The sequence below is a fragment of the uncultured Campylobacter sp. genome (assembly GCF_938002845.1).
Classification (GTDB): Bacteria; Campylobacterota; Campylobacteria; order Campylobacterales; family Campylobacteraceae; genus Campylobacter_B.
Map to the genome: position 1 here is coordinate 1 of NZ_CALKZP010000039.1, position 57671 is coordinate 57671.

Sequence of the window (57671 nt, forward strand, 5' to 3'; positions counted from 1 at the left end):
TACCAGGGTATCTAATCCTGTTTGCTCCCCACGCTTTCACGCATTAGCGTCAGTTAAGTTCCAGCAGATCGCTTTCGCAATGGGTATTCTTCTTGATCTCTACGGATTTTACCCCTACACCAAGAATTCCATCTGCCTCTCCCTTACTCTAGATTATCAGTTTCCCAAGCAGTTTAACGGTTAAGCCGTTAGATTTCACAAGAGACTTGATAATCCGCCTACGCGTCCTTTACGCCCAGTGATTCCGAGTAACGCTTGCACCCTCCGTATTACCGCGGCTGCTGGCACGGAGTTAGCCGGTGCTTATTCGTTAGGTACCGTCATTATTCTTCCCTAACAAAAGGAGTTTACGCTCCGAAAAGTGTCATCCTCCACGCGGCGTTGCTGCGTCAGGGTTTCCCCCATTGCGCAATATTCCCTACTGCTGCCTCCCGTAGGAGTTTGGACCGTGTCTCAGTTCCAATGTGACTGATCATCCTCTCAGACCAGTTACGCGTCATAGCCTCGGTAGGCCGTTACCCCACCGACTAGCTGATACGATATAGTCTCATCCCTTGCCGAAATTCTTTCCCGATTTATCTTATGGTAAAAAGGAGTATGGAGTATTAGCAGTCATTTCTAACTGTTGTCCTCCAGCAAGGGGCAGATTAGCTATATATTACTCACCCGTGCGCCACTAAATTTAAAAGAGCAAGCCCTTTTAAATTCCGTTCGACTTGCATGTATTAGGCACGCCGCCAGCGTTCACTCTGAGCCAGGATCAAACTCTCCATATTTATACTTCTCGCAACGGCAAAGCCGTTACTGCGAGCGGGAGCTTTCGCTCCCTGCACCCACCTAAAGTTACAAAGATTTATTCGAAACTTCGTTTCTCATAAATCATAAATCTCTAAGGATAGCATTAATAAGACCAAAGCTAAGCTTCGGTCTTATTCTGCGTCTTAATTTAATCTATGATTTAAACTCTTTATACTTAAACAGGTAGATACGATTATGAAGTTTTTAATCTAAAAACTTTATGTTTTTGTAACATTGTTTTTATGAACTTAAATCCTTTAACGGATCTAAATCCATAGGCTCAATCGATCACTTGTTTAGATTTCAAAGATTGACTAAAGATATTTGTTTTTAACAGTTAAAATTTTAAAAAACGCGTTCGCTAAAAGGCTAAAACTACTAGGACTTAAGAGTTAAGAAAGCAGGTTCGGCTCGGTGCGAAACAGAATTGTGATTATACAAGAGCGATGCTTAAAGGGGGCTGAATAATCAAGAGAAATTTTAAAAAACGGTTTTGGAAAATTTCAAATTTTATAATGAAATTTTATGCTTAGCATGCCTGAGACAAATTTCATCTCCAGCCTCCGTAAAAATTTTATAAATTTCGCAAACGACCGCATCCAAACTAAAATTTCATTATACCGCGATATGCCGCAATTCGCGACTGCCGACCGCATCCATTCGCGCATAAAACCCGCTTGCAAAAAACTTAAGCGCACGATTATAAGATTTCGCTATAATCACGTCCGATTTAAAATTTATCAAAATTTAAAAGGACCTTTATGCGCGCAATTTTTTCTATCTATATCTTCATCATCGCAGCCCTTATCGGCATCGAGTTCTCGCTCGGCGCACTCGTAGCGCCGGTGGTATTTTTCCCGCAGCAGATTATCGGAGAGGGCGTGCTATCGCACTTTCAAAGCGGCAAGCTAATGAGCGAGATCTTCGTAAAATACGGCGGCATCCTCATCGCAGTCTCGGTCATCTGCCTAGTTTTTGAGATGATAAATTTCAACAACAACAAATCCCAATCCTTTCGCTTGCGCCTTTCGACCTTGATGCTGACGCTCGTAAATATCATACTTGCCCTACTTTTCGTGCTTTACTTTACCGACTACGTCATAAATGCCCAGAAGATCGGTGCAGAAGCAACGATGACGCCGGAATTTGCCCAAATCCACGCGGCTAGCGAATGGTGCATGAAACTCATCATCGTGTTTCAAACGGTGCTGTTTTTCGCAAAAATCCTCCCCGCCCTCGCCACAAAAAAGGCAGCACCGGAGCAAAGCACAGCCGATGCAGATTAAAATTTACTACGAAGATACCGACGCGCAGGGCATCGTGTATCACGCCAACTATATAAAATTTTGCGAGCGGGCGCGCAGCGAGGCGCTTATGCAAGCAGGGGTGGACTTCGCACACGCGGACGCACACTTCGTAGTTAGCGAGCTTTGCGCTAAATTTCTCCGCCCCGCACGCCTCGGCGATACGCTTGAAATTCGCACGAGCCTAGCCGCGCTCAAAAACGCCAGCGCCCTTTTGCGACAAGAAATTTACAAGATCAAAGATATTAAAAACGTCGATTTTAGCGAGCTTTTATACGTGCAGGACGTAAAAATCGCCTTCGTAAAAGACGGCAGGCCGATCAAATTTAGCGTTGAAATTTTAGAATTTTTCAAATCTTTGAGATAAATTTATTTCACGGGTTAAAATTTACCTAGTCGTGCGGTGCAAACATAGCGCAGATCGGCTTTTCGGCGTAAAATCAAAAAATACGCAGAGCTCTTGGACGGTAATAAAATTTGCGAGCTTAGTAAAATTTTACGACATAGAATTTCACTCGGCGTTAAGATTTAAATTTAACGCTACGTCGCGACGCAAATCCCTCACGCACCCCGAAATAGAAAGCAAAATTTAAAAATATCGGAATTTTGCAATGGCGTTAAATTTTGCCCTACTCCGCCGCTTTATGAAATTTCTCGTCTTCAAATTTAAACCCGCGCAGATCGAGTCTGTGTTTTACTCCGCTAAAATCCCGCTCGCCCGTAAAATTTAAGCAGATCAAATTCGCCCCGTCCGCGCTCGCCCACCGTAACAAAAATCACAATGCGTGTGCAAAAAGCTGCGCACAAAATCAAAATAGCACGCAAAGAAAGCGCCAAATGTGCCTCACAGCAGCTCTTTTATCTTTTGCAGATCCTCTTTGAAAAGCTCCGCTTTGCTCGGATTTTGCGCGATGAATGCGGGATCGAAACTCGGCACGAAGCTAATGCCGCCCTCGTTAAAAACCGAGCCGTGCAGCACGTCCATGCCCGCTAGATCGCCGTTTCGCAGCACGATTTTACAGCAGAGCTCCCCTAGGCAGAGCACGACTTTGGGTTTTAAAATTTTGATCTCGTCGGTCAGATAGGGCGCGCATTTTAAGATCATTTCCGAGTTTATGCGCCTATTTTGCGGCACTGTGCACCTTATCAGAAAGCTAAAATAGATCTGCTCGGGCGCACAAATTTGATCTAGCGCCGCTGCTACTTCAGCCTCCAAACCGCCGCCAAAACCCTCGTTAGCGCCCGGCGCAAGAGCTACGATCATAAGTTTTACGTTCGCGGGAGTTTTAGAATTTTTAAAATTTTTGATAGTTTTGAAATTTTTAAAATTTTGCTCGCCGCTTCCAGTGCGCGTTTTGGCGAGTTCGCAGAGATTGCACTCGGCGGTAGCGGATTTCAGCGCGTCCAGCGCCTTAAAAAATCGCTCGCTGCCGCTTAAAATTTCGGCGCCTACGTAGCGGTAGCCGAACGCTTTGTAATAAAGCAGTCTGCGTAGTTGCGAGCTTTGCACGGCGCGCCTACGATCTGTTTAAATTTCGCGCGACGAATCCGCGATCAAACTGCGCCAAATCCTCGTAAAATTCCGCGCTAAAGCCCTGCTCGCGCAAAAACGCCGATAGGCTCTGCTTTTGATCGTAGCCCATCTCGCAGATTAGAAATTTTGCGCGCCGTGCGGCGATCAACACGATGCGTTTTAAAATTTCATCCCCCCTCTCGCCGCCAAACAGCGCCTGTTTCGGCTCTTGCAGCACGCGCGCGTCCAATGCGTAGGAGTTTGCGATATAGGGCGGATTTGAGACGATGAGATCAAACTCGCCCGCGATCTCATCCGCGTAGGCGCAGTGTACGAACTCGACGTCTGCGCCCAAATTTGCGGCGTTTGCGCGCGCCACCTCAAGCGCATCCGCGCTGATGTCGCTGGCCGCGATGCGGCAAGAAGGAAGGAGTTTTTTTAAACAGATAGCGATTATGCCGCTGCCCGTGCCGATCTCGCAAATGCGCGGCTCGCCCAAGCTCTGCGCCAAAGTAAGCGCTTTTTTTACCAAAATTTCGGTCTCGCAGCGCGGTATCAGCACTCGCTCGTCGACGTAAAATTTAAAGCCCATAAACTCGCAGCTTTGCGTGATGTATTCAAGCGGGCGGCCGTCTTTGAACTCGGCTATCTTGGCGCGAAACTCCGCTTCATGCGCGAACTCTTCAGAGCATCTTAGCACGAGTTCTTCGCTGCTAAGTCGCTCACAAAGCTTTAAAATTTCGCGCGCGACGTATTTTGAGCCGCACTGCCCCAAGCCCCATCTTAGCGCCTCAGCGATCCTCATCAAGCTCTCTTATGCGCTCATACAGGCTCGGGTGCGAATGATACACCGCAGCGTAAATTTTATGAGCGAGCGGAAACGCCTTGTTTTCGCTGCCCAGCTTCTTTAGCGCGCCGATCATACTCTTTTTATCCTGCACGCTAGCGCCATGCCGGTCCGCGCTAAATTCGTGCATGCGGCTAAGCTTGGAGATCACCGGCTCAAAAAACGCATGCAAAATCGGCGCAAACAAAATCATAAAAACTAGCGTCGCGCCGCCGTCCGCGTTAAGTCCTAGCGCGCCGAACACGCCTGCGGGGAGGTTTCCGAATACCGCGAATGTCGCGCCCAAAAGCACGAAGCTAAGCGCTAAGCCTTTCAAAATGTCGCCGTGTTTGAAATGCCCGAGCTCGTGCCCTAAAACGGCTAAAATTTCATCCTCGCTAAGCTTCTCTATGAGCGTGTCGAAAAGCACGACCTTTTTCGTCGCGCCGAAGCCGCCGAAATAGGCGTTTAGGCGCTTGTCGCGCTTGCTTGCGTCAATCGTAAAAACGCCGCTACTTTTAAAGCCGCAGCGCTGCAAAAGTTCCTCTATGCGCTCTTTTAGCTCACCTTGCTCTAGCGGCTGCATCTTATTAAACAGCGGCGCGATAACGGTCGGATAGATTAAATTTATCAGTAAAACTATGCCGAAGCTTAGCAAAAAGCCCCAGACCCACCAGTGCGCGCCTAGGCTATTTACGCAAAAAACGAGCGCAGAGGCTACCGCAAAGCCGAAAACCAGCGTGAGCATGAGCGATTTTAGCGTGTCTTTTACGAAAACGGCGGGCGTTATCGTGGAAAAGCCTAGGCGCTTGTCTTTGACGAAGGTTTTGTAAATTTCAAGCGGAAGCGCCGCCGCGCCGCCGATGATTAAAAACGCCGTTACAAAGCAGCTCCCCGCCAAAATCCCATCACCCGCTAGATCATATATCGCGCGCTGCAACGCGCCCGCGCCCGCAAGTATCCAAACAAGCGCTACCGCAAACGAAAAGCAGTGCGAAAATATATTAAATTTTAAATTTACCGCACCAACCTCGCCCGCCTTGCGATAATCCTCCTCGCTAAGCACCACCGCAGGCTCCTTTAGCTTGGCGCGGATGAAGCTTAGCTCGAGCAGATCGAGCGAAATTTTATAAATCGTGTAAAGCGCGTATAAAAAGATCAAAAACCAAACCATCGCGCCTACTTTAGGCTCTCGGCGAGCGAAAGCACTTCGTAGTATTCATTTTCCATACTGTTTAACGTTCCTCTTTTTTCTTCAAGCTCTTCAAAAAGCCCCTGCATACCGAGCTTTTGATAAATTTCAGGGGTCGAAAGCGCGTGATTTAGCTCCTTTATACGCGCCTCGATAGCCTCGATTTTAGCGGGATACTCCTCTAAAATTTTATTCTGTTTGTAGCTAAGCTTCGCGGCGCTCGTTTTTTCCTTTTTATTTTCGCGGCCGCCTTCGTCTGCGCTCGCGCCCGCGCCCGCGTCGGCCTCGATCTGATCAATCTCCGCCATCTCGTCTTCAAACTCCAGATACTGCGAATAGGGCATTTGAATTTGATCGATAACGCCGTTTTTTTCAAAAACCCAAAGCTTATTCGTGATCTTGTCGATGAAATAGCGATCGTGGCTTACGATGATTACCGCGCCTTCGAAGCTTAACAGGTAGTCCTCCAAAATATTGATCGTCGCGATATCAAGATCGTTCGTCGGCTCGTCCAAGATCAGGCAATCGTACTGCTCGGTAAAGAGCTTGGCAAGCGCCAAGCGGTTCTTTTCGCCGCCGCTAAGCACGCCCACGGGCTTATCTAAAAATTCCTTCGGAAACAAGAAATTTTTCAAATATCCGTATACATGCATGTAGCTGCCGCGAACGCTTATATGATCGCCGCCGTTGGGGCAGAAAATTTCGATTATACTTTTATCGTCCGTGATGCCGCTGCGGGTCTGATCGAAGTAGCCGATCCTGATCTCGCCGCGTTTGATCTCGCCCGCATCGATCTTGCTGCGGCCGAGTAGAATTTTAAGCAGAGTGCTTTTGCCCGCGCCGTTAGCGCCTACGATACCGATGCGCTCGCCCTGCAAGACCCGCGCTGAAAAGCCCTTGAAAAGCACCTTGCCATTTAAAATTTTACCGATATTCGTGCATTCAAAGAGCATTTTTTTGCGATTGTCGCCGCCCATGCCGTTAAAGCTCCTGCTCGCACGCTCCAGCTCGAGCCGCACGCGACGGATCGCGCCCGGGTTTTTCTTCGCATCCTGCCTCATCTGCATGATACGTGCCTTGCGCCCTTCGTTACGCTTTAGGCGCGCCTTTACGCCGCGGTGCAGCCACTCCTCCTCGGCGCGCAGTTGTTTAAGCAGCGTCTCGTGGGACTTTTCGAGCGAAGCAAGCATCTCCTGCTTGCGCCTCAGATAGTTCTCGTATCCGCCGTCGAAATTTGAAATTTTACCCTCTTCGATCTCGATACTGCGCGTCGCCAAGCGGTCGATGAAGTAGCGATCGTGGCTGATAAAAACGATCGTCTGCTTCGAGCTAAGCAGCATCTCCTCTAGAAATTTCACCATATAGACGTCGAGGTGGTTCGTGGGCTCGTCCAGCAGCAGCACGTCGGGCTTTTTAAGCACCAGCGCGCCCAGCGCCACGCGACGAATTTCGCCGCCGCTAAGCGTGCAGACGGAGCGGTTTTCGTAAATTTTAAGCCCGAAATTTTGCAGCACCTGCTCGATCTTATTGTCGATCTGCCAGCCGTCCTTGGCTTCGATAAATTTAATCAGCTCGTCTTGGCGCGCTAAAAGTTCCTTGTTTTCGGGCTGTGCAGCGATTTTACTCGAGATCGCGTCGTATTCGCTAAGGGCGGCGTAAATTTCAGCTAGCTCCCGCCTCAGTGCGTCTTTGACTGAGAGATTTTCGTCAAATTTAGGCGTTTGAGCGAGCATCTGGATGTTTAGCCCGTTTTGAGTGATCACGCGTCCCTCGTCGATCTCGCACAGACCCGCGACGATCTTCATCAGCGTGGACTTGCCGCCGCCGTTTTTGCCGATCACGGCGACGCGCTCGTTAGCGTCCAGTGCGAAATTTACGCCGTCTAAAACGACGTGAGAGCCGAATTTTTTCGTAACATCGATAAGCTCGATCAAAGCCAATTTTAAGTTCCTCTAGTGTTAAATTTGATGATTTTACACAAAATTCTATTAAATTTTAATAACTTTTAAAGGTTTAGCGATGCAAAGTTTGGAATTTGACGGCCTGCGCGTAGAAATTTTCACCCCGCACGCGCCGTCTTTCGCGCCTGCGCCCTCCTTTACAAAAGAAGCCGCGTCCGCACCTATCATCTACCTGCACGCCTTGGAGTTTAGCGCGGCCAGTGTGGGCGAAATTTACGAACTCGTCTCGCGACGAAGCGGCGCGGATTTCATGCTTGCGGCGATCTATCTAAGCGAGGCGCAGTGGGGCGATAAGCTCAGCCCGTGGGCGGCAAAATCGCCGTTTAAGGGGGTGCGCGATTTCGCAGGTGGCGGCGCGGCGCACTTGGAAAAATTTACGAACGAGCTGATCCCGCGTATCGAGCGACACGTATTCGGCGCGGGCAAACCTGCGTGGCGAGCGTGCGCGGGATACTCGCTGGCAGGGCTTTTTAGCGCGTATGCGGCGTTTGCGAGCGATAAATTTCAAAAGATCGCCTGCGTCTCAGCGTCGTTTTGGTTCGGCGGATTTGACGCCTTCGTCGCCGCACACTCGCCGCAAAGGGGGCTGGCGCACGTCTACGCGTCCTTGGGCGAGGCCGAGATGAACCCGAAAAATCCGCGCGGAGCACTCTGCGGCGAGACGGCGCGAAATTTCATCGCAAAATGCCGCGGCGCGGGCGCAAAAGCGGAGTTTGAGCAAAATCCGGGCGGGCACATGCAAGATGAGATCGCAAGAATTTCAAAGGCGCTTTTGAAGCTGGTAAACTCCTAAAATTAGAGCAAATTTTAAAATTTAGCGGGACGGGCGATTAAACGGCAGGCGTGACAAAACAGGTGCTGCGAGAGATTGAAAGAAACGAGCCAAGAAGCGACACGAAGCGCAAATTTAAAGCGAGCCGCCGTTATAATTTCTCGCGAACGGTCTTTTTGTGCGATGCAATGAAATTTAAAACAAACCCGCGTTAAATTTTATAGCATGAGCAATGTCGCAAAAATGGCGTTACGCAATTCGGCACGAATTATACAGCGCATCGTTGATATTTCAGCGGCTTTGGTAAGTGCGAATCGGTTTTGAGCGTAAATATACGGCAGCTCGTCGCTGCGATACGACGGCGCGATGCGGTGCGGATTTCAGGCGGGCTGCCGCTAAATTTTGCAGATTGCGCTAGCGGTTTAAAATTTAAAGCCAGCCGTCATTGTAAAATTTAAAGCAAATCATGTCGCGGCCAGGATTTAGCATGCCTGCAAGCTAAATTTAAACAGCAGCGCGGCGCCGTGTATGATCTCGCCGTTTCATTTAGTGCACCTACGAGCCAAATTTACCGCTGAAATTTCAAAATTTACACTGCACCAAAGAGCGCTTTGGCGCTACGATACGCGCCACTCGGTTTAAATTTTAAAATTTAGCAGTTAGTGGGCACTAAGCCGATATTTGCCGAATTTACGGCGGCAGAATTTGCAGAATTTTGCGAATTGCCGTTTACAGAATTTTGCCCTGTGAAATTTCGCGGCGCATGCTTCATTATCGGCTCTCTACTGAGCGCTTTGCCCGACGCACGTTCGCCTTTTCTCTCGCTATACAGACAGCGCCGACCGCTCCATTACTCGCGCTCACTATGTCATTTGCTCGAAACCAACTGCGAAAAGCTGCAAATGTACCGAATTCTAACCGCACGCCCGAATTTCGCCGTCTACGCAAAGGGCAGAATTTTTTTGTAATTGCTCCACAGCTCGCTATCCTCGCCGAAATACGCGAGCAGCCCGCGCGCGTTGCGATCGAAAGGGTTGGGCTCTTTATGCAGCGCGATACGCTGCGACAGGCGCAGATCGTAGGTGTTATATATCGCAGAATACGGCACCGGAAAGTCCGAAGCGTAAAGCAGGCGCGAGTGCACGTCCGTTTGGCTTGCTAGATGCGGCAGGGCTTTCGCGCGCACCGGCGTCATCAGCGCCGAAACATCGGCGTAGAGGTTCTTGTGCGTGCGCAGAAGCGCCAGAAGCGCGAAATAATCGTGTCCGAAATTTCGCGGGCGGCGCGAGAGCGCACGAAAGATATGCGAATACTCGTAGTTAATCGCCATGTGCGCGCACACCGTCGTAACGCCCAGCTCAAGCGGCGCGTAGATCATCTCCAGCGCTTCGCAGCGGCGAGTGCTGGGCACCGAGCTTTCGTTGCCGACGTGGATCACCAGCGGCAAGCCGAGCTTGGCGAGCTTTTCAAAATACGGCACGTAGCGGGGCAGCCTCGTATCCAGATCCCAATAATTTTGTAAAAATTTCGCTCCCTTAAATCCGAGCTCGAAGCAGCGATCGATCTCATCTAGCGCATCCGCTCGCTTCGGATTGATGCTAAAAAACGGTACGATGAGATCCGGGTTTTTTTGATAAATTTCAAACACGCTGTCGTTGTCCGCACAGACGGTCTTATCGCGATGGATTAGCTCGCCCGCGTCGCTAAATTTAGCATCCACGCCGAAAAGCACCGCCTTTTTAACGTATTTTGAAGCTCTAAGCCCGCCGAGCAGAGCGTCCACATAGGCCTCGTATGGCTCTTTGATCGCGCGCGATACGTCTATGCCGAAGCGCCTGCCGAAAAGGCGCAGCGCGAGCCTGTCGTAAGGGCGATCGAAGCGCACCTCCTTGCTTAGCAGATGGACGTGAAAATCAAGCGTTTGCATCGGGGATCCTTGGAAAAATTTTGCCGAGTTTATATCAAATTGCGGTAAATAGTTAGAATTTTAAATTTGGGTCTAAATTCACGTACCGCGCCCTGCCGCGCCTTTAAATTTTAAAATTTAAACCTCGCCGCAAAAGCCGCTAATTGATATTTAATGCCGTTTTAAAGCTACGACGATATACTTGCGATTTGAAAAGCTATTTCAATTAAGGAGCGAAGATGGAGTTTGAAATTTTAGAAAATTCCGCCGATTTTAAGCCTAGCGATCTGGATGAGATAATGATCGGGGTCGCTGGGATACGGAACAAAACGCAGCTTCCGTGCCGCCGCACGAGACATACAGGGTGTGGCGCACCTATGATTACGTGGCGATCGCCAAAACGCAGGGCAAGACCGTAGGGGTGCTGGAGGCGTTTTGCGACCGCGACAACTTCGCTACAAGCTATCTTTACTGCGTGATAGTTCATAAGGATTATCAAAGGCGCGGTATCGGCACGGCGCTCGTGAATGCCTTTAATAAACGCTTTGCGCACACCACCACCTTTGTCGTGACCCCTCTGCATAAGGCTGAGGGTGCCGGAGAATTCCTACAAAAGTGCGGCTTTAAGGACGCGTCGGAGCACTTCACGGTTCATATGAGGAAGCGAAATTCGATCTAGCGGGCGTAAATTTTAAAATTTTATCGAGCTTTAGCTCTAAAACGGTTGGAATTTTAAATTTAGCTATGAGCTGCTATAATCGCTAAAATTTAAGGAGCCAAAATGATCACTATGCAGATCCAAAGCGGCGTCGATCGCGATACTCTCGAAACTTTTAAGAAACTTTTTTTAAAAATCGATCCCTCCGCGCAGATCACTCTAAGCGGCGAGAAAAGCTTAGAAACGATTTTATCGGAATTTAGATCAGGCGAAAGTTACGACGAGATAAAAAACGGAATGGATGCGGACTTAAAATCATACGCAAACGGCGATCTAAGCGGCTTTGAGGAGCTAGGCAAGGGCTGGAAAAATTGAAAATAATCCAGTCTAAAAGATTTCGCGCGCAGCTTAGCAAGATCGTAGAATTTATCGCAGAGCGCTCGGGGGATGCGGCAGAAAATTTTAAAAACGAGCTTTTTGCGCGAGCAGGCAAGCTTGGCTTTATGCCGTATAAATTTCGTAGATCAAAAAGCTTTGACGATGATAGAATTAGAGATTTCATATTCAAGGGTTTCGTAATCCCATATCTAATAGATGAACCCAACGATACGATCGTTATCCTAGCGATATTTAAGCAAAATCTATTGAGATAGCTTGACGCTTATTTAAAAACATCCGCGTTTAAAATTCCGCGCTCCGTTTATTAAAATTACTTATTCGCCGCCGCAGTAGCGCCAAAGAAATCAACCGCTCGTCCCCGCTAAATCACCGCATATTCGCGCGCGGCGCCGTAAATTCTAATTTTACGCATATCGCGCGGCATACAAAAACAACTCCGCTTGCCCCCCCCCTGCGCAAAAGCAAACCTAAAAGATTTTTCGGCTACAATTTCCCCCAAATAAAGGCAAAATATGAAAGAAATCTCGCTGCTAAGGCTCTCGCTCGCAATCTACGTCGATATGTTTTTGCGCCTAGTAACCACGTTTATCAACACCTACATGATTTCGCGTGTGGACGTCTCGCTAGTAGGCGCTCTTGGGGCGGGCAACGAGATATTTTTGCTCTTCGTCACCGTTTTCGGCTTCCTCGCCGTGGGCTGCTCAGTACTCGTAGCGCAGGCGCTGGGGGCGAAAAACAAAGTCCTAGCCATGTGCGCGATCCACACGAGCATCGCATTCAACGCGCTAGTGGGGCTTTGCAGCGGTGTTTTCGTCTTTAGCTGCGCGCCGTTTTTGCTGCACGCGCTGCAGGTGCCCGCCGAGCTTTTGAGCGAAAGCGCGATCTATCTTAAGGTCATCAGCATCGTCTTTGCGATAGACGCCGTCGCGATCGTGCTTAGCGCCATCGTGCGCGTTTACGGATACGCAAATTTCATTATCGCGGTCTCCGTGGTGATGAATCTAGTAACTCTCGCGGGCAACTACGTTGTATTATTTAGGCCGTTCGGACTGCCGTACTACGGGCTTGAAGGCATCGGCGTAAGCACCATCGCAGGGCGCATGATCGGCGTATGTTTATTCTTCCTCATCATCACGAAGGTGCTAAAGATAAAATTTTACCTCACGATGTTTTTAAAGATCCAGTTCGCTACGCTGCGCAAAATTCTATCCGTAGGGCTTCCGAGCGCGGGCGAAAACATGCTGTGGATCGTGCAGTATCTGGTCGCATTCGCCTTCGTCGCGAGCATGGGCGAGGCGAGCCTTACCGTGCAGACGATCTATTTTCAAATTTCATCATTCATCTTCTTCGGCGGAAGCGCGATCAGTATGGCAAACGAAGTGATCGTAGGCCGCCTCGTAGGCGCCGCCAAGCCGCAGGAGGCGTATAGGCATACATTTACCGCGCTGCGCTTTGGGCTTGGAGCGACGGCGCTTTTCGTCGCGATAGTGTTTTTAGCGCGCGAGCAGATCATGGAGATGTTGAGCTTAAACGAGGCGCACAAGCAGGTCATGCGGCCGCTTTTTTACCTCACGCTGGGACTTGAGTTCGGACGGACGCTTAATATCGTGTTCGTAAACGCCCTGCGCGCAAGCGGCGACGCGAGGTTTCCCTTTGCGATGGGCGTGATCTTTATGTGGGGTGTCTCGATCCCCGTGGGCTGGCTTTTGGGTATCCATTTGGGATATGGAATTTTGGGCGTTTGGATCGGGTTTTTCTGCGACGAGTGGCTGCGCGGCAGCGCGAATACGGCGCGATGGATAAGTAAAAAATGGCAGAGCAAAAAGTTAGTCTAAATTTACTGGGCCTGCCGATCAGTCTGCGTTTTAAGCGGATGAAATACGCGCGCATCCGCATTAGCAAGGACTGCGAAATCAGCGTGAGCGTACCGCGCTCCTACACTGCGGCGCAAGCGAAAGACTTCATCCTAAAGCACGAAAGCTGGATCCGCCGGACGCTAGAGCGGCTGCGAAGCAAACTTTTAGCAAGCGACGAGGTTAGAATTTTAGGCAAAATTTACAAGCTGAAATTTAGCCGCGAGGCTGAGCTCAGTACAAACTGCGGCGCGAATAAAAATTTAGACAATGGCGGCACGCGAGGCTGGGTGAACTGGGCGAATGACGATACGAATAGTCACGCGGGCAGCGTAAATTCAGCTCATTTACAAAGCGGCGCAGGCATAAGCGGTAGCAGTACAGGCGGCTATGTGGGCGGCAGCGCAAATAACGGCACGGGCGGCATGAATTACGGTGCGGGCGGCGGCACGGCAAGTGAAATTTTAAAATTTCACTCGGGCGAGTGCGCCTCGCAAAATGGCGCGGCGAGCGAGAATTTGAAATTTGACCTACCTGGCGATGCGGCGCAGGGGCTAGCGCAACAGAGCGGAGTGCGACAAAGCGGCGGATTTATAGATACAGCCGCGCAAAATGTTTTCGAGCAATCCTGCGGCGAGATTTTTAAATTTCACTCGGACGGGTGCGACCTGCAAAATGGGGATTTGGAATTTAATCTCGCACGAGAGGACGCAAGCCTGAAAGGCGGCGAAAATTTTAAATTTAATCCTACCGCAAAGGGCAAAATTTTAAAATTTGACCCTGCCGTAAGGGATGGAATTTCAAATTTTAAACCCGTTGCAAGCGGAGAAATTTCAAATTTTAGCTCTGTCGTGAGTGAAGAAATTTCGGTCTCGGGCGAAAAAATTTCAAAATCCGCGAGCGAAAACGTGCCGCAAAATGTAGCACAAAGCACGCAAGCGGCAGAAATCGAGTGCGACGAGCCCGATTTTACGATCAAAAATTTTATCCAAAGCTCTAAATTTAAAGATAAAATTTTTATCTCACGAGACGTGATCTTTTGCGAGAGCGAGGGTGAGTTTACGGCGTTTAAAAAGGCCTTTGCGCTTGAGCTTTACCTACGCTATATCGAGAAATTTTCCCCGCGAATAGGTCGCAAAATCGCGCGCGTACGGGTGCGCAAAATGCATACGCGCTGGGGCAGCTGCAACCACGCCAAGGGCTATCTCAACTTCTCGCTAAGCCTGATAGAGCGGGATCCGCGCTTCGTCGAATACGTCGTGCTGCACGAGCTCGCGCACCTCATCCATGCAAACCACGGAGCGGATTTTTACGCGCTCATCGCGCAGATCATGCCCGATTTTAGAGCACGTATCAAGCTAGGCAAGGGCTAGTTCGCGAACGGGGCGCTCGTTTAAATTTCACGCCGCTGCGTCGCGGTTCTTGCCGCAGTCGATAAATTTCAACCGATCTTTCACTCCTCTTTCGCCCCGCCGTAGCCGCGCAACCCGCCCGAACTCGTGCGATACAGGCGAAGTAAAATTTCGCAAATTTTCTCGGGCCAAAACGCTAATCTAAAGCCGCAAATTCCACGTATTTCTCCATGGCAACCAGCAGAAGCCAGCGCGCGGTAGGGCTGAAAAAATAGTGGTGTTCGGGGACCTGCTCCATTATAAATTTTAAAAAATCGTGAAAGTATTCGGGCACAAATTTAACCTCGGCGCTCGTTAGACTATCGCCCAGATAGTAGATTTCGCCGCTCAAAATCCTCGCTTTTACCGCGGGGTTTGCGTCTATGAAGCTCTTAGCATCAGCAAAGCTCAGGCAGTCCGCGGTCGCGTAATCTTTCAAACCCCGCAAGACGGGCTTGGAGCCGATGAAGGCGAAATTTTCTTCTATAAATTTTACTCCGCCCTCGCTCACCTGCCAGCGATCGCCCAAGCTCGATAAAAACGCAAACATCTCATCATCTGCGGATCTGAAATTCGCAGGTCCGTTCTTGCGATCCATTTTCGTCCTTTTTAAATTTGTAGTCGCTTTTACGGCGCGCGAACCGCTCCGAGCCTTCGTTTAACGTCGCAGTAGCATTCAAAGACCGCCGCACGCGGATAAAATTCTACTCGCAAGCATTGCCCTATAAAGTCGCCGCGCAGTGTTTATAGCGATCAGACAGACGACGCTTGGCAAACGGCAGCTAAACGATAGGCGCTAATCACATGAAGCAGTGAGCGAAGATCAAGCAAGCTACGATCAAATGAACTACGGCTAGCGAGCGACCAAACAAGCAGCGGGGAGAGCCAAACAGGCAGCGGCTAAATTTAAAATTCCGCAGCCCGCCAAGCTAAAGTTTAAACAATCGCCGCGCAAAACAGATCAAGGCAGATCAAGGCAAATCAAGGCAAATCAAGGCAAATTACTTGAAAAAATTCTTGATTTTATCGAGTATCCCCTCGTCGTCTCCGCCCTTACTGCCGAAGCTTTCTTGAAGCTCGCGCAAAAGCGCCTCTTGCTTCTCGTTTAATTTTTTAGGGGTTTGGACGTTTACCTGCACGATCAGATCGCCGTTTTTCTTGGTGCGGATATTCGGCGCGCCCTCACCGTAGATCGTGAAGCGCTGCTTGTCCTTCGTGCCTACTTTTAGTTTCAGCTCCGCCTTGCCGCGCGGCGTCGGCACCTCGATGCTCTCGCCCAAAATCGCCTGCGTGAAAAACACCGGCACCTCGATATACAGGTCGTCTCCGTCGCGCAGGAAGTGGCTATCCTCCTTCACGCGCACTATCACGTACAGATCCCCGATCTCGCCGGTTTTAGAAACGTTGCCCTTGCCGCTTAGGCGCACGCGCTGTCCGTCGTCGATACCTGCGGGAATGTCAAATTTAAGGCTCACGTCCTCCTCGGTAAAGCCCTTGCCGCCGCAATCCTTACACCTGTCTTTTACGATCTCGCCCGTGCCGCCGCATTCGGAGCAGCTTTGGATGAAGCTCATATATCCGCGCCTTACAGCGACGCGCCCCGTGCCGCCGCAAGCGGAGCAAGTGTGCTTCTTTTTATCCTTCGAGCCGGTGGCGTCGCAGGTGGAGCACGGCTTTTTGATCTTGTATTTTATCTCCTTGTGAACGCCCTCTAAAGCCTCTTTAAACTCCAGCGTTACGGCCAGCTCGGTATCTATGCCGTATGGATCGCTAGGGCGTGAGCGACCGCCTCCGCCAAATGCTTGCTCGAAAAAATCGCCGAAAATGGAGCCGAAATCAAACCCTCCGCCGCTCGCGCCGCCGTATGCGCCGCTGATGCCCTCTTTGCCGTAGCGATCATACATCCTGCGCTTTTGATCGTCGCTTAAAATTTGATACGCTTCGTTGATCTTTTTAAATTTCTCCTCCGACTCCTTGTCGCCTTGGTTGCGGTCGGGGTGGAATTGCAAAGCGAGCTTTCGAAACGCCTTTTTTATCGTCTCGGCGTCGGCATCGCGCGCCACGCCTAAAATTTCATAATAATCTTCTTCCACGAAATTCTCCTTGAACTATACAAAAGGGGCAATTTTATCTAAATTTAATAAAACGCAAGTTAAGACTTAACTATTTTTATGTATAATGCAATATTTAAAATTTCAAATCAACGATGCAAAGGATAAAAAATGATAAATGTATTGATGATAGAAGACGACAGCGAGTTTGCACAGCTTCTAACCGAATATCTGGCTAAATTTAACATCCAAGTTACAAACTTTGAAGACCCGTATCTGGGCATTAGCGCTGGGATCAAAAACTACGATCTGCTGATTTTAGATCTTACGCTTCCTGGGATGGACGGACTTGAGGTCTGCAAAGAGATCCGCGAGAAATACGACATTCCGATCATTATCAGCTCGGCTAGAAGCGACGTAAGCGATCGCGTCGTAGGCCTTCAGATCGGCGCGGACGATTATCTACCGAAGCCTTATGATCCAAAAGAGATGCACGCGCGCATCATGAGCTTAATTCGCCGCTACAAAAAAGCCAGCGAAAAGGAAGAAACCGCCACAGATAGCGTATTTCGTATCGACGACAAGCGCCATGAAATTTACTTCGGCGAAGAGTCGCTCGTGCTAACGCCTGCGGAGTATGAAATTTTAGAATACCTCATCAAGCAGCATAGCTTTTCGGTATCTCGCGAGCAGCTCGTATACCATTGCAAGAGCCTAAAAGATAAGGACTCAAAGAGCCTAGACGTCATCATCGGGCGCCTACGCACCAAGATCGGCGACAGTTCCAAAGCGCCTAAGCATATCTTTTCGGTTCGCGGTATCGGCTACAAGCTCATCGGATGAAGCACTCATTAATCACCAAAATTTCGGTTTTTTTTGTAATCGCGATCATCTTAGTCTGCGTGCTTTTCATCACGTTCGCACGGATGCAGATGAATAGAGCTCTAGGCAGCATGCAGGCTAATCAAATAAACGCGGTCAATAATCTACTTGAGCTATACAAGCGCAACGCCCCTCCCAGCGATATTGAGCGCTACTTCTCCAGCTATGGCTTGGAACTTGTAAAAGACAAAAATATCATCCAAAACATCATCACGAGTGGTAAAATTTTTTTCGTTCAAGACACCTCTATTGGCGAGTTTAGCTCGGTCGAGTATAATAATTCGCTGTTTTTAAATATAAAAAACAACTCTTTCGTCGTGGTTTTCGAAAGCCTTGGCACGAAGAATTTAAACGATCCGCTTTGGGTCGGGTTTTTGCTTACGATGGCGGTTTTGATCTCACTTTATCTATCAATAGTGCGAAGCTTCACGCCGTTAAAAAAACTAAGCAAAAATATCAAAAAATTCGCCCAGGGCAACTTAGACGTAAATTTAGCCGCCGCGCATAGCGAGGATGAGATCGGGCAGGTCGCGCAGGAATTTAACAACGCGATTGCCAAAATTCAAGAGCTGATCCGCTCGCGCCAGCTGTTTTTACGCACCATCATGCACGAGCTCAAAACCCCGATCGGCAAGGGCAGGCTCATCACTGAGATGCTAGATGACGAAACACAAAAGGTGCGGCTCGTAAATGTCTTTGAGCGGCTTGAAATTTTAATCAACGAGTTTGCCAAAATCGAGCAGCTGCTCTCAAAAAGCTACTCGCTCAACTATCAGGATTATCATTTCAGCCTCATTTTAGAGCAAGTAAAAGATATGTCGATGCTCGATAATTGGGACGAGCTCATTAGCACAGATATCGAGTGCGATGCGGTGATAAACGTGGATTTCGGGCTATTTGCGCTGGCGATTAAAAATTTAATCGACAATGCCCTAAAATACTCCAGCAATAAAAAAGTCCGCATCATCTGCGACGAAAATAAAGTAAGTGTCGCCAACCGCGGCGCAGCGCTTGCAAAATCATTCGAGCACTATAAGCAGGCTTTCATTAGAAATAAAGACGAGAAAGCCACCGGCATGGGGCTTGGGCTTTACATCATCGATAAAATTTGCGAGCTGCATAAATTCCGCTTCGAGTACAATTACAGCGACGGCACACACTACTTCTCGATCGTCTTTTCGCCGAAAGGCGCCATATGAGCGGCACAGATAGGTTCGAAGAGCTCGTCGCGAGCTTTGAAAAGCTTCCGGGCGTGGGCAAAAAATCCGCCCTGCGCTTTGCCTACTACGTAAGCGTGCAAAATTCCTTCCTAGGGCTAAATTTAGCGCACAATATCGAGGAGGCGGTGCGCGGACTGCACAGATGCCACATCTGCGGAGCGGTATGCGAGGGCGAGATCTGCGAATACTGCGCCGACGACGAGCGCGAAAGCGATAAAATTTGCATCGTCGAAAACCCAAAAGATATCTTTATTTTAGAGAGTAATAAAATTTACAACGGTCGCTACTTCGTGCTAGACGCCGCTGACGAAGATAAAATCGCGGCGCTACGCGAGATGGTGAGCCAAAACGGCGCGAGCGAGCTGATATTTGCGCTGACGCCAGGCATCAACTCCGACGGGATCATGCTCTACGTCGAGGACAAGCTCGCGGATCTAAGCTTGAAATTTACCAAGCTCGCTCAAGGCGTGCCTACGGGCGTAAGCTTAGACAACGTCGATATGCTCTCGCTAATAAAGGCGATCAACGGGCGCACCGATATTTAAAATTTCGACGAAATTTTAAATTTAGCGGCTAAATTTAAAGCGCAAAGCGGCGAAATTTGAGGCGTAAATTTAAATAGTGGACGTGCGATGAACGCGATGAAATTTATTAAAATTTACGCGGCTTCGGTGCGCGATACGATGCGGCATGCGCGGCAGCGCCCTGCTCGCTTCTAAATTTTAACGGCGAGTTTGAGCCGTAAGATTTAAGCACTCCGTTTCAAAGCGGAGTTTTGAGCGCGGAATTTCGAGCGTTCAAATTTTAAAAGCGCTTTCGAAAGTAGCGATACGGGGTTGCGCGACGCTGCGAGCTCGTAAAATTTAAAGGAGAATTTCAAGGCGCGGAATGGTTTAAATTTTTAAATTTCGCAGACGCGGGATTTAAAAATTTAAACGTAATTTTCCATTATAATATTTAAGGACAAAGGTGAAAAAGGTTCATTTTATCGGCATCGGCGGCATAGGGATATCGGCATTAGCGAGATTTTTACACGAGAAAAATTTTATCATCTCAGGTTCGGATATCAAAGAGAGCGAAACGACCTACAAGCTAAGAGCGGACGGCATGGAGATCATCACTCCACACGACGCTTCGGCGATCAAAGATCAGGAGATCGTCATCTACTCCGCCGCGATCAAAGAGGACAACGTCGAGCTGCAAGCCGCGCGCAAAAAAGGGATCGTCTGCCTCTCGCGCAAGGAGGCCCTGCCCTTCGTGCTAAAAGACAAACGCGTCTTCGCAGTCGCCGGCGCGCACGGCAAAAGCACCACGAGCGCGATAACCTCGGCGCTAATAGACGGCTCGGTTATCATCGGCGCGATCTCCAAGCAGTTCGGCTCGAATATGAAATATGAAAACAGCGAAAATATCATCTTCGAAGCCGACGAGAGCGATTCTAGCTTTTTAAATTCCAACCCCTACGTTGCGGTCGTGACCAACGCCGAGCCCGAGCATATGGATCATTACGACAACGATTTGGATAAATTTCACGCGGCGTATCGCGGCTTTTTGGAGCGCGCTAAGATCCGCGTGATAAACGCCGAAGACGAGTTTTTAAGCTCGATTAAGCTCGGTTGTATCAAGCTCTTTCCTTCGCGCGACATAACGGATCTAAAGGTGCTGCTACGCGATCATCAGCCCTTTATGAGCTTTAATCTTAAAGAGCTCGGACGCTTCGAGGTTTACGGGCTCGGAAGGCACATCGCGATCGATGCGTCGCTAGCGATCCTAGCCGCGGCGTGCGAGACGGGGCTAGAGCAGATCCGTAAAAATTTGCTAAATTACAAGGGGATCAAAAAGCGCTTCGACATCCTGTGCGCCACCCCAAACTTCGTGCTCATCGACGACTACGGCCACCATCCCACCGAGATCAGAGCGACGCTGCAAAGCGCGCGCGAATACGCTAGCTTGCTAGGTCTTAGCAAGATCACGGCGATCTTTCAGCCGCACCGCTTCAGCAGGCTTAAGGCGAATTTAAACGCTTTTAAAGAGTGCTTTGCGGGCGTGGAGGAGTTAGTCGTACTGCCCGTTTACGCCGCTGGCGAGCCTAGCAACGGCATCGATCTGAAAGAGGAGTTTAAGGGGCTCGGAGCGCTATTTACCGAGCGGGTCTTTAGAAACGGCGAGCGGATAGAATTTAGCGATATTTTCGGCGTCCGCCACATCATAAACGACGGGCTCGTGATCGGATTTGGCGCAGGCGACATCACCTATCAGCTGCGCGGAGAATTTTAAGCTTGAAAGCTCTCGCCAAATTTATTAGACAAACTCCGCTACGGGCGGGCAAGGATAAAATTTGAGATTTTTGGTGTTTATTTTCGCGTTTTTATTTATCGTGGCGATCTTTTTCGTGCGGGACGAAATTTTAAGCAAAAGAGCTAAAATCATCGCCACGGCGCTTATCGTGCTGCTGTGCGCAGCGGCGTATTTTTACGAAAGCGCGAGCGAGCGCTCCGCCAAGCTTGAGGAGGAGATGGTGTTTAAATTTAACGCAGGCGCCAGATTAAGATGCGGCGGCGCGATAAATTTCGCTTCTGAAACGCGCGGCTCTATAAATTCCTCTCCCGAAAAACACGGCGCAGATGCGAAAAATTTGGGCTCGCAAGTCGATGAAGCAAATTTAAACGCGCAAGGCGGGGTCGCTTCTGCCGCACAAAGTTCAACCGCGCAAACGAACGAGCAGGCTTCCGCTGAGCAAAACTATTCCCCGCAAACTAGCGGCGCCGTCTCGGACGGGCAAAATCCCGCACAAAGCCCTACTTCGCAAAATTTTACGCAGCAGAACGATACGCAGAATCGCATGCAGCAAAATTCCGCGAGCCAAGGAAGTACGCGAAGCTCTGCCTCACAAAATTCAGCGCAACGAGGCAACACACAAATCTCCGATCCCCAAGGCTCCGCGCAGATCGTTACGCGAGAGAGCTTCACCTACTCCTTTTCGATGGGCGCTTTCATCGCCAAAAAAAGTGCGGGCGCGGAGTTTAAAGGCAAAACCTACAAGATTAAAGAGTGCGTTTATGATCAGTGACGAACTCTTTACGCGCCTCGATTTGAGCGAGTATCTAGCGAAATTTAAAAGCTTTTTGGCGCGCGAAAAGCCGCTGTTTTTAAGCGGCGACAGCAAGCTAAATTTTGAAAAAATTTCAGAGCTTACGAAATTTGATCTGGCGCAGTGCGAGAGCGTCGCGAACCTAGACGACGCGCTGATGCGCATCTCAAAGCACGGCGTGCTGCATATCAGCGAAATTTACGAGTTTAGCAAGATCGTTCGCTACTTTGCGTATCTAAAAAAGCAGCCTTTTGAGGGTAAACTCGCCGCTTGGCTTGCAAAGATCGAAATTCCTGCGCCCATCGCGCAATTAAAGGATTATTTCGACGACCAGGGCGGCTTTCGCGACGCGATAGACGAGCGCTTCGGCGCGCTGAACGAGGCGTTTAAGATAAAAAAGGGCGAGATCGAGCAGACGCTAAAAAGGCTGATCTATTCCAAAGCCCTTTCGCCCTATCTCGCCGACACGCAGATCCACTACATAAGCGACACCGAGGCTCTGCTGGTGCGCGGCGGCTTCAACCACGTGCTAAAAGGCAGCGTCGTAGCGCGCTCAAGCGGAGGCTATTTTTACGTGCTTCCAGACGCGATCGCGGCTCTGAAATCCGCTCAAAGCGCGATTTTGGATAAAAAGGAGCAGATCGTTTTCGAGCACTGCAAGCAGATCAGCGCCGTTTTCAATAAGAATTTAGCTTTTTTAAAATTTATAAACGCCGCCTTCGATACGATCGATGCGCTGATTGCGCGCGCCGCGATGGCAAGAGCGAGCGATTACGAGTTCGTCTTGCCGGGGCCCTCGCGCGACATCGTCCTAGATAGCTTCGCCCACCCCGCGCTTAAAAATCCAAAGCGCGTAAGCGTGGAGTTTAGCGGCAAAATTCTGCTCATTACCGGCGTGAATGCGGGCGGAAAATCTATGCTTTTAAAAAGTATTCTAAGCGCGGCGCTGTTAGCCAAATACCTCCTTCCGATGCCTATTCGCGCAAGCCTCAGCCGCATCGGCACCTTTAAAGAGTTCGAGCTCATAATGGAGGATCCTCAAAACTCCAAAAACGACATCTCGACCTTCGCGGGCAGGATGGTTGCCTTTAGCAAGCTATTCGGGCGCAAAGAAATTCTAATCGGCGTCGATGAGATCGAGCTGGGTACCGATTTTGAGGAGGCTGCGAGCCTATACGGCGCGATGATCGAGCAGCTGATAAACGGCGACGTGAAGATGATCATCACCACCCATCACAAGCGCCTAGCGATGCTGCTCGCGAAGGATCCGCGCGTAGAGCTGCTGGCGGCGCTTTACGACGAGAAAAACAGCGCGCCCAAATATGAGTTTTTAAAGGGCACGATCGGCAAATCCTACGCCTTTGAAACCGCACTGCGCTACGGCATAGCGCAAAATTTGATCGCCGCGGCGCGCAAAAACTACGGCGAAAACAAAGAAAATTTAAACGAAGCGATCTCAAAAGCGATAAATTTAGAGCTTGAGTTAAAACAAAAGCTGGCGCAAACGCAGCAAAAAGAGGCTAAACTTGACGCGCTGAGCGAGGCGCTAAAAGATCAGCGCGAGCGCGCGCAAAGCGAGCTGAAGGCGGAGCTTTCAAGGCTGCAAAACGAATACTACCGCGCAATTTCGGAGGCCAAACGCAGCGTGAGCCTAAGCGACGTGCGCGAAAAGCAGCGCGCCATAAACCGCGCAAACGAGCTTGCACGGGCCGTGCAGCAGCCCGAACTCAGCACGCCCGAGCCGCAAAGCTTTAAAGTGGGCGATCGCGTAAAATACGGCAAGATCAAGGGCGAAATTTTATCGCTCAGCAAAACCCAGGCGCTGATGCTAAGCGATGGCATCAGGCTGCGCGTGCCGCTTAGCGAGCTAAAGCGCAGCGGTGCAGCACCGGCATCCGTAAAAAACATCAGCATCAAGGTGCAAAAGCCCGCCTCTGCGTCGCTAAGCCTCGATCTGCACGGTTTGCGCGCCGAGGAAGCGATCAGCAGGCTTGATAAATTTATCAGCCAAAGCCTCGTGATGGGCTTTGATGAGATCATCGTAAAGCACGGCATCGGCACTGGCAAGCTCGCGTTCGCGGTAAAGGAGTTTTTAAAATCGCACCCCAGCGTCAAGGGCTTTCGCGACGGCACGCCCGCAGAAGGTGGTTTCGGCTCAAAGGTCGTCTCGCTTTAGAATTTAATTTCAAGACTCGTTTAGCTCTAAGCTTCGGCTCAAAAGTTTTTTTTGCTTCAGACGCGGATGCTAGCAACGCGGAATTCGCCCCATTTCATCTATGCCTTCGCCAAGGTTTTACAAAAGCACGGGTGCTTTTAACGTAGAATTTCGCCGCGGAATTTTAAATTTTACGCCCGCGAAGCTATAAAGCTTTTAAATTTAAACTTAGGATTTTAAAAATTTAAAACGCAAGAGCTCAATTTGAAATTCTAAAATTTTATGCGGCGTAAGCCGCTAAATAAAAATGCGCGGACGCAGTCCGCCCCTTGAGCGTGCCAGGGGTTAGGGGATTTTAAGGGGGAAGGGGAGCGCCTCGCAAGTAGCGCCCCTTCCCCCTTAAGAGAAAACGCTGCCACGCCCCAAATTCTAGAGGCAAATTCTACATAGAGAAATTTTAAATTTATTACAAAATGAAATTCCGTTTAAATTTTAGTCCGTGATATGTTTCTATTGGGGCGGAAAGGGGCTCCCATTGCGAGGTCACACTTCTCGCAGAGGCGACGTTGTCCCACAGCACCGCATTGCTCTGCTCGCCCATAAGCCCCACCCGTCCCCCTACGACGCTTTAAGCGGTGCGAGCCTTACGGCTCGCGTTAAATTCTAATAGGGGTTGAATTACGGCATGCGAAATTTTAAAATTTAGCCGAAATTTATAGCTCGCAAAATTTTAAAATTCCAAGCGCAAAAGAATTTTGAAATTCCAAATACGATAAAATTTAAGTGGCAGCGAAATTTTGAAATTCCGTAAATTTAAAACGATTGAATAAGGAGGTCTCATTGAACCCGATTACCGAAAAGCGCAGCGTTTCGGGCTACTACTACGCCGAGGATCGCGAGTATGTATACTTCGTGACGGATGCGCCGCGCGAGCAAAACTACCGCTTTATTTTCGACGCGGGCGCAATCTATTTGCAGGAGGGTGCCGCCGAGGTGCGGCTTAGCAGCGAGGCGGAGTTTTTCGCGATCGTCAAAAAGATCCTCGCGCAGTATCGCGATAAAATTTTAGAGCACTCCGCAGAACTTGAAAATTACGAAAAAATCTACACGCGCCGCGGCGATTTTTCAAAATTTATGAAAAGGCACTCTGTCCTAAAATACGAAATCCGCAAATTTCAAAACAAAATTTCGCATTTTTACGAGGCGCTGCTCATCTGCGGAAATGAGCAGCCGGCGCTTAAAAAGCGGCTGAAAAACTACGCTTACGAAGCAGGCGTTTTCAAGGGCGTGATGAGCGAATACGCCGTCAGAATCGAGGATATCTATCAATTCATCCAAGGCCTCAAAAACGACAAAATCAGCCGCAACATCTACATTCTCACGATCATCTCGTCGCTGCTGATGCCGCTAAATTTCATCACGAGCTTTTTTGGGATGAACACGACGGGGCTGTTTTTAAGCGGCTCGACGCATGGCACGCTCATCGTGACGCTTGCGATGTGCGTGATCTTCGCGGCGATGGTTGGCTTTCTTATGCTCTACGCCAAAAAGCGAAACTAAAGCGGAGAAATAAAATTTGAATAAAAACGAGCTAAGAAATATCCTAGGCGGATACCTCGACAGGGAGATTGCGGGCGATTTTAGAGTGCTGAAAGAGTACGAGATCGCGCTCTGCAACGATGCGACAAAATTTCCTTTTGAAGGCGATAGCGGGCTGCTGCGCGAGTTTTGTATCTTTGCAGACGGCGGCAGCGGCGATCTTTGGCTGCTAAGCTCTAGCGGCGAGATCGCGTTTTACGACCATGATCTGGAGTTTTTGTCCGAAGCAAATTTGAAAAAATTCGATCTAAATCTTGCGAGCTGGCTAAAGATCGCGGAGCTTTTTTGCAAATTTGAAACCCTTGGCGATCCGAGTAGCGCGCAAAAGACGGAGTTTAAGCAAAGCGTAGCTAAAATCTGCCCGCGAATTTTAGAAATTTGGGAAATTTAAGCGCTGTTTGCAGCGCTTAAATTTAATCGTAAAATAGGAGCAACGATGAAATTTATATCTTATTACGACTCGCCGCTTGGCGAAATCACGCTCGCGGGCGATGAGGCGGGGCTTTGCGGGCTGTGGTTCGAGGGCGAGAAATACTACGCACACGCCCTTACAATGGGCAGTAAGGACGGCAAATTCTGCACGCACGATATTGCGGCAAAAACAGATGCCGCTGCGGGAGAGGGTTGCTACGAGAAAAGCTGCACGCTAGAAGCGAATGGTGCCGCTAACGAAAAGCGCGGCAGCGCCGATCTGCCGCAAAAGAGCAATACGGCGCGAGCGAAACACAGCGCGATTTTGCGGCGTTGAAAAAGAGCAAAAAGAGCGATTTTGCGGCAAAAGCGGCGAACAGCGCGGACTTAAAATTCTGCGCACACACTTATAACGAGCGGAAAATTCTTCACGCGCGATTTTGCGGCTTATGATGCGGGGAAAAACCTCTCGCGACCAATCTTTCGGCGCAAGGCGCGAGCGGAAAATTCTGCGCGAACGAGCAAAACGAGCAAAGCGGGTACTCCTAGGAGAAAAACCTAGCCGTTTTCGATCAAACTAAGCGCTGGCTCGATCTGTATTTTAGTGGACGCGAGCCGGGTTTTACGCCCGCTCTAAATCCCGTAGGCTCGGCGTTTAGGCGCGCCGTGTGGGAAATTTTACTTAAAATTCCTTGCGGGCAGATCGCGCGCGAAATTGCCGCAGCACGCGGGCTAGCGAAGATGCCCGCGCAAGCCGTGGGGCACAACGAAATCTCGATAATCATCCCCTGCCACCGCGTCGTAGGCACGCACGGTAGCCTCACGGGCTACGCGGGCGGCATCGATAGGAAAATAAAGCTACTGCAGCCAGGGGGCGTTGATATGCGAGGGCTTTTCACGCCCCCAAATAGCACTGCGCCGTAAGAATACAATTTAAGCGGCTGGTAGCGCGCCCAAGGCTTAAAAAGCTAGCCGGATAGCAAAACCGCGCAAGATGGCCTGCCGCCAAAAGGACAGTAAGCGTTGTGAGCCGTATCGCTAAATAAGCCTAGCTGCGCCGCCGAAACGGCGCCCCGTGCGAAACTTAAATCGGCGCACCGCAAAACGTCCCGCACCGGTGCACTCAAAGAGCGGATTGAGTAAATTTTAAAATTTCGCCCCTTTTCTCCGCCTCCCGCAGAAGCCGCATCGATTTAAAATTTTAACGCACCGAGGACGGACAGATCGGCCGTCGGTTCGGCCGCTACAAAATTTGCGATAACCAAAATCTACAAGCGGCGCCGAAACGGGCGCAACAAAGCCTGCAGTGAAAAAACTAATAGGCGGCGTCGCGCCTGCTTCGTAAAACTGCGGTGGGCTGATTACCAAGGAGCCCGCTTGAATTAGCGTTTTAAACCGCCGCGCAAAAAAGATAAAATTTATCTTTTCGCGCATGATGATTTGCGCCGCATCTACAAACAAATGAAGCTCGCAGGCTCTTAGCGATCGGTAGCGCTGCCGCTACGCCGCTTAAACCTGCGCGGATATAAAATTTTATAAATTAAAATTCCATGTCGCGAACAATTCAAAATTTCGCGCTTCAAACGATCCGCAAATTCCGTGCTTCAGTCTGCGGCGATTAGGTCTTAGCACTCCCAGCGGTGCTTTTTCATACGGGCGCGCTAGCCTCTAAATTTCACGCCTTCGGCTTCTAGCAGTTCGCGCTGAGCCGCAAAGCTCGCCGCTAAAGCGCCCGCGTGGTTTACGACGCGGTGGCACGGGTAGTCGCCGTAGAGCTCTGCTTGCGAGAGCACGCGCCCCACGAGCCGCGAGTGAGCGGGCAGCCCGATCAGGAGCGCGATCTGCCCGTAGCTAGCGACCCTGCCCGCGGGGATCTCCCCCACAAGGGTAAAATTTCATAGAACAAATTTTGCGTCAAAACCATGGCGCGATTATACTTTTTCGCATTTAAATTTAGACCTAAATTTAGTCACTTTGCGCCGCTAAATTCGATATAATTTCTAAAATTTAGCGCTTTATAAAAGGAGCGAGCTGTGGACGAGAAATTTCAATCAGACACGAAAGAGCTGGACGAGAAATTTGCCGCTATCCCTGAAAATTTAAAGAAGCGATACGATAAACATAGATTTATCAGACGCGTGATTATAGAGTATTATTCGTCGGCGGCTACAACCATCTATTTCTCGCTAATGCTAATGTTTTTTCTTGATTTGCTTTTTTCGAATATCGGTATAGAATCGTCGTCTAAAATTTTTAAAGATATTCGTGATGTCGCGATAATAGTTTTGCCTATATGCGCGACGATCTGCTTTTTAAGATACACTAAGACTAAGTGATACAGCACAACCTTTTTATCAAAGATCAAGGAGATAGTTTGTTGGTCTTTACGATCGAAAATTTTGCCAGTATAGTTTTGCTTTTATATCCGACCTTGATTTTTACCGGAATATTGGAAGGAGCCGCAGCTCATATATTTTTGTACGTCTTAATCGTAGCGCCGATTTGCGGAATAGTTTTTGGGGTATGCTATTTTTTCAATACGGGCTCATATACCCCGAAAGACGAAACGTAAATTTTATTAAATTTAGCCGCGCTTTTAAATTTTACGACGTGGTGCCTCGCCAAATTTCAAAATTTAGTAGTTTTAAAATTTTACCTTGCCGAGGCCTGCGCGCAAGCGAAATTTAAACCGAATATTCAGCCCCTCTTTATATGTAAAGGAATATAATTTCAAAACAGATATCAACTTTGATTAAAGGAGAAAAGATGCAAAATCAAAGACGAGACCTACTAAAGGTAGCCGCTTTGGCGGCGGGCGCTGCGATGCTCGGTACGAGCGAACTAGCTGCGAGCGAAAAGGCGTTTAAACTCTCAAAGCGCGATCATAGCAAGCAAAGAGCGCTGCTGCTCTCAAGCTCGGGCTACAAAGACACGAAGTATCTATCGCACGCGGTGTCGTGGATCGGTAAATTTGCGAAGGAGAACAACCTCGCGGGCAAAAAAATCGTTTTTATCCCTTACGCAAGCCTTCGCAGGAGCTACGACGAATATGAAAAGCGCGTCAAAGAGGCGCTTGCGAGCTTAAACTTAAATATCGTCGGCGTCCATCACGCTAAAAACGCCGCGAAAGAAGTCGCGAGCGCGGATTGCATATTCGTAGGCGGCGGCAACACCTTCAAGCTCGTGCACGATATGTATGAAAACGATCTCATCGCGTTAATCAGCAAAATGGTCGAGGACGGCACGCCGTATATCGGCTGGAGCGCGGGCTCGAACGTCGCGGGCGCTACGATGATGACGACGAACGATATGCCGATCATCGAGCCTGAGTCGTTTAATACCTTCAATATCTTCCCGTACCAGATCAATCCGCACTTCATCTCGGGCAAGCCTGCGGGGCACAACGGCGAGAGCAGAGAGGAGAGGCTGGAGGAATTTTTGATCGCTAATCAAAAATCGACCGTTTATGCGATGCCGGAGGGTACGGCGTTTTGGCTTGAGGGCGAGAAGGCGACCGTGCTAGGGCCTGCTGCGGTGCTAAAGATGAATTATAAACAAAAGGTTAAGTTGATCGAGCCGGGCAGCTCGTTTAAGTATTGATCGCACCCGCTTAAATTTAACCGAGAGGTGCCAGACGGCACTGCTCGTTTGAATGCGCAAATCGGTTAAATTTTAATTGCGGCGCTCGGCTAAATTCGGGCGCCGCTTTTAAATTTACTCGGCAAAGCGCGTTTTGCTTATGTGGACGCATGGTCAAAAGATAAGCATCGATTTAAAGCGGCGTGCGACCCTTGAAGCCATAAAGAGTAAAATTTAAAAGAGGAGATAAAATGCCCTACATCCACCTTCTTATGCCGCTCGGCGATTTTATTCCGTATATCGCGGACATCCTTGCCGGCTGCGGTGGGACGGTATATTTGCAAAAAAGAGCGCCTATGGCGCCGCCAAAACCGGTTCGAGTAACTGCCGAAACTTAACCGACCTGAGGCAAAGCTTAAAATTTTTTATTTCGCTGGAATCGCCGCAAGAGCCCGAATTGCCTGCAAAGGTATTTTACGACGATATGTATCGAAGCATCATAGAAGGCACGGGCGGAGCAGAAACGCAAGAAGCTATAGAGATGATCGCGCTGCGACTCGTCGCAAAAAATCCGGGCGCGGCTACTTGGGAAAATTTTCTCCGCGATCAAAAATAAACTAGAAAACGACGAAGCGATCGGTCGCGGGCTTAGCTGCGGCGCTTCTTTTTACAAAGATTATTTTTACGCGAAGCGCTGCGCGGACGGTAAAAATTTTAAAATTTGATCTAAACAACGACAAACTGCCGAATATTACGACGCCGTAAACGGGCGGCACCGCTAGCGCGAGCAAAGGGCGGCGTATACGCAAAAAAGGCACCGCTTGGATCACGCGCGACTTTAGAATTTAATCGTTTTCCTGCCCAAACGGCTCGGTTATGCAAGAAAAGGCGGCATCGCTCGCACAAGGGCGTCCATATAAGCAAAAAATCGCTCCGCCGCATCGTCAGCCGCACGATCTCAAAGCCGCCTTCGCCGCCGCTAGTTTGCACCGCTTGCCGCAGACGGCTCGCAAAGGGTTATAAATTTAAAACGCCTGTAAATTTAAGCGTTTAGCCACTATAAACGTATCTACTCAGACGCCACATTAGGCTTCATTACTGGCACGGGCGATCCTGCGCGGCGCCGCATAAATTCGTAACGCAGCGTGAAATTTACGTTCGATTTGCAAAGCTCGAGGTTTGAGTTTGAATTTAAAAAATTCGTCCCGCCGCCGTAAGCTGAAATTTTGCGCGATTGTTTTAAAATACGTTTAAAATTTTAAGGAGAGCTCATGGCATTTTCAGATTTTTTCAAAAAAGGTGGCAAAAATAGCGCAAACGCCGCGAAGATCGGCAAGGCCGCGCAGGAACGCAAGGATATAAGCATCGAAATTTTAAAATCGCAGGGCGTGCCGTATATCGATCATCTGCCGCTGCGGTATGAGACGGACGAGGTCACCCCGCGCGAAAAGGACGAAGTCATCGCTCGCGCGATCTGCTCGTATGCGGCGATAATGTGCGCCTGCTCGATCAGAGACGAGGGCAAGCTCGCGGATGAGGATAAGCAGGGCGTACAGGGCTTTCTAGATAATCGCTACGGCTGCATAGACAAGCTCACGCGCATGGAGCGCCGCGTCACGCAGGGCGAGGCAAGCCGCGACGAGGCCGTAAATATGGGCTGGAAATACGAGTCGCTGTGGGCGCTGATGTGGGCCATGGGGCTCGTGGAGGAGCTTAGCTTTCCGAGCGAGATCTGCGACTGCGCCTTTGTGATGGACACCTTTAGCGGCGGCGATTTTTCGGCGCGCGTGAAGCTACGCGATACGGATGAAATCCTGCAGGCGCTCGATCTCATCTACCGCTACCACTGGGCGTGTGTCAATGCTCGCGTGCACGGCTCAGACAGCGCGGGGCTTGATGAAGAGGTCGTGATGGAGAGACGCGGCGGGTTAGAGTGGCTGTGCTGCAAGGGGGCGGAGGACGATAATCTGACGGATGAATATAATGCGTGGGATTATCCCGACCTGAATACTTAGCGTCCCTTTTTTTCCTTTATACGTCGTTGGAAATTTCGCCGAATTTCGGCCACGTATTATAATATACGCTCCTTCACTCGGCTCACTTCCGCCTCGTCTAAAGAAAAATAGCGCGCCTTATCTTTGCGCGCGTCGTCTCGCTTTGCTATACGTCGTTGCGTCTAAAATTTTCTCGGTCCGTATTGCATATATGCTCCCATTGCAAATTTCATTCGCATTTCATCCACGCCTCGTCTAGCTTCTCGATACTGCCGCCTGTGTTTTGCACTAAAATTTAACCCGATCGCGCGCTGTTTTTTCTAAATCCAAAATATGTGCCGACGGATCGAAAAGCATACCGAATGTGAGAATTTATGAATCAATTGGGGATTAAAATTTTAAAATTTTTCTTGTAAACTGCGCAAGGTGGATCACGGGCGCAGATCCGCTGAAATTTCAGCCGCGGCCTGCTAAATTTCAGGACGCCGCGGAATTTTAGAATTTAAAGTTGCGGGCGAGCGAGGCGCCCATCCGCGTGTTTTAAGCCCGCTAAATTTAAGCGGGCAACGTCTGTGCACCGCAGACCTAGAAATTGCATCAGCTCTGCGTCGCAGCGCTTCCGCTCGCAAACGCCGCCGCATTGAGCGCCGCGTCGTAATCGGGCTCATCTACGATGTCGTCCGTGATCTGCTTGTAGGCGATCTTGCCTGCGGTGTCCACGACGAAAACCGCGCGGCACGTTAGCCCCGCAAGCGCGCCGTCCGCGATCAGTACGCCGTATGCGCGTGCAAACTCCTTATCGCGAAAATCGCTTAGGGCGCGTAAATTTTTGATCCCCTCGGTCGAGCAGAACCTGCCCGCGGCAAACGGCAGATCCATCGAGATCACGAAAACCTCGGTATTTTTTATACTCGCAGCGTGCTCGTTAAATTTGCGCGTCTCGGTCGCGCACACGTCCGTATCCAGGGACGGCACGGCGATGATGACCTGCGCCTTGCCCGTGCCGCCGCCGACTTTGACCTCGCTAAGATCGGCCGCGACCAGGCTAACCACAGGCGCCTTATCTCCCAACTTAAGCTCGTTGCCCAAAAGGCTAACGCTTACGCCTTGTAATTTGGTTTGTTGCATGATTTTCCTTTATTTTGAAATATTTAAAACGGGCGCATTATAACCCGCGAAAGCAAACGCCTGCTAAATCCGAAAACAAGGTGAACTCGGGCGCTAGCTCAGCTTATATGATCGGCTCGTAAGCCGCCGCGCTAGGATGAAATTTCATGACGTAAAGCGGCGGCGAAATTTAAATACCCGCCTGCGGAAAATACCGCGACTTACATAAAGCACTGATGATCACAATCCGATATAAGTCTATGATAGCGCTCCGCCTTAAGGCTGCGGTCGAAAGTAAAATTTTACCTACTTGCGATCCCGCTTGCGGCGATTTTATTCGTGAATGTAAATCAAAGCATATAGCGACATGCGTGCTTTCTCTGCGAAAGAAAGAAATCTCTAGTAAAACGATGGGCGCGGCATCATTAGCGCATTTTAAGTTATGTTTTGAATTTTTAAATTTAATTGAAATTTTTTGATCTAAATTTGCAATCTACAGAAATCAAAATTTATGGATTGATTTATTTGGAGCTAAAGTTCGAGTTTAAATTTCGGCTCGTAAAGCGGGTTAAATTTTAAGTGCTGTTTTAAAATTTAAGAAGCGCCGGGGGTTGGCGATAAAGCTATCGCCGCGCCCTAGCGCCCGTTAAATTTAGCCGTTGCGCTTTTTGATGATCTCTTCGCCGACGTTTTTAGGAACCTCGTCGTAGTGATCAAATTCCATCGAATAGGTCGCGCGACCCTGCGTCTGAGAGCGCAGATCGGTCGAGTAACCGAACATCTCCGAAAGCGGGCAAAACGCGTCGATGATCTTATTGCCGCCGCGTTCGCTCATATTATTAACCTGTCCGCGACGTTTGTTTAGATCGCCGATGACGTCGCCCATATACTCCTCTGGGGTCTCCACTTCAACCTTCATCATAGGCTCCAAGATTACGGCACCTGCTTTTCTAGCGCCCTCTTTAAAGCCCATAGAAGCGGCGAGTTTGAATGCCATTTCGGAGCTATCGACTTCGTGGTAGCTTCCGTCATAGACAGTTACGCGCACGTCCTCGACCGGGTAGCCCGCTAAAACGCCATTTTGCATCGCCTCTTGGCAGCCTTTATCAACTGCAGGGATGTATTCTTTCGGAATCGCGCCGCCTTTTATATCGTTTACGAACTCATATCCGGTGCCTGGCTCCAAAGGCTCTAGGCGCAAAAATACGTGACCGTATTGACCGCGACCGCCCGACTGCTTGGCGTATTTGTACTCCTGCTCGACTGTTTTGCGGATAGTCTCGCGATATGCGACCTGCGGCTGTCCGACCTCGGCCTCTACTTTAAATTCTCTAAGCATTCTATCTACGATGATCTCAAGGTGCAATTCGCCCATTCCCGAAATGATAGTTTGTCCGCTCTCCTCGTCGGTCGCAACTCTGAAGCTTGGATCTTCTTGCGCCAATTTTTGAAGCGCGATACCCATTTTTTCTTGATCGGCTTTGGTTTTAGGCTCTACCGCTACGCTGATAACGGGATCAGGAAATTCCATACGCTCTAAAATTACTTTATCTTTTTCGCTAGCTAGAGTATCGCCCGTAAGGGTATCTTTTAGACCCACGACGGCGCCTATTTCGCCCGCATAAAGCTCTTTGATCTCTTCGCGTTTATTCGAGTGCATCCTTAGCAAGCGTCCGATGCGCTCTTTTTTACCCTTGCCGGTATTTACGACGTAGCTGCCGCTTTCCAAAACGCCGCGATATACGCGCACGAAGGTAAGCTGACCTACGAACGGATCGGTCATAATCTTAAATCCAAGGCCCGCGAACTCGCCCTCGTCGGTAGAACTTACGTGAACCTCGCTGCCATCCTCATACTGGCCTTTGATCGCAGGCACCTCATCGGGCGCAGGCAGATAATCTACGACCGCGTCTAGTAAAGGCTGCACGCCCTTATTTTTAAATGCGGTACCGCATAGCATAGGAAAGAAGCTTAGGCTTAAGCAGCCTTTCTTGATGCCCTTTTTAATCTCTTCTACGCTTAGCTCTTCGCCGTTAAAATACTTCTCCATCAAAGCTTCATCAGTCTCTGCTACCGCCTCAATCATCTTGTCGCGATACTCTTGCGCTTTTTCTCGTAATTCAGCAGGAATTTCAACGATCTCCGGAGCCGAAGGGCCCTTGCTATCATCCCAAACGAGCGCCTTCATAGTAACCAAATCGATAACGCCTTTAAAATCGTCCTCAGCGCCGATCGGAATTTGAATAGGAACTGGATGAGCCTTGAGCCTATCTTTTACCTGCTGTTCGACATTATAGAAATTTGCGCCGACGCGGTCCATTTTATTTACGAAAATAATGCGCGGAACATGGTATTTATTCGCTTGACGCCAAACGGTCTCACTTTGAGGCTGAACGCCACCTACAGAGCAAAATACTGCTACCGCACCATCTAAAACGCGCATCGAGCGCTCGACTTCGATAGTAAAGTCAACGTGACCCGGAGTGTCGATCAAATTTATCTGATGATTATTCCAAAAGCATGTGGTAGCGGCAGATGTGATCGTGATGCCGCGCTCGCGCTCTTGCTCCATCCAGTCCATAGTAGCGGCGCCCTCGTGAACCTCGCCAATCTTATGACTCATGCCGGTAAAAAATAGAATTCTTTCGCTCGTAGTCGTCTTTCCGGCGTCGATGTGAGCGGCAATTCCGATATTTCTAACCATATGTAAAGGGGTTTTTCTTGCCATGACGCCCTCCTACCAACGATAATGCGCGAAAGCTTTGTTGGCTTCCGCCATCTTGTAGGTATCTTCTTTCTTCTTAAATGAAGAGCCTTTAGAATTTGCAGCGTCCATAAGCTCGTAAGCCAGGCGCTCTATCATCGTGCGTTCGCTTCTTTTTCTCGCAAAAGAGATGATCCAGCGGATAGCCAAAGCCTGCTGGCGAGCCGGCCTAACCTCGATCGGAACCTGGTAAGTAGCGCCGCCTACACGACGAGATTTTACCTCCATCAAAGGCTTAACGTTATCGATGGCATCGTTAAAAATTTCGATACCTTTCTTCTCACCACCTTTATTGTCGATGAAATTTAAGGCGCCGTACATAATATCGGTAGCGACACTCTTTTTGCCGTCGAACATAAGCGAATTAATAAATTTTGTGATTACTTTGCTGTCATAAATCGGATCAGGCATAACTTCCCTAACGGGAGCTTTTCTTCTTCTCATTTTATTCCTTCAAATTTTAAAATTTTACTCAAACTCGGCAAAATCTAGTGCCGGTCTGTTTAGGCCAAACTATTTTTTAGGTCGTTTAGCACCGTATTTTGATCTTGCAACGGTTCGTTTCGCAACGCCTGCAGTATCGAGCGCACCGCGGACGATGTGATATTTAACGCCCGGTAGGTCCTTTACGCGACCGCCGCGAACTAGCACGATGGAGTGCTCTTGTAGATTGTGACCTTCACCGCCGATATAGCTGATGACTTCAAATCCGCTAGTAAGCCTTACTTTGGCAACTTTACGAAGCGCAGAGTTTGGCTTTTTAGGGGTCGTGGTGTAGACCTTAGTGCAAACTCCTCTTCGTTGAGGGCAATTCTTTAGCGCCGGAGACTTCGATTTCTCGCTAAGCTTCTTGCGCTCTTTTCTGACCAATTGATTTATGGTTGGCACATCTTTCCTTTCACAAAAATTTATTCAAAAAGATTTGGATTATACTTTGTTTAAACTTACAGAAACGTAAATTTAACTAAATTTTAATCTCTAATCAGCACAAACTCTCCGCCGCCGCAGATCACTAGACAGATCGCAGCGGAAAGATATAGATATACAATTTCCAGCTCAAATCCGCCCACTCCGGTAAGCGCACCCAACGGAGTATGTAGGACGTATATTATCATGAGCACGTTTGCGATCACAAGCAGAGCGCCTATGCGGCAAAATACGCCTATGATTATCATCGCGGGCGCCAGCACCTCGCCCACGTATGCGCCGTAGGCCACCAGATCCGGAATTCCTCTGGCTACCAGCATCGATTTTACGCCGTCTATGCCGTGAGTGAACTTAAAAATTCCGTGCATTAAAAGACAAACTCCAAGCCCCAACCTGACAAACAACAGACCGAAATTTATGTTGATCATATTCATGTTTCATCCTTTAAATTTAGGGCTTTTTGCCCTAAATTATTTTTTAAGTTTAACTTCCTTGTCTTTATACAGACCGGTTCCGACCGGAATTATGCGACCTAAAATTACGTTTTCTTTCAAGTCCTCTAATCGGTCAAATTTACCCGCGATACTAGCCTCGGTTAGAACCTTCGTAGTCTCTTGGAAGGACGCTGCCGAAATGACGCTATCACTTCCAACAGCCGCGCGAGTTACGCCCAGTAGCACAGACTCAGCAATCGCAGGCTCGCCACCAATTTTTATAATACGCTCGTTTTCTTCTCTAAATCTGCGGCGGCTAATCAGATCACCGACGATTAGCTGAGTATCGCCACTATCGACGATTCGGACCTGGCGGAGCATCTGTGATACGATGATCTCGATATGCTTATCGCTGATGACGACACCTTGAGAGCGGTAAACCTGTTGAATTTCGCTTATCAGATAGTAGTGCAGCGCCTTTTCGCCTAAAATTCTAAGCACGTCGTGCGAGCTGATAACTCCGTCGGTAAGTTTCTCGCCTGCGTGGACGAACTCGCCGTTTCGCACCTGGATCTGGCGGCTCTTATCGATTAGATACTCGGCGCTTGTTCCGTCCTCGCCCTCGATTACAATGCGCTCTTTTGCACGCAACGCCTTATCGAAGCGAACGGTGCCGTCGATGTCCGCGATAATCGCGGTATTTTTCGGACGGCGCGCCTCAAATAGCTCCGATACGCGCGGCAAACCGCCAGTGATATCTTTTGATTTCGCAGCAGCCTTCGGTGTTCTAGCCAAAATATCCGCAATCGCTACCTGATCGCCCTTATTCGTAAAAATCGCGGTCTTCGGTCCTAGATTATATTTGATAGGCTCTCCCTTGCTAGGAGTAACGACGATGGCCGGTTTGACGCCCTGAGGCAGATACTCGTTGATGACCAAGCGGCTCTGGCCGGTAGTCTCGTCATATTGCTCCGTAGCGGTATATCCAGGCTCGATATCCTCAAAGCTAATCTTACCCTCGCACTCTGCGGCCACAGGGATGGAATACGGATCCCACTCGGCAATGATCAAGCGATCGTCTTTTTTAGGCTTAGCGATGAGATCTTCGCTTTTTACGACGCTATTATCATCATAGGTAATGACAGATTCGCGCGGTATGTAGTGGCGGATCGCCTCTCTGCCGTTTTCATCGGAGATGACTACGTACATACCCTTCTCGCTTACGACATGACCTTTTTTGATATCTCTTAGTCTCTCTAAATAATCGCCCTTTAGGATGAAATACTTAAGCGTACCATTTGCTCCCGCTTTGATCTTTTGAGTTACCGGCTCGCCATCTTTTACGCGAAGTTCGCTGGCAAACGGAATTCGAGTAGGGATATTCCAGTCCTCTTTTATAACCTCTACTAAACTATCATTTTCTCCAACGGTTTCGCCGTCTTTAAATACGATGTAGAATTTTCCCTCAACTTTACCGCTTACGCCAGCAAGCTCAGTAGGCTTAGCTAGATCGTGGCGTCGGATAGTATATTTAAATTCTTCCTTCTTGCCCTTTAGCGTGATATTCACATCATCGTGGGTTATATCGATGCTTACTTTGCCGGTAATCGGAGCTTTGATCTTAGGCTCGACCAAAAGCACCGCGGCGTTTCTGCGGTTCATTACGATATTTTTGCCGCCGTTTTCGTAGGTCTTTACGTTGTAATATCTGATAAAGCCCTCTTTATCGGCGATTACTTGACGATCTTGCTGCTCGGTAGATGCGGTACCGCCGGCATGAAAGGTTCGTAGCGTAAGCTGCGTGCCTGGCTCGCCGATTGATTGCGCCGATATGATACCGACCGCTTCACCCGGTTTTACTAGCTTGCCCTCGCCCAAATTTACGCCGTAGCACTTCGCGCAAACCCCTTTTTCAGCCTTGCACGTAATAGGCGTGCGGATGCTTACGGATTTGATGCCGGCATCGACTATGGTGCGTACCTCATTAACGCCTAGAAGCGTGCCTTCGGTGAATAAAATTTCATTCGACACCGGATCAATTACATCCGAGCTTAGCACCCTACCCATAATCCTATCGGCTAGGCTTTCTATTTGCGTTCCGTTTTCTACGATCTCAGTAACCTCGATACCCTCGTGCGTACCGCAGTCGTGCATTGTAACTCTGACGTTTTGCGCGACATCGATCAGCTTGCGCGTAAGATAGCCCGCGTTTGCGGTCTTAAGCGCAGTATCGGCAAGACCTTTACGCGCGCCGTGAGTCGAGATGAAGTACTCATTTACGTTTAGACCCTCTCTAAAATTTGAAGTGATCGGCGTTTCGATGATCGAGCCGTCGGGCTTACTCATCAGACCTCTCATACCCGCTAGCTGCTTGATCTGCTCCGCGCTACCTCGCGCGCCGCTATCGGCCATCATATAAATAGAATTAAAGCCGTCCTTATCTTTCTCCATCATCTTCATCATCTCATCGGCTAGCTTCTTACTAGTGCTGGTCCAGATGTCAATCGTTTTATTATAGCGCTCGCCGTCGGTTAGCAAGCCCGCGCCGTATTGGTTCTGAACCTCTCGCACCTGCTTTTTAGCCTCTTCTACAAGACCCGCTTTAGACTTCGGCACGATGATATCCGAAACGGAGATCGAAACACCCGCTTTGGTCGCGGATTCAAAGCCTAAGTTTTTAAGATTATCCAAAAATTCCGCGCTTATCTCAAGGCCGCCGTTTTTATAGACGTAATCGACAAGCTCGGCGATATCCTTTTTCTTCATAATCTTATTCCAAAGATGATCCGGAATAAAGCTAGGCAGGATCGATTTGATGATCAAGCGGCCCGCGGTCGTAAAGATAATGCGACGATCGATCATAGTTTTAATTTTAGCGTGGATATCTAGCGCGTTTGCCTCCACGGCAAGCATTACCTCATCGACGTTTGCAAAAATTTTATTCGTTCCTTTTGCACCTGGCTTTTCCAAGCTTAGATAATAAATTCCTAAAACCATATCCTGGCTGGGCACTGCGACGGGCTTTCCGCTCGCAGGAAGCAAGATGTTCATCGAGCTAAGCATTAAAATTTTACATTCCGCGATCGCCTCTTGGCTAAGCGGCACGTGCACCGCCATCTGATCTCCGTCAAAGTCCGCGTTGAATGCGGCGCAGACTAGTGGATGCAGCCTGATCGCCTTGCCCTCGACGAGCACCGGATGAAACGCCTGAATAGACATCTTATGAAGCGTCGGCGCGCGGTTTAGCATAACCGGGTGATCTTTAACGACCTCCTCCAAGCACTCCCAAACTTCATTGATCCTATTTTCAATCATCTTTTTAGCCTGCTTAACGGTCGTAGCATAGCCCTTCTCTTGAAGGCGAGCGATTAGATGCGGCTTGAATAACTCAAGCGCCATCGTCTTAGGTAGACCGCACTGATCCATGCGTAAATTTGGACCCACGACGATGACGGAGCGACCCGAAAAATCCACGCGCTTTCCGAGCAAATTTTGACGGAAGCGACCTTGTTTACCTTTAATGATCTCGCTTAGAGATTTAAGCGGCCGCTTATTGGCGCCCTTCACGGCGTTGGCGCGACGTCCGTTGTCAAAAAGCGCATCCACCGCCTCTTGAAGCATTCGTTTTTCGTTGCGGATGATGATCTCGGGGGCGTCAAGCTCCATCAGCCTTTTAAGTCTAGAATTTCGATTTATGACGCGGCGGTATAGATCATTTACGTCCGAAACCGCAAATTTTCCGCCCTCAAGGCTAACAAGCGGGCGCAGATCGGCAGGCAGCACGGGAAGATTTGTAATCATCATCCACTCGGGCTTATTGCCGGAATTTAAAAAGCTCTCGACGACCTTTAGACGCTTGACGATGGTTTTTTTCTTCGCTTCGGAGTTTGTATTTTCCATCTCCTGCTTAAGGGCGGATAAAATTTCGACCAAATCAAGCTCAGCTAGCATATCGCGGATTACCTGACCGCCCATTTTGGCGACGAAGCCCGTCTGCGAAAAGCGCTCTTTTAGGCTCTGATACTGCTCTTCGTTTAAAACGTCGTATTTCTCGACCTTTTTAGAATTTTCGTTGTCGTAAAATGCCTCGCCTGCACTTTCTACGATATACGCCTCGTAGTAAAGCACGCGCTCGAGATCTTTCATCTTGATGTTTAGCAACGTACCTATGCGGCTAGGCAAGGAATTTACGTACCAAATATGCGCCACCGGCGTTACCAGCTCGATATGCCCCATTCTAGTGCGGCGAACCTTCGAGCTCGTGATCTCGACGCCACATTTTTCGCACTTCCAGCCTTTGTAGCGCATCTTCTTATATTTTCCGCAGATGCACTCATAATCTCTTACTGGACCGAAAATTTTAGCGCAAAATAGACCGTCGCGTTCCGGCTTGAGCGTGCGGTAATTGATAGTTTCGGGCTTTTTGACCTCGCCGTGGCTCCAAGCCTTGATCTGCTCGGGACTAGCAAGCCTGATTGCAAACGCGTCGAAGTCGTGGACTCTGGCGTCCTCTTTTATTTCTATTCTTTCTAAATTTGAATTATCGCTCATTTATTCTCTCCATTCTCGTAAATTTCAACGTCTAGAGCAAGCGATTTAAGCTCGTTTGTTAAAACAAAAAATGTCTCAGGAATTCCTGTAGACGGAACGTTTTCGCCTTTTGTCAGCGCCTTATACGCAGCCAAGCGTCCGTCGACGTCGTCGGATTTGATCGTTAGCATCTCGCGAAGCGTGTATGCCGCGCCGTATGCCTCCAGAGCCCAAACTTCCATCTCGCCGAATCTTTGACCGCCGAATAGCGCCTTGCCGCCGACCGGCTGCTGCGTAACTAGGCTGTAAGGACCGGTGCTTCTTGCGTGAACCTTTTCGTCGACTAGGTGGTGCAGCTTGAGATAATACATGCAGCCCACGTTTACGCGCTCTTTGATCTTTTCGCCGGTGCGACCGTCGTAAAGCTCGGTCTTGCCGTCCTGATCGATGCCCGCCATTTCAAATAGCTTTTTGAAATCCTCCGGCACAATGCCTTCGAATATCGGAGCGGAAAATCTAACGCCCTTAGCCCAGTCTCTAGCGTATTTCAAAAGATCTTCGTCGCTGATCTTCTCAAGCGTTTTTTTAGCCTGCATTAGTTTGGAAACGCCTGCGATCTCAATCATTTTGGCGCGAAGGGTTTTTATCCATTCGCCCGTTTTCTCTTCTAAAATTTTAGCGATCTGCTCGCCTAAGCGCCAACCCACAAGACCTAGGTGGCTCTCCATTATCTGACCGATATTCATACGGCTTGGAACGCCGAGAGGATTTAGCACGATATCCACGCGCTGTCCGCTAGGCAGATACGGCATATCGACCTCAGGGACGATATTTGAAACGATACCCTTGTTTCCGTGGCGACCCGCCATCTTATCGCCCACTTTTAGCTTGCGCTTGGTAGCGATATAGACCTTTACGAGCTTAACGACGCCGCTTGGCAAGATATCGTCTTTTTCTAAAATTTCGATCTTTTCGTCATGCTCCTCTTTGAGCTTGCGCTTCTCGTTTTGGAAGTGGTTTTTTAGCTCTTCGTATTCCTTCTGAACAGCTTTAGAATAAGCCTTGACGAAGGAATTTAACGTAAAGCGGTTGGAGCTTTCAAGCTCCTCTTTTTTAACCTTATCGCCCTTTTTATAATCTTTTTTATTTAGGCTTTGATCGCTTTGCAAAGCGCTTTTAGAAAGTAGCGCCACTACCTTTAGCATCTCTTCGCGATCAAGCATCAAAAGCCTGTCGTGATGCTCCCTTTCGAGCTCAGTTTTTTCATCCTCATAGGCTTTGTTCGTGCGTGGATCCTTCTCGTAGCCCTTTTTGGTAAAAATTTTAACGTCGATCACCACGCCTTCCATCGAAGCGGTAGCGTAGAGAGATTTATTTACCACATGTCCCGCCTTCTCGCCGAAGATCGCGCGCAAAAGCCTCTCTTCAGGCGTCGGCTTGACCTCGCCCTTCGGAGTTACCTTGCCTACTAGGATCATGCCAGGTTTGACGTGAGTACCAATCTTTACGATACCGCTATCATCGAGGTGGGTAAGCTCCTCCTCTTTGATATTAGGGATGTCGCGCGTGATCTCCTCCACGCCGTCTTTTAGCTCTCTAGCCTCGATCTCCTTTTCATAAACATGCACGCTGGTGTATTCGTCGGCACGAATCATCTTTTCGCTCATGACGACGGCGTCCTCATAATTATAGCCATGCCACGGCATGAAAGCTATGAGGGCATTTTTGCCGATCGCGAGCTCGCCGCCGTCCATGCTAGGACCGTCGGCTATGATTTGACCTGCCTTTATCACGTCGCCTTTTCGCACAATAGGGCGCTGTGAAAAGGTAGTGTTTTGGTTAGTGCGTAAATTTTTCTCCATCGAGTAGTGATCGATAAACGGGCCTTTTTCATCTTCGCCCAAAATGAATATATTTTTATTATCGACCTTTTCTACGACGCCGTCGCGTTTAGCCTTGATCGCTTCCCACGAATCGCGCGCGATGACCGCTTCCATACCCGTTCCGACGATAGGAGCGGTAGAGTGCAGAAGCGGCACGGCTTGGCGCTGCATGTTCGAGCCCATAAGCGCGCGGTTAGCATCGTCGTGTTCCAAAAACGGAATCAGCGACGCCGCTACGCCCGCGACCATACCGGAGCAAAGATCTATCAGCGAAATATCCTCGCGTTTAGCCATGATGTTTTCGCCATCTTTTCTGACCTCTAAAAGCTCCTCTACGATATTGCCCTCTTCATCCAATTTAGCGGACGCAGGAGCGATTACGAGCCCCTCTTCCTGCGTAGCGGTAAGATAGACGATCTCGTCGGTTACCTTGCCGTTTACGACCTTTTTATACGGAGCCTCGACAAAGCCTAGATCATTTACCTTCGCATAGGTCGCTAAGGTATTTATCAGACCGATGTTTTGACCCTCCGGCGTCTCAATAGGGCAAATTCTACCGTAGTGCGTAGGATGGACGTCGCGCACCTCAAAACCTGCGCGCTCTTTAACTAAACCGCCCTCGCCCAGCGCAGATAGACGGCGCTTATGCGTGACCTCGCTAAGCGGGTTGGTCTGATCCATAAACTGGCTTAACTGGCCGCCGGTGAAAAATTCCATAAGCGTAGTGGTGATAATTTTAGGATTTACGAAATCATACGGCATAAGCTCCTCTAAATTGCCGCTAATGCCTGTAAATTTATCCTTGATCGCCTTTTGAACCTTGATAAATCCAAGGTGCATCTCGTTTGCTAAAAGCTCGCCGATCGAGCGGATACGGCGATTGCCGAGATTATCGCGATCGTCGATGAAGCCGTCGCCATTTTTGACCCTGATTAGATATTTCGCGGTTTTGATGATATCTTCACTAGTTAGCACGGTTACGTACTCCGGCGCTTCGATGCCTAGTTTATGATTCATCTTCATGCGACCCACTTTGGTCAGATCGTAGCGCTCCGGATTGAAAAATAGATCGTTTACGAAGCTCTTTGCCGCTTCTTTTACCACCGGCTCGCCGGGGCGCATTACTTTGTAAATTCTAATCGCAGCCAGATCGTTCTCGTCGTCTATGCCTTCGCTTTGCTGCAAGAGCTTAAGCGCGTCGGCGTCCTGGATGAAAGAATTTATGATAGAAGTATCTACGCCGCTAGCTAGGTCGTTGGCGATCGTAAATTTTTTCTCGGTGTTAGCGATCTTGGCTAACTTGCCCTCATCAAGCGCGGTTAGTGAATCAAAAAGCACTTCGCCGCTGTTTTTATCGACGATGGCGCCCGCTAGGTAGCGCTCGGCTAAAATTTCAGCCGGATATTCGATTAGCTTTAGTCCGTCCTCCGCTAACTTCTCCGCTTTTTTGGATGTTAGGCGCTTGCTTGCTTGATGAAGCACCTCGCCCTTTTCGTTTATAATGTCGTAATCGAGCCTGCCCGCGTATTCTTTCGGATCGAAATCGGTCAGGAATTTTCCTTTTTTGATATAGATTGTCTTAATAGGATAAAATAATTTTATTATGTCTTGTTTTTTGTAACCGAGTGCGCGAAATAGGATCGTGATCGGAACCTTGCGTCTTTTATTTATGCGCACATATAGTACGTCTTTTACGTCGTATTCGAAGTATAGCCAGCTGCCGCGATCCGGTATTATTTGAGCGGTGTAGATTAGTTTATTTAGAACCGTCGGGCTCTCTTCCTCTTTGAAGATTACGCCCGGGCTTCTGTGCAGCTGATTTACGACGACGCGCTCGACGCCGTTAATGATAAATGAAATTCTATCGGTCATTAGAGGAATGTCGCGAATAAATATATCTTGCTCTTTGATCTCTTTTACGCCGATTTTTTTACCCGTCTTTTCATCGCGCTCATGCACGAGCAGGCGGAGCTTCATCTTTAAATTTACCGAATAAGTAAGCCCTCTTTCCATGCATTCCCTGATCGAATACTTTGGCTTTGAAATTTCGCTACTTACATACTCGATACTTAGTCTATTCTGTGCATCGTGGATAGGAAAAATGGCTTTGAAAACCTTCTCTATGCCGCTTTCTCCACCCGAGTTATCAAGATTTAAAAAATGATCAAAACTTTTCTTTTGTAGTTGTAATAAATTCGGAATTTCTATGTCTTTGGGAACCTTTGAAAAATCCACTCTAAGACGATTTCCTGAATATAGGCTGTTTAACATTCCACTACCTCGTAGTTGTATTTTAAAGAAAGAAGTGCCGATGCAACGCACCGGCACACATTTGTATGCGAAATTTCAAAATTTCGCGATTTATTTGAGTTCGACTTTAGCGCCTGCTTCTTCAAGCTCTTTTTTAGCCTTCTCGGCGTCTTCTTTGTTAAGTCCCTCTTTAAGAACGGACGGAGTAGCCTCGGTAGCGTCTTTGGCTTCTTTTAGACCAAGGCCTGTTAAGGCGCGAACGACCTTAATTACGTTGATCTTCTTATCGCCTGCATCAAGCAATACGACGTCGAATTCTGTTTTCTCCTCAGCCGCTGCCGCACCTGCGCCGCCCGCACCTGCGCCGCCAGCTACCATAACCGGAGCTGCGCTTACGCCAAATTTTTCTTCGAATTCTTTAACTAACTCGCTAAGCTCTAGCACCGAAAGATTAGAGATATACTCTAAAACATCTTCTTTTGAAATTGCCATATTATTCTCCTAAATTTTAATTAAGCGCTAGCTTCTTTTTTCTGCTTCAGCGCATTTAAGCCGATCGTAAAATTTTGAATCGGCGCATTCCATACTTGAAGTAACATCGCGATAAGTTCGTCTCTCGAAGGCATCTTCGAAAGCGCCCTAACCTTATCTACGCCGGCTACTTCACCATCGATATGAGCGGTCTTAAGTTTAAAAATTTCATTTTTCTCTTCAAATTTAGCCGCTACTTTACATACAGAAAGCTGCTCGCCCCATAAGAAGATATTGGTATCTTTAAAGCTAAGTCCGTTTTTTTCGGCATTTTTTAATGCGATATTGGCTAGGGTGTTTTTGATAACCCGAACCTTTACGCCCGCTTCGCGCGCGCTATTTCTAAGATCTTCAAGCTGCTTAACGCTAAGGCCTTTAAAATCGGAAATTACTATAGCTTCGCTAGCTTTGAAAGCCTCGCCAAGCTCCGCTACTATCTTTGATTTTTCGTCTCTCGTCATTAGGTCTCCTTTCCGATCGGTGATTTCAAGACAAGCGATCGAAATTTTGAAATTTCGATCAATTAAGTTAAAAACCTTGAACTATCTCCAATCTAAGATAAAAATTTAAAATTTTATTTTAAATCGATTATTTCTTGATTATCCAGCGTAACCGCAGGGCTCATAGTAAGTGAAAGCGATGCGTGGGTTACGTATCTGCCCTTCGCAGTCGCTGGCTTATGCTTATTTATGGTTTTAATAAACGTCGTAAGATTGTCTAAAAGCTGCTCTTTGCTAAAGCTAGCCTTGCCAAGGCCTGCGTGGATATTTCCCTGCTTATCGACGCGGAAGTTTACCTGTCCACCCTTAGCGTTTTTAACGGCCTGAGCGACATCCATAGTAACGGTACCGGTTTTAGGGTTCGGCATAACGCCTTTTGGACCAAGAATACGACCTACCTTGCCAACTAGCCCCATTAAATTTGGAGTGGCGATAAGAACGTCAAAATTTATATTTCCCTTTTGAATCTCTTCGATCAGATCATCGGCGCCCACGATATCGGCACCTGCTTCGCTAGCCTCGCTAGCCTTTGCGTCTTTTGCAATCACGGCTACTCGAACGCTCTTGCCAGTACCAGCAGGCAAAACGACCGAGCCGCGCACCATCTGATCGGCATGTCTTGGATCTACGTTTAGTTTAAGAGCGATCTCCACCGTCTCATCAAATTTAGCAGAAGCTAGAGTTTTTACTGTGCTTACCGCTTCATCTACGCTATAAATTTTATTTACATCAACTTTTTTTAAAAGTTCGTTGAATCTTTTTGAATTTTTTGGCATATATTTCTCCGCAATTAAAGTGCTACCGCTTTTTTAAACCTTAGCGGTCAAAAGGTTTAGTCAGTGACCGTAATACCCATAGAACGAGCCGAACCCGCTATAATCCTAGCAGCCTGCTCTCTATCTTTGGTATTCAGATCGGCGATCTTTTTCTCGACGATCTCTAAAACCTGAGCTTTCGTTAAGGATGCTACCTTCTTTTTAAGAGGGTTGTCCGAACCCTTATCTATCTTCGCCGCTTTTTTGATCAAATCCGTCGCAGGCGGTTGCTTAGTGATGAAAGTAAAGCTTTTATCGGCATAAACCGTGATGATAACAGGAATGTTAAAGCCCGCCATATCTTTGGTTCGCTCGTTAAACGCTTTGCAAAATTCCATAATATTAACGCCTTTTTGACCTAGTGCAGGACCTACCGGCGGGCTTGGATTTGCTTTTGCGGCCGCTATTTGCAGCTTGATTTCGCCAACAACTTTCTTAGCCATAAATTTACTCCTTATAAAATTTAAATAATCTTTTCAACTTGCGAGTATGAAATTTCAATCGGCGTGCTTCGTCCGAAGATCGAAACATTGAGGCGAAGCTTGCCATGGATCATATCATACTCTTCTACGATGCCGTTGAAATTAGCAAAAGGCCCATCGACGATCCTAACCGTCTCGCCCTCATCGAAATTAATCTTGGGCTTAGGAGCCTCGCGATTATTAATCTTTTCTAGAATTATTTCGATATCTTTTTCCGGTAACGCAGAGGGTTTTTTCGCCTCGCCGATAAAGCGACTGACCTTAGGCAGCATCTGAATTCTATGCCATAAAGTGGTATCCAAATCTAAATTTGCAAAGCAATATCCTGGATATAAGCTACGCTCTTTGATGGTTTGCTTTGTATTTTTGACCTCTATAACATCTTCGGTAGGCACTAGCACTTCGCCGATCTTAGCCTCAAGCGCTTCATCTTGCTTTAGCGCTTCTATCGCACGCTTTACCGCCATCTCGCTGCCGGCGTAAGTTTGTATCGCATACCATTTATTTGCCATATTGCGATCCTTACTTAAGCCGTTATCAAAGCGGACATAATCAGATCCACTAGCGCTAAAAACAGTGCGATAACTACGACTACGACGACTACAGAGATATATGCTGTTTTAGTTTGATCTTTAGTCGGGAAAATTACCTTATCTAACTCTACTTTTGCTTGTTTATAATACTCTTTTACTTTTTCCATACCCAATCCTCGTGGCAGGGCAAGAGGGATTCGAACCCCCAACCATCGGATTTGGAATCCGGCGCTCTACCGTTGGAGCTATTGCCCTATAACAATTAGCCTTTTAACTTTACTTCTTTATGAAGCGTGTGCTTTTTTAATCTAGGGCAATATTTTTTAAGTTCTAGTTTTTCGGTCGTAGTTTTGCTGTTTTTATAAGTAGTATAGTTAATATCGCCACTTTCGGAGCATTTTAATCCGACCTTTACTCTACTTGAATTCTTTGCCATTTGGTTTCCTTGAATAAAAAAGCAAGCGGAATTTTAAAATTCCGCTTGCAAAAAAATTAAGCGATGATTTTCGAAACGACGCCTGAACCTACGGTGTGACCGCCTTCGCGAATCGCGAAGCGAGTACCTTGCTCAAGAGCAATCGGGGCGATTAGCTCAACGGTAATCTTAACATTATCGCCAGGCATTACCATTTCGGTTCCCTCAGGAAGAGTAATCGAACCGGTAACATCTGTCGTACGAACGTAAAACTGCGGTCTATAATTATTAAAGAATGGAGTATGGCGTCCGCCTTCTTCTTTAGTTAGGATATAAACCTCGCCCTCAAATTTAGTATGAGGAGTGATAGATTTTGGTTTGCATAAAACCATACCGCGCTCTACTTCCTCTTTCTTAGTACCGCGCAATAAAACACCTACGTTATCGCCGGCTTCACCTTGATCCATCTCTTTTCTAAACATCTCAACGCCGGTAACGGTAGTAGTTTGAGTAGGTTTAATACCTACGATCTCGATAGTATCGCCAACTTTAACGATACCTTTTTCGATTCTACCGGTTACAACGGTACCGCGACCGGAAATCGAGAAAATATCTTCGATCGGAAGAAGGAAATCTTTATCAGTATCGCGAACAGGAGTTGGAATATAGCTATCAACCGCATCCATAAGCTCCATAATCTTTGCAGACCATTCGCCGTCTTGTCCAGCTTTTGCTTCCTCAAGAGCCTTAAGAGCAGAGCCCTTAATGATTGGGGTCTCGTCGCCAGGGAATTTATACTCTTTTAAAAGATCTCTAACTTCCTCTTCGACTAGCTCTAAAAGATCCGGATCATCGACCATATCGGTTTTGTTTAGGAAAACTACGATATAAGGAACGCCTACCTGGCGAGAAAGCAAGATGTGCTCGCGAGTTTGAGGCATAGGACCATCTGCAGCAGAGACAACTAAAATAGCGCCGTCCATCTGAGCCGCGCCGGTAATCATATTTTTTACGTAGTCGGCGTGGCCAGGGCAGTCAACGTGAGCATAGTGACGTTTCTCGGTCTCATATTCGATGTGAGACGTAGCGATAGTAATACCGCGCTCTTTTTCCTCTGGAGCGTTGTCGATATTGTCGTAGTCTTTTAGCTCAGCTAGACCTTTCCTGGAAAGAACAGCAGAAATAGCAGCTGTCAAAGTAGTCTTACCATGGTCAACGTGACCGATGGTACCAATGTTTACGTGTGGCTTGTTACGATTAAATTTTTCTTTAGCCATCATATCCTCCGTTATTGATTTGTGGATTACACAACAAACTAAGCGACTCTATTTTATGGAGCTCATAGCGGGACTTGAACCCGCGACCTCTTCCTTACCAAGGAAGTGCTCTACCTCTGAGCCATATGAGCGTCAAACTCTTGGCATTAGAGAATTTTTGAAAAAGCATAAACAACTAAATGAAATTAAAAAGGTGTGCCGTAGAAAATGTATAAAATTTAATATTTTTATCATCTTACAGCTCCCAGTTTAGTTCCAAAATCTGGAGCGGGAAACGGGGCTCGAACCCGCGACCCTCAGCTTGGAAGGCTGATGCTCTAGCCAACTGAGCTAATCCCGCATCAAAAATTCATGGTGGTGAGACGTGGATTCGAACCACGGAAGGCAAAGCCAGCAGATTTACAGTCTGCCCTCGTTGGCCACTTGAGTATCTCACCCTTTGATGAAATCTGGTCAAACACTGTTACAAAAAATGGAGCTGGTGGACGGGATCGAACCGCCGACCCACTGCTTACAAGGCAGTAGCTCTACCAGCTGAGCTACACCAGCATTTTGAAATTGAAGTGGCAATTATAACCGAAAAATCCCCAATTGTCAAGGCTAAAACAGCCTATTTTAAAATTTCATAAAATTTCTGCTATAATGCACGCAATTTTAAATTTTAAGGAATTTTATATGAAAATCGTACCTTGGATCATCATAGTTTTTATGATTTATTTGATTTATTATTTTATCTCCCGCTCCGAAAAGCGCCTAAATACCCTTGAAAAGCGCTTAAATAAGATAGAAGAAAACTTAAGCGAGATAAAAAAGGCTACCGAAGCTAACAGGCTCTTGATCGAAGAAGCAAAGCTGGACTCTGAAGATGACGCAAAAGAGCAAGAATAAAATTAAATTTAAATCCATGATCTCGCTAGCTTAGCCTTTTTGCCAAATATCTCGTGCTAAAAATTGTGAGTATATTTTATGCATACTTTGGCATTTTTGAAAGAAATTTTACCGCAACGTCGAAACCGCGAAGTGTAAGAAGCTCATACGTAACTAATTCGTTAAATTTTACGAAATTTAAAATTCGCGTTTTAATCCTGCAACGCTAAGCAAATCCACGCGAATTAATAAATCAAAATTCCAGCCATTAGCCGCAAATTCCATAGAATTTCAAACAATACCGCTTAAAATTAGAATTCCTGCTAAAATCCATCTTACAATTCAACTTCTTAAAATTTTGCGCAAATCCCTCAACAAAATTATAAACCACAAAATTTTAGTATTTAAAATCACATTAATCAACCCCGCCGCAGAGCAAAACCTGTGGGCTTGCCGCCCCGTGCACCGCTTCAGGCTACTTTGTCCAAAAGCTCAAAGACGCAAACCGCAACCTTTACAAGCTAAAGATAAAATTTAATCATAATTTTTAAAAACCAAAATTTAAAAAGCACAGAATTTTACCCCAGGATTTGAATTGAGTAAAAAGCTGGCGAAATGCAGGAGCTTCTAAAACGCAAAATTTATCCATTGGAATTTTCCTCGCCCATAAGCGCTTCAGCGATAAGCTCTAGCGGATTTATGCACCTCATCTGCGAGCTGCTTAAAAAAAGCGAATTATTTAGCTGCATCCTGCACGCACTGCACTCAGCAGAGACTACGCGCACGGGTAGATCCGCCATTGCGCGCGCCTTAGCTAATCCCGCTGCGCGCGCGAGCTCGTAGCGCTCGGTCTGCATCGTCACACCGCCAAATCCGCAGCATTTATTAGGCTCATCCATCTCGGTTATTTCGTAGTTTTGAGCGAGCAAGCCGCGCGGCTCTTTCCAAATACCCTGCATTTTGCGGGCATGGCACGGATCGTGATAAGTAATCGCTAAAGCCCTTTTGCCGCGGCGCATCAAAAGATCACTTAAGTTTGTAAATTTATAAAAGTATTCGCTAGCCATAAAAATTTTACTCGCAAGCTTTTGTGCGCGGGCTTTCCATTGCGGCTCATTTTCAAAAAAATGCGCGTAATCCACCCGCAACATCGCAGAGCACGTAGCCTCGGGCACAATAATCGCATCAAGAGCAGGCATGACTTTTTCGAAATATGCTATATTAAATTTTGCCACGCGTTCAACCGCCGCAAAATCTCCCGTAAAATACGCAGGAGCGCCGCAACAGGCTTGTTCCTTCATCAAATTTACGTTTAGCTTTAGCGCTCGCGCGATATATAAAACCGCCTCGCCTACGCCCGTGTAAGCGTAGTTTGCTATGCAGCCTATAAAAATTCCGATAGTTTTTTCGCCGCCGTTGTCGATAAATTCTGCGTGCGAGTTCATAAAGCTCTTTTTCGCAGGAGCAGGCAACAAGCGCTCTTTTTTAAGTATTGGTAAGCCAAATCTAGGCGACATAGAGCTTTGCGTATCTTTTCGCATCTTAAAGCCACAGCTAAGAAACACGTATCCAAGCGCTGCTGCTAGATCCAGCGCTTTGCGGTGCCCGAGCAGCCAAAACGCAGCTTTTTTGTACCACGCGATGCCAAATTTCTCCGCAATGCGCGCGCGAATATTCTCAATCGCCGTATCTATGGGCAAAGACTCACCGCAAATATCTACGCAGTTGGTGCATAAAAAGCAGCTCTCAAAAATTTTCTTAGTGTTTTTATCAAGCTTTAGCTCATTCCTGCCGTAAGCGCCCAAAAGATCCACAAAACCGCGCGGGCTCGTTACTTCATCGCCGTTAATGCTATGAATCGTGCAGACTTGGATGCATTTACCACATTTTACGCAACGCTCGCTAAGTGCTGCAAAATCGAACGCTCCAAGCTTTGCCTTACTCATAGCCGCGCCGCTTAAACGGTTTTAGAAAAGCGCTTTTCGCCCAAATTTTTACCCATATACTCATCAAAGCACATCGCGATATTGCGGATCAAAAGCGTGCCGGTAGGCGTTACGGAAATCCTATTTGGCGAGACTTGCACGAAATCCTTTAACGCCTCAAGCTGCTTTAGGCTCGCGCCGAAATGCTCGAAAAATTTTATCTTAAATTTCTCCTCGATCGCCTCTATATCGACGCAAAAATTACTCATCAGCCCCATAATCACCTCTTTGCGCAGCAGATCCTCTTCATTTAGCAAAACGCCCCTGCAATACGGTAGCCTGCCTGCATCTATCGCGGCCTCGTAAGCGTCCATATCTTTGAAATTTTGCGCGTAGTGGCGCACGCCCTCGCCGATGCTAGTTAGCCCGATGCCGATCAGATCGGCGCCGCCCTTGGTCGTATAGCCCTGAAAATTACGGTGCAGCGAGCCGTTTTTAAGTGCAGTATGAAGCTCGTCTGCGGGCTTTGAATAGTGATCCATGCCGATCATCTCATATCCGTTCGCGCTCAAAAAATCGTGTGTAAATTTTAAAATTTCAAGCTTTACCTTCGGCTCGGGCAGCGTCGTCTCGTCAAATTTACGCATCGATTTTTTTATCCACGGCACGTGCGCATAGTTAAAGATCGCGAAGCGGTCCGGATCAAGCGAAAGCGCAAGCTCTAGCGTGCGCTTAAAGCTAGCTAGGCTCTGATACGGAAGGCCGTAGATGAGATCCATATTTATCGATTTTATCCCCCTCTCGCGCGCCATAGCTATGACGTCCCTAGTAAGTTCGAAAGGCTGGATGCGGTGGATTTCCTTTTGCACGCGCTCGTCGAAATCCTGCACGCCGTAGCTGATGCGGTTAAAGCCGTTTGAAACGAGCACGTCAAGCTGCTCGGCGTTTAAAAATCGCGGATCGATCTCGCAACTAATCTCGGCTTCGGGGCTGAAATTTTTAAAATATTTTTTGATATTTTTTATATGGCGCGCGAGCTGTTCGGCGCTAAAATATGTAGGCGTGCCGCCGCCGAAGTGCATCTGCACGATCTGCCGCGAGCCGTCCACTACGCCGCTTAAAATTTGCATTTCGCGCTCGATATAGTCCAAATACCGATCCATCTTGTCGCGCTTGCCCGTGTAGATTACGTTGCAGCCGCAAAAATAACAGGCGGAGCGGCAAAACGGCATGTGAAAGTAAAGCGACAGCGGCGTGGAGCTTTTTTGATTTTTCAGCTCATTCAGATACCCGTCGTAGCTGAAGTTCTCGCTAAATTCCAAAGCGGTCGGATAGCTCGTGTAGCGAGGCCCCGGGCGCGAAAATTTTGCGTAAGCGTCGAAGTCTATGCTATTCACGGCCGCCCGCCTTGGTTTTGATAAGCTCTTCAATGTCGATGAAAAGGTTTGGATGCAGGCTTTTTACGCGCGAAACGACGGCATCAACATCTAAGCTTAATCTTTTCGCATTCGGATTTGCGCCCGTAAGCCTTCTGATCTCATCCATACACACGATCCACGCGTCGCCGAAATCTACCGGCGTATGCTGCAAAATCGAGCGCTCAAGCTTGAGATTAAAATTTTCCTGCATCGCGTTTTTGGTCGCGGCGATGAGATTTGCAAGCGATTTTATCGAGATCATCGTGTGCACTTCGTTATTTTCGTCGATGCCGAACCACGGCTCCTCGTCGCTCCACGAGCCGCTTTTTAAAGTGAGTTTTTTCTCGTTGTCCTCGCCCTGCGAAATTTCAAAAACCGTCCTTTTCGAGCTATCCAGCCCAAAAAATTCGCTCGCTTTGTCGATCTTTTTTAAAGCTTTCTCTTTTTCTTCCATGCTTTCTCCTAAATTTACCTTCTTTGATCCAGCCAGACCATAACGCCCTTTTGCGCGTGCAGGCGATTTTCCGCCTCTGCAAAAATTTCATCCACGTGCGCTTCAAACACGATCTCGCTTACTTCATATCCGCGGTACGCCGGCAGGCAGTGCAAAAAGATCGCGCCGCTGCCTGCTAGAGCCATTAAGCTTTCGTCCACGCAAAAGCCTGCGAAATCGCGAATTCTTTGCTCTTTTTCGGCTTCTTGCCCCATCGAGACCCAAGTATCGGTCGTCACGACGTTTGCGCCCGCTACGGCTTCTTTTATATCGTTCGTTATTAAAATTTTAGCGCCCGAAATTTCGGCATTTTGCCGCGCCTGCGCTAGTATCTGCGGATCGGCCTCGTAGCCCACGGGCGTCGCTACTCGCAGCTCAAAGCCAAGCTTGCTGGCAAGCATGAGCCACGAGTGAGCCATGTTGTTGCCGTCGCCCACGTACGCGGCTTTTATCTTTGAAATTGAAGTGCCGTGCTCCACGATCGTCATTAAATCCGCCATTAGCTGCACGGGATGAAATTTATCGCTTAGCCCGTTTATCACCGGCACGCGGCTAAATTCCGCAAGCTCTATGAGCGTCTCATGGCGATTTACGCGCGCCATGATTAGATCGCACATTCGCGAAATCACGCGCGCAGTGTCTTTGATCGGCTCACCGCGCCCGAGCTGGATGTCGCAACTGCTCAAAAATAGCGCGTGCCCGCCGAGCTCATTCATCCCTACGTCAAAGCTAACGCGCGTCCTGGTCGAGCTTTTTTCAAATATCATCGCTAATTTTTGATCTTTTAAATATGGCTTGAAATTTCGTACCTTGGCCTCTTTTTTAATCTCAAACGCCAAATTTAAAATTTCGATTATCTCATCTCTGCTAAAATCGTTTAACGTAAGAAAGTGCCTCATATCGCTCCTTTATCTTTTATAAATTTACTAAAAAATTCTTTTAAATCACCTTTCGTCATATCGCCCGTAGCCACCTTTACGACTACGTCTTCCATCGCCGCATAAAATTCCTCGTCGTCCAAAACTATAGAATTCACCGATAAAAACTAGCGTCAAATATTTCATTTATCCTTTAATCGCTCAAAAACAGCCCTATTGCTCGGTTTATCCAGCTTTGTAAGAACGGCGCTAGAAAGCTCGCCAAAATTTTCTATATACCCATCCCTATTTTCGGACAAAATTTTAGCTTCAAATTTCATCTTTTTTGCTAGCTTCATCACCGCATCCAAGACGGCTTCCATTTCGTTACTTTTAATCTCTAGTGCTATTTTATTCATCACTAGCCCCTGTTTAAAATTTCCGCGATCTCTTTGGCGTGATAGGTGATGATCATATCCGCGCCGGCGCGCCTTATGCCTATCATCGTCTCCATCATCACTCGCTCATAATCGATCACGCCCGCTTTTTTACCCGCCTGCAGTAGCGAGTATTCGCCGCTTACGTTATACGCGCAGATCGGCAGCAGCGTGCGCTCCCGCAAGTCTCTGATTAGATCCAGATACGCAAGCGCGGGCTTTATCATCAAAATATCCGCTCCCTGCGCCTCGTCTTGCAGGCTTTCGTTGATCGCCTCAAATCTATTTGCGGGATCCATCTGATAGCTGCTGCGATCACCAAAACTCGGCGCGCTCTCCGCCACGTCGCGAAACGGCCCGTAGTAGCCGCTGGCGAACTTCGTCGAATACGCCATAATCGGTAAATTTTCAAATCCGCCGCGATCGAGCGTCTCTCGCAGAGTTGCGATAATACCGTCCATCATGCCGCTAGGCGCGATCATATCCGCGCCCGCTTTAGCATGGATGAGCGCCTGCTGCGCCGAAATTTCAAGCGTCGCGTCGTTATCCACCGTCTGATGAACGTGATCAATGATGCCGCAGTGCCCATGGTCGGTGTATTCGCAAAAGCACAGATCGGTGATGACGAGTAAATTTGGAAATTTAGCCTTTATCGCGCGCAGCGAAGTAGCGATGATGCCGTCCTCGCTTAGCGCGTCCGAGCCGATGCTGTCCTTTAGCGAAGGAATTCCGAAAAGTAAAATTTTATCCAAACCGAGCGCCAAAAGGGTCTCGCACTCTTTTAAAATTTCATCGACGCTCATCTGAAATACGCCCGGCATCGAGGCGATCTCCTTTTTGATGCCGCTTCCTTCCACCACAAAAAGCGGATAGATTAGAAAGCGGGTTTGCAGATCGGTTTGTCGCACCAGATCCCTGAGCGCAGGGTTTATTCGTAGCCGTCTAAATCGTTTAAACATTATTTTTCCTTTTTTAGCTAGAATTGCGGGATTCATAATATCACAATTGGAGTAAATTTAAGCATGGATATAAAAATTTCAGAGGTCGCAAATCTCCCCTCCCGCTTCGGAAGTTTCCGCGTTCAGTCGTTCAAGCAAGGGAACAAAGAGCATTTGGCGATATTTAAGCAGCCTTTGGAGGGCGTCGTAAACGTGCGGATCCACTCGGAGTGCCTTACCGGCGATGCGATCGGTAGCCTAAAGTGCGACTGCCGCGACCAACTCGAAGCGAGCTTAAAATATATCGAAGAGCACGGCGGTATAGTGATCTATCTGCGTCAAGAGGGGCGCAATATCGGGCTTTTTAATAAAATCAACGCCTACGCGCTGCAAGATCAAGGCCTCGATACGATCGAAGCAAACCATCAGCTAGGCTTCAAAGCGGACGAGCGCACCTACGAGATCGTGGATTTCATACTCGCTCATTTTGGAATTTCGCGCATAAATCTGCTTACGAACAACCCGCAAAAGCTGCACGATCTAAAGGTCGAAGTGGTTGAGCGCGTGCCGATAATCATCACGCCCAATAAATTTAACGAAAACTATCTGCGCGTCAAAAAAGAGCAGATGGGGCATCTGCTGTGAAGCTTGCGCCGGACGAAAGTTTTAACGAGCAGGTCGCCAAATTTAAAGCCTGTCTGCAAAAATTTAACCGCGTCCATAGCCTCACGAA

General features: G+C 48.2%; 58 protein-coding genes, 5 tRNA genes and 1 rRNA gene (1 of these 64 running past the window's edge). 27 read left to right on the top strand and 37 right to left on the bottom strand.

The window, feature by feature from the left end:
- Positions 1-776: ribosomal RNA gene (locus Q0224_RS05730) — 16S ribosomal RNA — on the bottom strand; the annotation flags it as partial.
- A 783-nt stretch (positions 777-1559) separates the two neighbouring features.
- Between Q0224_RS05730 and Q0224_RS05735 the strand changes: the two genes are divergently transcribed.
- Positions 1560-2084, top strand: coding sequence for a DUF4149 domain-containing protein (locus tag Q0224_RS05735; protein ID WP_297949809.1), 525 nt, complete (start codon positions 1560-1562; stop codon positions 2082-2084).
- On the top strand, positions 2074-2469 hold the full coding sequence (locus Q0224_RS05740) for a YbgC/FadM family acyl-CoA thioesterase (RefSeq protein ID WP_297949810.1): 396 nt from the start codon (positions 2074-2076) through the stop codon (positions 2467-2469). Before Q0224_RS05735 ends, Q0224_RS05740 begins: the two co-directional genes overlap by 11 nt.
- 477 nt (positions 2470-2946) lie before the next feature.
- Here the strand turns inward: Q0224_RS05740 and Q0224_RS05745 are convergent, their stop codons facing one another.
- Genes Q0224_RS05745 through abc-f form a run of 4 tightly spaced genes read right to left on the bottom strand, consistent with a single transcriptional unit; the run spans position 2947 to position 7573 of the window.
- Positions 2947-3612: a uracil-DNA glycosylase gene (locus tag Q0224_RS05745; RefSeq protein ID WP_297949811.1), complete on the bottom strand. Its 666-nt coding sequence runs from the start codon at positions 3610-3612 to the stop codon at positions 2947-2949.
- Between the two features lie 7 nt (positions 3613-3619).
- Positions 3620-4420, bottom strand: a complete 801-nt coding sequence (prmC, locus tag Q0224_RS05750) for a peptide chain release factor N(5)-glutamine methyltransferase (RefSeq protein WP_297949813.1) — start codon at positions 4418-4420, stop codon at positions 3620-3622.
- The gene (locus Q0224_RS05755; RefSeq protein ID WP_297949815.1) at positions 4407-5615 is read right to left on the bottom strand and encodes a M48 family metallopeptidase; all 1209 of its coding nucleotides are present in this window, start codon (positions 5613-5615) and stop codon (positions 4407-4409) included. Before Q0224_RS05755 ends, prmC begins: the two co-directional genes overlap by 14 nt.
- 5 nt (positions 5616-5620) lie before the next feature.
- Positions 5621-7573: a ribosomal protection-like ABC-F family protein gene (gene abc-f, locus Q0224_RS05760; RefSeq protein ID WP_297949817.1), complete on the bottom strand. Its 1953-nt coding sequence runs from the start codon at positions 7571-7573 to the stop codon at positions 5621-5623.
- A gap of 79 nt (positions 7574-7652) precedes the next feature.
- On the opposite strand from abc-f, the gene Q0224_RS05765 reads away from it, so the two are divergent.
- Complete coding sequence (locus Q0224_RS05765; protein ID WP_297949819.1) at positions 7653-8387, top strand: alpha/beta hydrolase-fold protein; 735 nt, start codon at positions 7653-7655, stop codon at positions 8385-8387.
- 919 nt (positions 8388-9306) lie between these two features.
- Here Q0224_RS05765 and Q0224_RS05770 read toward each other — a convergent pair.
- Positions 9307-10293 (bottom strand): amidohydrolase family protein, encoded by a 987-nt coding sequence (locus Q0224_RS05770; protein ID WP_297949821.1) that lies wholly within the window; start codon positions 10291-10293, stop codon positions 9307-9309.
- Positions 10294-10612: 319 nt separating this feature from the next.
- Between Q0224_RS05770 and Q0224_RS05775 the strand changes: the two genes are divergently transcribed.
- The 5 genes from Q0224_RS05775 to Q0224_RS05795 all read left to right on the top strand — a co-directional run bounded on the left by Q0224_RS05775 (position 10613) and on the right by Q0224_RS05795 (position 14555).
- A complete protein-coding gene (locus Q0224_RS05775; RefSeq protein WP_297949822.1) occupies positions 10613-10951 on the top strand; it encodes a GNAT family N-acetyltransferase in 339 nt (112 codons plus the stop codon).
- Positions 10952-11053: 102 nt separating this feature from the next.
- On the top strand, positions 11054-11305 hold the full coding sequence (locus tag Q0224_RS05780) for a hypothetical protein (protein WP_291939341.1): 252 nt from the start codon (positions 11054-11056) through the stop codon (positions 11303-11305).
- The gene (locus Q0224_RS05785; protein WP_297949823.1) at positions 11302-11583 is read left to right on the top strand and encodes a type II toxin-antitoxin system RelE/ParE family toxin; all 282 of its coding nucleotides are present in this window, start codon (positions 11302-11304) and stop codon (positions 11581-11583) included. The genes Q0224_RS05780 and Q0224_RS05785 overlap by 4 nt, the downstream gene beginning before the upstream one ends.
- Before the next feature lie 258 nt (positions 11584-11841).
- Positions 11842-13164, top strand: a complete 1323-nt coding sequence (locus tag Q0224_RS05790; RefSeq protein WP_297949824.1) for an MATE family efflux transporter — start codon at positions 11842-11844, stop codon at positions 13162-13164.
- Positions 13140-14555, top strand: coding sequence for a M48 family metallopeptidase (locus Q0224_RS05795; protein WP_297949825.1), 1416 nt, complete (start codon positions 13140-13142; stop codon positions 14553-14555). Before Q0224_RS05790 ends, Q0224_RS05795 begins: the two co-directional genes overlap by 25 nt.
- 175 nt (positions 14556-14730) lie before the next feature.
- On the opposite strand, the gene Q0224_RS05800 is transcribed toward Q0224_RS05795, so the two are convergent.
- Positions 14731-15171: a hypothetical protein gene (locus tag Q0224_RS05800; RefSeq protein WP_297949826.1), complete on the bottom strand. Its 441-nt coding sequence runs from the start codon at positions 15169-15171 to the stop codon at positions 14731-14733.
- 403 nt (positions 15172-15574) lie between these two features.
- Complete coding sequence (dnaJ, locus tag Q0224_RS05805) at positions 15575-16666, bottom strand: molecular chaperone DnaJ (RefSeq protein ID WP_297949827.1); 1092 nt, start codon at positions 16664-16666, stop codon at positions 15575-15577.
- A gap of 129 nt (positions 16667-16795) precedes the next feature.
- Between dnaJ and Q0224_RS05810 the strand changes: the two genes are divergently transcribed.
- The 6 genes from Q0224_RS05810 to Q0224_RS05835 all read left to right on the top strand — a co-directional run bounded on the left by Q0224_RS05810 (position 16796) and on the right by Q0224_RS05835 (position 23993).
- Positions 16796-17467, top strand: coding sequence for a response regulator transcription factor (locus tag Q0224_RS05810; protein WP_005870149.1), 672 nt, complete (start codon positions 16796-16798; stop codon positions 17465-17467).
- The gene (locus Q0224_RS05815; RefSeq protein ID WP_297949828.1) at positions 17464-18705 is read left to right on the top strand and encodes an ArsS family sensor histidine kinase; all 1242 of its coding nucleotides are present in this window, start codon (positions 17464-17466) and stop codon (positions 18703-18705) included. Before Q0224_RS05810 ends, Q0224_RS05815 begins: the two co-directional genes overlap by 4 nt.
- Positions 18702-19271 (top strand): recombination mediator RecR, encoded by a 570-nt coding sequence (gene recR / locus Q0224_RS05820; RefSeq protein WP_297949829.1) that lies wholly within the window; start codon positions 18702-18704, stop codon positions 19269-19271. The genes Q0224_RS05815 and recR overlap by 4 nt, the downstream gene beginning before the upstream one ends.
- Positions 19272-19695: 424 nt before the next feature.
- Entirely contained in the window at positions 19696-21003 is a 1308-nt protein-coding gene (gene murC / locus Q0224_RS05825) for a UDP-N-acetylmuramate--L-alanine ligase (protein ID WP_297949830.1), read from the top strand.
- Between the two features lie 61 nt (positions 21004-21064).
- Positions 21065-21796 (top strand): hypothetical protein, encoded by a 732-nt coding sequence (locus Q0224_RS05830; RefSeq protein WP_297949831.1) that lies wholly within the window; start codon positions 21065-21067, stop codon positions 21794-21796.
- A complete protein-coding gene (locus tag Q0224_RS05835; protein WP_297949832.1) occupies positions 21786-23993 on the top strand; it encodes an endonuclease MutS2 in 2208 nt (735 codons plus the stop codon). The genes Q0224_RS05830 and Q0224_RS05835 overlap by 11 nt, the downstream gene beginning before the upstream one ends.
- A 445-nt stretch (positions 23994-24438) precedes the next feature.
- On the opposite strand, the gene Q0224_RS05840 is transcribed toward Q0224_RS05835, so the two are convergent.
- Positions 24439-24582: a hypothetical protein gene (locus Q0224_RS05840; protein WP_297949833.1), complete on the bottom strand. Its 144-nt coding sequence runs from the start codon at positions 24580-24582 to the stop codon at positions 24439-24441.
- 230 nt (positions 24583-24812) lie between these two features.
- Between Q0224_RS05840 and Q0224_RS05845 the strand changes: the two genes are divergently transcribed.
- The 4 genes from Q0224_RS05845 (at position 24813) to Q0224_RS05860 (ending at position 26906) form a co-directional block, all read left to right on the top strand.
- A complete protein-coding gene (locus tag Q0224_RS05845; RefSeq protein ID WP_297949834.1) occupies positions 24813-25532 on the top strand; it encodes a CorA family divalent cation transporter in 720 nt (239 codons plus the stop codon).
- Between the two features lie 16 nt (positions 25533-25548).
- A complete protein-coding gene (locus Q0224_RS05850; protein WP_297902883.1) occupies positions 25549-25962 on the top strand; it encodes a hypothetical protein in 414 nt (137 codons plus the stop codon).
- A 45-nt stretch (positions 25963-26007) separates the two neighbouring features.
- Positions 26008-26319 (top strand): hypothetical protein, encoded by a 312-nt coding sequence (locus Q0224_RS05855; protein ID WP_297949835.1) that lies wholly within the window; start codon positions 26008-26010, stop codon positions 26317-26319.
- Positions 26320-26648: 329 nt separating this feature from the next.
- Positions 26649-26906 carry a methylated-DNA--[protein]-cysteine S-methyltransferase gene (locus Q0224_RS05860; protein WP_297949836.1) on the top strand — a complete coding sequence of 86 codons (258 nt, stop codon included), beginning with the start codon at positions 26649-26651 and terminating at the stop codon, positions 26904-26906.
- A gap of 737 nt (positions 26907-27643) precedes the next feature.
- Here the strand turns inward: Q0224_RS05860 and Q0224_RS05865 are convergent.
- A complete protein-coding gene (locus Q0224_RS05865) occupies positions 27644-27865 on the bottom strand; it encodes an MGMT family protein (RefSeq protein ID WP_297918331.1) in 222 nt (73 codons plus the stop codon).
- Positions 27866-28015: 150 nt separating this feature from the next.
- Here Q0224_RS05865 and Q0224_RS05870 point away from each other — a divergent pair, with 150 nt between their 5' ends.
- The 6 genes from Q0224_RS05870 (at position 28016) to Q0224_RS05895 (ending at position 31576) form a co-directional block, all read left to right on the top strand.
- Entirely contained in the window at positions 28016-28318 is a 303-nt protein-coding gene (locus Q0224_RS05870) for a hypothetical protein (RefSeq protein ID WP_297949838.1), read from the top strand.
- Between the two features lie 38 nt (positions 28319-28356).
- A complete protein-coding gene (locus Q0224_RS05875) occupies positions 28357-28554 on the top strand; it encodes a hypothetical protein (RefSeq protein WP_297949840.1) in 198 nt (65 codons plus the stop codon).
- Positions 28555-28748: 194 nt separating this feature from the next.
- Positions 28749-29582: a dipeptidase PepE gene (pepE, locus tag Q0224_RS05880; RefSeq protein WP_297949842.1), complete on the top strand. Its 834-nt coding sequence runs from the start codon at positions 28749-28751 to the stop codon at positions 29580-29582.
- 230 nt (positions 29583-29812) lie between these two features.
- Positions 29813-29959, top strand: coding sequence for a hypothetical protein (locus Q0224_RS05885; RefSeq protein ID WP_297949844.1), 147 nt, complete (start codon positions 29813-29815; stop codon positions 29957-29959).
- Between the two features lie 59 nt (positions 29960-30018).
- Positions 30019-30177: a hypothetical protein gene (locus Q0224_RS05890; RefSeq protein ID WP_297949846.1), complete on the top strand. Its 159-nt coding sequence runs from the start codon at positions 30019-30021 to the stop codon at positions 30175-30177.
- A gap of 655 nt (positions 30178-30832) precedes the next feature.
- Positions 30833-31576, top strand: coding sequence for a DUF4272 domain-containing protein (locus Q0224_RS05895; protein ID WP_297949848.1), 744 nt, complete (start codon positions 30833-30835; stop codon positions 31574-31576).
- A gap of 576 nt (positions 31577-32152) precedes the next feature.
- Here the strand turns inward: Q0224_RS05895 and tpx are convergent.
- From tpx to Q0224_RS05995, 20 genes are all read right to left on the bottom strand, one after another.
- Positions 32153-32683 carry a thiol peroxidase gene (gene tpx / locus Q0224_RS05900; RefSeq protein WP_297949850.1) on the bottom strand — a complete coding sequence of 177 codons (531 nt, stop codon included), beginning with the start codon at positions 32681-32683 and terminating at the stop codon, positions 32153-32155.
- A 631-nt stretch (positions 32684-33314) separates the two neighbouring features.
- Entirely contained in the window at positions 33315-35390 is a 2076-nt protein-coding gene (gene fusA / locus Q0224_RS05905) for an elongation factor G (RefSeq protein ID WP_005872609.1), read from the bottom strand.
- 9 nt (positions 35391-35399) lie between these two features.
- Entirely contained in the window at positions 35400-35870 is a 471-nt protein-coding gene (gene rpsG, locus Q0224_RS05910) for a 30S ribosomal protein S7 (RefSeq protein WP_297949852.1), read from the bottom strand.
- 69 nt (positions 35871-35939) lie between these two features.
- Entirely contained in the window at positions 35940-36314 is a 375-nt protein-coding gene (rpsL, locus tag Q0224_RS05915) for a 30S ribosomal protein S12 (RefSeq protein WP_177386838.1), read from the bottom strand.
- Between the two features lie 83 nt (positions 36315-36397).
- Complete coding sequence (locus tag Q0224_RS05920) at positions 36398-36787, bottom strand: DoxX family protein (RefSeq protein WP_297949854.1); 390 nt, start codon at positions 36785-36787, stop codon at positions 36398-36400.
- A gap of 36 nt (positions 36788-36823) precedes the next feature.
- Complete coding sequence (gene rpoC / locus Q0224_RS05925; RefSeq protein WP_297949855.1) at positions 36824-41338, bottom strand: DNA-directed RNA polymerase subunit beta'; 4515 nt, start codon at positions 41336-41338, stop codon at positions 36824-36826.
- Positions 41335-45471, bottom strand: a complete 4137-nt coding sequence (gene rpoB / locus Q0224_RS05930) for a DNA-directed RNA polymerase subunit beta (RefSeq protein WP_297949856.1) — start codon at positions 45469-45471, stop codon at positions 41335-41337. Before rpoB ends, rpoC begins: the two co-directional genes overlap by 4 nt.
- A 90-nt stretch (positions 45472-45561) precedes the next feature.
- Entirely contained in the window at positions 45562-45942 is a 381-nt protein-coding gene (rplL, locus tag Q0224_RS05935) for a 50S ribosomal protein L7/L12 (protein ID WP_177386842.1), read from the bottom strand.
- A gap of 20 nt (positions 45943-45962) precedes the next feature.
- Complete coding sequence (gene rplJ / locus Q0224_RS05940; RefSeq protein ID WP_295152864.1) at positions 45963-46442, bottom strand: 50S ribosomal protein L10; 480 nt, start codon at positions 46440-46442, stop codon at positions 45963-45965.
- A 113-nt stretch (positions 46443-46555) separates the two neighbouring features.
- The gene (gene rplA, locus Q0224_RS05945) at positions 46556-47257 is read right to left on the bottom strand and encodes a 50S ribosomal protein L1 (RefSeq protein WP_291939398.1); all 702 of its coding nucleotides are present in this window, start codon (positions 47255-47257) and stop codon (positions 46556-46558) included.
- Between the two features lie 56 nt (positions 47258-47313).
- The gene (rplK, locus tag Q0224_RS05950; RefSeq protein ID WP_005872629.1) at positions 47314-47739 is read right to left on the bottom strand and encodes a 50S ribosomal protein L11; all 426 of its coding nucleotides are present in this window, start codon (positions 47737-47739) and stop codon (positions 47314-47316) included.
- A 20-nt stretch (positions 47740-47759) separates the two neighbouring features.
- Positions 47760-48290, bottom strand: a complete 531-nt coding sequence (nusG, locus tag Q0224_RS05955) for a transcription termination/antitermination protein NusG (RefSeq protein WP_297949858.1) — start codon at positions 48288-48290, stop codon at positions 47760-47762.
- A gap of 14 nt (positions 48291-48304) precedes the next feature.
- The gene (secE, locus tag Q0224_RS05960) at positions 48305-48478 is read right to left on the bottom strand and encodes a preprotein translocase subunit SecE (protein WP_005872632.1); all 174 of its coding nucleotides are present in this window, start codon (positions 48476-48478) and stop codon (positions 48305-48307) included.
- 12 nt (positions 48479-48490) lie between these two features.
- Positions 48491-48566, bottom strand: a tRNA-Trp gene (locus tag Q0224_RS05965).
- Between the two features lie 7 nt (positions 48567-48573).
- A complete protein-coding gene (gene rpmG / locus Q0224_RS05970) occupies positions 48574-48747 on the bottom strand; it encodes a 50S ribosomal protein L33 (RefSeq protein WP_005872634.1) in 174 nt (57 codons plus the stop codon).
- Between the two features lie 56 nt (positions 48748-48803).
- Positions 48804-50003: an elongation factor Tu gene (tuf, locus tag Q0224_RS05975; RefSeq protein WP_040304280.1), complete on the bottom strand. Its 1200-nt coding sequence runs from the start codon at positions 50001-50003 to the stop codon at positions 48804-48806.
- A 56-nt stretch (positions 50004-50059) separates the two neighbouring features.
- Positions 50060-50134: transfer RNA gene (locus tag Q0224_RS05980), tRNA-Thr, on the bottom strand.
- Between the two features lie 132 nt (positions 50135-50266).
- Positions 50267-50343: transfer RNA gene (locus Q0224_RS05985), tRNA-Gly, on the bottom strand.
- A 12-nt stretch (positions 50344-50355) separates the two neighbouring features.
- A tRNA-Tyr gene (locus Q0224_RS05990) sits at positions 50356-50440 on the bottom strand.
- A 36-nt stretch (positions 50441-50476) separates the two neighbouring features.
- Positions 50477-50552, bottom strand: a tRNA-Thr gene (locus tag Q0224_RS05995).
- Between the two features lie 126 nt (positions 50553-50678).
- On the opposite strand from Q0224_RS05995, the gene Q0224_RS06000 reads away from it, so the two are divergent.
- Entirely contained in the window at positions 50679-50891 is a 213-nt protein-coding gene (locus tag Q0224_RS06000; RefSeq protein ID WP_297882846.1) for a hypothetical protein, read from the top strand.
- Between the two features lie 620 nt (positions 50892-51511).
- Here Q0224_RS06000 and Q0224_RS06005 read toward each other — a convergent pair.
- The 7 genes from Q0224_RS06005 to hemB are packed head-to-tail and all read right to left on the bottom strand — an operon-like array spanning position 51512 to position 56959.
- Complete coding sequence (locus Q0224_RS06005; RefSeq protein ID WP_297949860.1) at positions 51512-52816, bottom strand: (Fe-S)-binding protein; 1305 nt, start codon at positions 52814-52816, stop codon at positions 51512-51514.
- 11 nt (positions 52817-52827) lie between these two features.
- Entirely contained in the window at positions 52828-54192 is a 1365-nt protein-coding gene (hemN, locus tag Q0224_RS06010) for an oxygen-independent coproporphyrinogen III oxidase (RefSeq protein ID WP_297949862.1), read from the bottom strand.
- Complete coding sequence (locus Q0224_RS06015; RefSeq protein WP_297949864.1) at positions 54185-54667, bottom strand: DUF2603 domain-containing protein; 483 nt, start codon at positions 54665-54667, stop codon at positions 54185-54187. The genes hemN and Q0224_RS06015 overlap by 8 nt, the downstream gene beginning before the upstream one ends.
- 14 nt (positions 54668-54681) lie before the next feature.
- Positions 54682-55605, bottom strand: coding sequence for an ornithine carbamoyltransferase (argF, locus tag Q0224_RS06020; RefSeq protein WP_297949866.1), 924 nt, complete (start codon positions 55603-55605; stop codon positions 54682-54684).
- On the bottom strand, positions 55602-55742 hold the full coding sequence (locus Q0224_RS06025; protein ID WP_297949868.1) for a hypothetical protein: 141 nt from the start codon (positions 55740-55742) through the stop codon (positions 55602-55604). The genes argF and Q0224_RS06025 overlap by 4 nt, the downstream gene beginning before the upstream one ends.
- Positions 55743-55766: 24 nt before the next feature.
- Positions 55767-55982, bottom strand: a complete 216-nt coding sequence (locus tag Q0224_RS06030; RefSeq protein WP_297949870.1) for a hypothetical protein — start codon at positions 55980-55982, stop codon at positions 55767-55769.
- A 2-nt stretch (positions 55983-55984) separates the two neighbouring features.
- Complete coding sequence (gene hemB, locus Q0224_RS06035; RefSeq protein ID WP_297949872.1) at positions 55985-56959, bottom strand: porphobilinogen synthase; 975 nt, start codon at positions 56957-56959, stop codon at positions 55985-55987.
- Between the two features lie 63 nt (positions 56960-57022).
- Between hemB and ribA the strand changes: the two genes are divergently transcribed.
- Together ribA and rsmG are read left to right on the top strand one after the other, a co-directional pair.
- The gene (ribA, locus tag Q0224_RS06040) at positions 57023-57583 is read left to right on the top strand and encodes a GTP cyclohydrolase II (protein WP_297949874.1); all 561 of its coding nucleotides are present in this window, start codon (positions 57023-57025) and stop codon (positions 57581-57583) included.
- Positions 57580-57671 carry the start of a 16S rRNA (guanine(527)-N(7))-methyltransferase RsmG gene (gene rsmG, locus Q0224_RS06045; protein ID WP_297949876.1) on the top strand. The gene runs 487 nt beyond the window's last position, so only the first 92 of its 579 coding nucleotides appear in the window; it begins with the start codon at positions 57580-57582; its stop codon lies off the right edge, out of view. Before ribA ends, rsmG begins: the two co-directional genes overlap by 4 nt.

What these genes read in the sequence shown, in the direction of transcription:
- secE (WP_005872632.1), bottom strand. Translation starts at nt 48,478, where the DNA reads ATGGAAAAAGTAAAAGAGTATTATAAACAAGCAAAAGTAGAGTTAGAT.
- Q0224_RS05755 (WP_297949815.1), bottom strand. Translation starts at nt 5,615, where the DNA reads ATGGTTTGGTTTTTGATCTTTTTATACGCGCTTTACACGATTTATAAA.
- rpoC (WP_297949855.1), bottom strand. Translation starts at nt 41,338, where the DNA reads ATGAGCGATAATTCAAATTTAGAAAGAATAGAAATAAAAGAGGACGCC.
- Q0224_RS05800 (WP_297949826.1), bottom strand. Translation starts at nt 15,171, where the DNA reads ATGGATCGCAAGAACGGACCTGCGAATTTCAGATCCGCAGATGATGAG.
- Q0224_RS06030 (WP_297949870.1), bottom strand. Translation starts at nt 55,982, where the DNA reads ATGAATAAAATAGCACTAGAGATTAAAAGTAACGAAATGGAAGCCGTC.
- prmC (WP_297949813.1), bottom strand. Translation starts at nt 4,420, where the DNA reads ATGAGGATCGCTGAGGCGCTAAGATGGGGCTTGGGGCAGTGCGGCTCA.
- hemB (WP_297949872.1), bottom strand. Translation starts at nt 56,959, where the DNA reads ATGTTTAAACGATTTAGACGGCTACGAATAAACCCTGCGCTCAGGGAT.
- Q0224_RS05735 (WP_297949809.1), top strand. Translation starts at nt 1,560, where the DNA reads ATGCGCGCAATTTTTTCTATCTATATCTTCATCATCGCAGCCCTTATC.
- pepE (WP_297949842.1), top strand. Translation starts at nt 28,749, where the DNA reads ATGCAAAATCAAAGACGAGACCTACTAAAGGTAGCCGCTTTGGCGGCG.
- Q0224_RS05815 (WP_297949828.1), top strand. Translation starts at nt 17,464, where the DNA reads ATGAAGCACTCATTAATCACCAAAATTTCGGTTTTTTTTGTAATCGCG.
- Q0224_RS05855 (WP_297949835.1), top strand. Translation starts at nt 26,008, where the DNA reads ATGAAATTTATATCTTATTACGACTCGCCGCTTGGCGAAATCACGCTC.
- Q0224_RS05885 (WP_297949844.1), top strand. Translation starts at nt 29,813, where the DNA reads ATGCCCTACATCCACCTTCTTATGCCGCTCGGCGATTTTATTCCGTAT.
- fusA (WP_005872609.1), bottom strand. Translation starts at nt 35,390, where the DNA reads ATGGCAAGAAAAACCCCTTTACATATGGTTAGAAATATCGGAATTGCC.
- rplL (WP_177386842.1), bottom strand. Translation starts at nt 45,942, where the DNA reads ATGGCAATTTCAAAAGAAGATGTTTTAGAGTATATCTCTAATCTTTCG.
- Q0224_RS05835 (WP_297949832.1), top strand. Translation starts at nt 21,786, where the DNA reads ATGATCAGTGACGAACTCTTTACGCGCCTCGATTTGAGCGAGTATCTA.
- Q0224_RS05765 (WP_297949819.1), top strand. Translation starts at nt 7,653, where the DNA reads ATGCAAAGTTTGGAATTTGACGGCCTGCGCGTAGAAATTTTCACCCCG.
- tuf (WP_040304280.1), bottom strand. Translation starts at nt 50,003, where the DNA reads ATGGCTAAAGAAAAATTTAATCGTAACAAGCCACACGTAAACATTGGT.
- ribA (WP_297949874.1), top strand. Translation starts at nt 57,023, where the DNA reads ATGGATATAAAAATTTCAGAGGTCGCAAATCTCCCCTCCCGCTTCGGA.
- rpoB (WP_297949856.1), bottom strand. Translation starts at nt 45,471, where the DNA reads ATGTTAAACAGCCTATATTCAGGAAATCGTCTTAGAGTGGATTTTTCA.
- Q0224_RS05895 (WP_297949848.1), top strand. Translation starts at nt 30,833, where the DNA reads ATGGCATTTTCAGATTTTTTCAAAAAAGGTGGCAAAAATAGCGCAAAC.
- Q0224_RS05920 (WP_297949854.1), bottom strand. Translation starts at nt 36,787, where the DNA reads ATGAATATGATCAACATAAATTTCGGTCTGTTGTTTGTCAGGTTGGGG.
- Q0224_RS06000 (WP_297882846.1), top strand. Translation starts at nt 50,679, where the DNA reads ATGAAAATCGTACCTTGGATCATCATAGTTTTTATGATTTATTTGATT.
- Q0224_RS05810 (WP_005870149.1), top strand. Translation starts at nt 16,796, where the DNA reads ATGATAAATGTATTGATGATAGAAGACGACAGCGAGTTTGCACAGCTT.
- Q0224_RS05795 (WP_297949825.1), top strand. Translation starts at nt 13,140, where the DNA reads ATGGCAGAGCAAAAAGTTAGTCTAAATTTACTGGGCCTGCCGATCAGT.
- rplK (WP_005872629.1), bottom strand. Translation starts at nt 47,739, where the DNA reads ATGGCTAAGAAAGTTGTTGGCGAAATCAAGCTGCAAATAGCGGCCGCA.
- Q0224_RS06005 (WP_297949860.1), bottom strand. Translation starts at nt 52,816, where the DNA reads ATGAGTAAGGCAAAGCTTGGAGCGTTCGATTTTGCAGCACTTAGCGAG.
- rplJ (WP_295152864.1), bottom strand. Translation starts at nt 46,442, where the DNA reads ATGACGAGAGACGAAAAATCAAAGATAGTAGCGGAGCTTGGCGAGGCT.
- rplA (WP_291939398.1), bottom strand. Translation starts at nt 47,257, where the DNA reads ATGCCAAAAAATTCAAAAAGATTCAACGAACTTTTAAAAAAAGTTGAT.
- rpsG (WP_297949852.1), bottom strand. Translation starts at nt 35,870, where the DNA reads ATGAGAAGAAGAAAAGCTCCCGTTAGGGAAGTTATGCCTGATCCGATT.
- Q0224_RS05790 (WP_297949824.1), top strand. Translation starts at nt 11,842, where the DNA reads ATGAAAGAAATCTCGCTGCTAAGGCTCTCGCTCGCAATCTACGTCGAT.
- nusG (WP_297949858.1), bottom strand. Translation starts at nt 48,290, where the DNA reads ATGGCAAATAAATGGTATGCGATACAAACTTACGCCGGCAGCGAGATG.
- recR (WP_297949829.1), top strand. Translation starts at nt 18,702, where the DNA reads ATGAGCGGCACAGATAGGTTCGAAGAGCTCGTCGCGAGCTTTGAAAAG.
- argF (WP_297949866.1), bottom strand. Translation starts at nt 55,605, where the DNA reads ATGAGGCACTTTCTTACGTTAAACGATTTTAGCAGAGATGAGATAATC.
- Q0224_RS05740 (WP_297949810.1), top strand. Translation starts at nt 2,074, where the DNA reads ATGCAGATTAAAATTTACTACGAAGATACCGACGCGCAGGGCATCGTG.
- tpx (WP_297949850.1), bottom strand. Translation starts at nt 32,683, where the DNA reads ATGCAACAAACCAAATTACAAGGCGTAAGCGTTAGCCTTTTGGGCAAC.
- Q0224_RS05780 (WP_291939341.1), top strand. Translation starts at nt 11,054, where the DNA reads ATGATCACTATGCAGATCCAAAGCGGCGTCGATCGCGATACTCTCGAA.
- rpmG (WP_005872634.1), bottom strand. Translation starts at nt 48,747, where the DNA reads ATGGCAAAGAATTCAAGTAGAGTAAAGGTCGGATTAAAATGCTCCGAA.
- Q0224_RS05770 (WP_297949821.1), bottom strand. Translation starts at nt 10,293, where the DNA reads ATGCAAACGCTTGATTTTCACGTCCATCTGCTAAGCAAGGAGGTGCGC.
- Q0224_RS06015 (WP_297949864.1), bottom strand. Translation starts at nt 54,667, where the DNA reads ATGGAAGAAAAAGAGAAAGCTTTAAAAAAGATCGACAAAGCGAGCGAA.